Below are 57,671 nucleotides of genomic sequence, written 5' to 3'. Positions count from 1 at the left end.
GAAGAACGGCAGGGCGATGATGTACACCTCGGGGTGTCCAAAGAACCAGAACAAGTGTTGCCAGAGTATGGCACCACCGTTGGCCGAGTCGTAGATGTGCGAGCCGAAGATCCGGTCGGATGCGGCGGCGAGCATGGCTGCGGCAAGCACGGGGAACACCATCAAGGCAAGCAGAGCCGTGATGAGCGTGTTCCAGGTGAAGACGGGCATCCGCCACATCGTCATTCCAGGGGCGCGCATGGTGATAATTGTGGTGATGAAGTTGACCGAGCCGAGAATGGTACCGAAGCCCGACAGGCCCAGCCCGACCATCCACAGGTTGCCGCCGATTCCCGGTGAGAATGTCGTGCTGGCGAGCGGCTGGTAGGCGAACCATCCGAAGGACGCAGCACCCTGCGGGGTCAGGAACCCGGCAACTGCGATGAGGCTGCCGAAGTTGAAGAACCAGTACGCGAGCGCGTTGAGGCGCGGGAACGCAACGTCGGGAGCGCCGATCTGCAGCGGAACGAGGAAGTTGGCGAATCCGAAGAACAGCGGTGTCGCGAACATCAGCAACATGATTGTGCCGTGCATCGTGAACAGCTGGTTGTACTGCTCCTTCGTCTGCACGACGTCGAGTCCCGGGGCGAACAGCTGGGCGCGAATGATGAGCGCCATAACGCCGCCGAGGCAGAAGTAGATGAACGACGTGATCAGGTACATGTACCCGATGACTTTGTGGTCGGTGGAGGTGATCCACCGAACGAGGATATTTCCCTTGGGCTCCGCAGACGGAGAGACCGGCAGTGCCGGACGTGACTCGACTGGTGCGATGGTCGTGCTCATGGTTTAGTTGCCCTCCGGAGCCGTCGGGGCACTCGTGCCCGGCTGATTCTGATTGCGGTCGTAATTGTTGTCGAGCTGGCCGACGTTGCCCGCGGAACGCAGAGTCTGGATGTAGGTGTCATAGTCCTCTTGAGAGACGACCTCGACGTTGAAGAGCATGAGCGAGTGGTACTCACCGCACAGCTCGGCGCACTTGCCCTTGAAGGTACCGATACGTTCGGGGATGACCGACATGTAGTTGGTCTTACCGGGAACGACGTCCTTCTTGTACAGGAAATCGATGACCCAGAAGGAGTGGATGACATCGCGAGATTCGAGAGCGATTTCAACCTTCTGGTCGACTGGCAGAACCAGGACGGGAAGTTCGGACTCGATGAGTGAACCGCGTTCACCCTCGGGATCCGGCTGGCCCTGAATGCCCGGTGAATAGACGTCTTCGTCGACATAGTTGAAGTCCCAGGCCCACTGCTTGGCCTGCACCTCGATCTTGACGTCGGGGGTCTCGAATCGGGTTTCAATGGCGATCTGGTCGCGAACCGTGAATGCGAAGAATCCGACGACCAGGATGAGCGGCACGACCGTGTAGAAAATCTCGATCGGCATGTTGTAGCGCAGCTGAACCGGGAGTCCGGTCTGGCCCTTCCGGCGGCGGTAGACCACGATGGTCCAGATGATCAGCCCCCAGGTGATGAGGCCGACGACGAGGAGAACGATCCACCCCGTGGTCCACAGTCCGGCGATGCGATCGGTCTGATTGCTGACCGGCGCTTCACCCTCTTCAATAAAGCCGGGCAGGAAGCCGTGGAGCTGGGCCTGCGTGCATCCGGCCAGTACAACGGCTAACGTCGCTGCGAGCGGAATAGCAGCCCAACGAAGGCGGTGGTTATTGCGCACCGGGGGACCTTTCGGGAGATTCGAGGACACTTCTCAGGAAGTGTTTTGATCCATCCCAGCCTACTCCGCGAGAACGCTTCCGACGTGCACCCTCGGGTCGTGGCGGCGGGGTTTTCTGCAGCGCCACCGCTGATGGCTGGCTAAATCAGGCGAGACCACGGGGAAACGGCGGGGGAAATGACGGGCTGGAAGCAAAAAGGGCAGGAACATCATTGGGTAATAATGTTCCTGCCCTGCAGGTTTTCTAAAGCGGATGCTTAGCTGAAGGAATCGCCGCAGGCGCAGCTGCCGCCGGCGTTCGGGTTGTCAATGGTGAACCCCTGCTTCTCGATCGTGTCTTCAAAGTTGATCGAGGCGCCATCGAGGTACGGGACGCTCATCTTGTCTACGACGACCTCGACACCGTCGAAGTCGACGACGGCATCGCCTTCGAGAACCCGCTCGTCGAAGTACAGCTGGTAGATCAGGCCGGAGCATCCGCCGGGCTGCACGGCGACGCGCAGACGGAGGTCTTCGCGGCCTTCCTGGGTCAGCAGGCTGCGCACCTTGAGTGCCGCGACCTCGGTGAGGGCGATGCCGTGCGCGGCGCTAGGCGTCGCAATGTCAGCGGAGCTGATAGTCGGGGTCATGGTGTCGGTCATGCTTCTCCTTGGTTCGCGCAGTGACTGCTTCGCACGCAGGTTTTGGTCTTGACAATGCTATCGGGGACAACCAGAAAGTCGACCTGGGCATTCCCACGCTCTCATACTTCCCTGAGCGGGGTTCTCGAGGTCAATGCCCGGTGCGCTGATTCAGGCGACCGAGCAGGAACGCTTCACTCAGTACGGCCCGTTTGAAAACTCCCAGGTGTAGGGATTCATTCGGGCTGTGGGCGCGGGAGTCAGGGTCTTCCACCCCAGTCACGAGAATCTGGGCGGTCGGGAAAACGCGCACCAAGTCGGCAATGAACGGTATCGAACCGCCGACGCCAATGTCCACTGGCGGCGTGCCCCAGGCATCCGTCATGGCCGTTCGCGCTTCGGTCACGGCCCAGCCGCTGGTGTCGACCAGGAAGGGTTCGCCGGTGTCGATATCGTCGATCTCGACTGACGCGCCGAAGGGGGCGTGCTCACGCAGGTGCGTTTCGATGGCGACCGCGGCCTCGACGGCGGACTGCCCGGGGGCGATGCGCGTGCTGATTCGAACACTGACGCTCGGTGTGAGCGTGTTCGAAGCGTTGTCGACGCTCGGGGCGTCGATGCCGGTGACGGTGAGAGCCGGCTGCGACCAGATTCGACTGAGAATGGAACCGTGTCCGATTGGGCTGACGCCGGGCAGGAGCCCGGTCTCGGCGCGCAGCTGCTCCTCGGAGTAGTCGGGGGTGGGCACGTCGATGCTGGTCAGTCCGGCGACGGCAACCGAACCGTCATCGCCGTACAGCGTCGCGAGCAGTTTGATCATGGCCAGCATGGCGTCCGGGATTGCTCCGCCGAACATGCCGGAGTGCGAAGCATGCTCGAGCGTGCGCACGGTCAACCGCAGGGTGACGTTTCCGCGTAGTGCAGTCGTGATGGCGGGCGTGTTCACGTCCCAGTTGTTGGAATCGGCCACGATGATCACATCGCCGCGCAGGGCCTCGCGGTTCTCGTCCAGGAACGTTGCGAACGAGCGGCTGCCGAACTCTTCTTCTCCCTCGATGAAAAGCGCGAGCCCCAGATCGAAGTCGCGGCCGACAGCGGCGACGAGAGCTCGAATGGAGGCGATGTGCGCCATCACCCCAGCCTTGTCGTCGGCGGCACCGCGCCCGTAGAGGCGGTCGCCGCGGACGGTCGGGGTGAACGGGTCGGACTCCCAGTCTTCGTCCTTGCCGGGAGGCTGAACGTCGTGGTGAGCGTAGAGGAGCACAGTCGGTCGGCCGTTGCGCGCCGGACGAGAGGCGAGAATGGCCGGCTGGCCAACTTCGGTCCCGCCCGGTATACCGGCCTGCACGATGTCGACGGACTCGAACACTTCGAGGTGGCGCACGAGAGCGACTACGGCGTCGGCGCTGGCGGCGACGTGGGCACGGTCGAAAGCGGCCCAGGATACCGACGGGATGCGCACCAACGCGCACAGGTCGGCGATCGTGGTGGGGAGCCCCTGTTCGACGGCGGTGCGGAGGGCGTTTTGCGCCCCCGAATCCGCTTCCGAGTGTGCGGCGGAGCACGTGGTTGGGGAATTTGTCTGTGGGTTACCAGTCATACGGGTAATCTTAAAGCACCCAATTGCAAGGATTTGATGTGGCTAAGACTCCCGTAAACCCCGACGCCCAGCCGTCGATTGAAAGCGCAGACGAGACCGCAGCGCGCCTCGGTCTCGCGCCCACTGCCGGCAAGGGTCAGGCGACCCCCACCCGCAAGAAGCAGGAAGCGGCCAACAAGCGCCCGCTGGTGCCGGACGACCGCAAGCTCGCCGCCAAGCAGGCGCGCGCCAAATCCACAGCAGCTCGGGATGTCGCTCGGGCCGGCATGGCTGCCGGAGTCGACAAGTATCTGCCGCTGCGCGAACGCGGTCCGCAGAAGCGCTACGCCCGCGACTACGTCGACGCGCGGTTCAACGTCGGCGAACTGATGATCCCGATCATGTTCCTGGTGATCCTGCTCACGACGATTCCGAGCATTGACGTCTACGCGATCTTCGCGCTCTGGGCATTCTTCATCCTCGCCGTTATCGATTGCGTCGCACTCGGCTTCATTCTCACCAAGAAGATCGAGGCCAAATTCGGCGAGGACAAGGCCGAGCGCATCCGCTGGTATGCAGCCATGCGCGCGCTGCAGCTGCGGCCGATGCGTCTGCCCAAGCCGCAGGTCAAGCGCCGTCAGTACCCGGTCTAACCGCTCCGGCGCCCCACGCGGGGCGCCGGAGTGTCTTCGCTATCGTTCGAAGGCACCAGCACGAATCAGCGGCACGCGCACTTCCTCATCGGTGAGGGAACCGTGCTGCCCGATCATGTTGCGCGCCTTCTGGTTCGCCGGCCGGGAATCGTAGTAGGCGATGCCCTTGCGGGCGGCAATGAGCACATCGCCAATGCGCGGCAGCACCTCGTCGGCGACGCGCCCGTAGAGGCCGGCCGCCACCGCCTCAGCGCGAGTATAGACCCAGGCGCGATCCCCCTGCGACTGCCGCCAGGCATCCGCGAGTGAGTCAGCGTCGACCGCGGATTGCTCCGGTTCGAGGTAGAGCTGCACGCAGCGCGGGTCCCCCGCCACATGCCGGACCCCGGCGACGAGTGACGGCTCGGTGTCAAACAGAACATGTTTGGTGCTCGGCACGTCGATCACGCCGTGGTCTGCGGTGAGAAGCAGCCCCTCATCGGAGCGCAGAGTCGCCGCGAACCGGGTCACCTCCGAGTCGAGGTTCTCGAGCACGGCCAGCCAGCGGTCCGATTCCCAGCCGTGCGCGTGGGCGACAACGTCAAGTTCAGCGACGTACAGGTAGATCAGGGCGGTGGGGTTCTCATTCAGGATGCTGCGCGCAGCGGTAAAACGATCGGCCACCTTCTCGGCGGGCACGTACTGAGCCCCGCGCAATACCGCCTGGGTGAAGCCCGAGTCCAAAAACTTTTTCGGGCCGACGGCGAAGCTGGGCACGTTGTCGTCGGCGGCCCGGTCGAAAACGGTCCGGGCCCGCTGCCAGGTCGCGGGCTGCATACCCGCGTCCCAGCCGGTCAACTGGTTGACGACCCGGTCGCGAGCCGCATCGAGCACCTGGTAGCCGACCAGACCGTGCTGTCCCGGTTCCACCCCGGTGGTCAGGGTCGCTATCCCCGCCACGGTCGTTGCCGGGAAGACCCCATCGATGATGTTGGATTTATTGAGGCGGGAAGCCAGAAAACGGGCGTGCCCGGCCCGAGCCCGGATCGAGCTGACGCCGAGGCCGTCCGCCAGAATCACGACCGCTTTGCGCACCGCGGGCAACCCGAGCGAATTCGGTCTGGCACAGACGGCATCGAGGGAACTGGAGAGAACATCGGCCAGGCGCAGGGCACTGAATTGGCGGGCCGGTAGCATGGTGGGCATCGGGTTCTATTCTTTCACAGGGACGAACCCGCGCCCTCCAGCGCTCCCGACAGCGCCCCAGACGTAGTGCAGCACGACCGAATCGCTCGGTCGCCGCCGCACGCTTGAAGCAGAATTCGCGAATGAGCCGCTCAGACAGCACCACACCCGACACCAGCACAGCCAGCACCGAACGCATCGAGGACGTCGATGTCTCGGTCGAGATGCAGGGGTCTTTCCTCGAATACGCCTATTCGGTGATCTACTCGCGCGCCCTGCCCGACGCCAGGGACGGTCTCAAGCCGGTGCAGCGACGCATCCTGTACCAGATGAACGAAATGGGATTGCGCCCCGACAAGGGGCACGTGAAGAGCGCCCGTGTTGTCGGTGAGGTGATGGGCAAGCTGCACCCGCACGGCGACACCGCCATCTATGACGCCCTCGTGCGCATGGCCCAGTCATTCTCGCTTCGGGTGCCGCTGATCGACGGACACGGCAACTTCGGTTCTCTCGACGACGGGCCGGCTGCTCCCCGCTACACCGAAGCCCGTCTGGCGGCCCCGGCCCTCGCCATGACCGAGAACCTCGACGAAGACGTCGTCGACTTCGTGCCCAACTACGACAACCAGCTGACCCAGCCCGATGTGTTGCCGGCTGCTTACCCCAACCTGCTGGTCAACGGCACGAGCGGCATCGCCGTCGGCATGGCGACCAATATGGCACCGCACAATCTGATCGAGGTCGTCGGAGCGGCCCGGCATTTGCTCGCGCACCCGAACGCGACCCTGGACGACGTCATGGAGTTCGTGCCGGGGCCCGACCTGCCCACCGGCGGCACGATAGTCGGTCTGGCTGGCATCAAGGATGCCTACAGCACCGGCCGTGGCAGCTTCAAGACCCGGGCGCGCGTCTCAGTCGAGTCGATCAGCGCCCGCAAGACCGGGCTCGTCGTGACCGAACTCCCCTATCTGGTCGGCCCGGAAAAGGTGATCGAGAAGATCAAGGACGGCGTCAACTCGAAGAAGCTCAGCGGCATCTCCGACGTCACCGACCTGACCGATCGCACCAAGGGGCTTCGTCTCGTCATCGGCATCAAGACCGGGTTCAGCCCCGATGCCGTGCTCGAGCAGCTCTACCGCTACACCCCGCTCGAAGACTCGTTCAATATCAACGCAGTCGCCCTCGTCAACGGAGCCCCGCAGACCCTCGGCCTGCTCGAATTGCTGCACGTCTACGTCAATCACCGCATCGAGGTCGTCACCCGCCGCTCCGCCTACCGGCTGGCCCGCCGCAAGGAACGACTGCACCTCGTGCTCGGCCTGCTCGTGGCCATTCTCGACATTGACGAGGTCATCCAGGTGATTCGCGCGAGCGACGACACCGAGCAGGCGCGCGCCAAACTCATCGATGTGTTCGACCTGAGCCAGATCCAGGCCGAGTACATTCTGGAACTTCGGCTGCGCCGCCTCACCAAATTCTCCCGCATCGAACTCGAAGCCGAACGCGACCAGTTGCTCGCCGAGATCGCCAAGCTGGAAAAGCTGCTGTCCTCCAAGGCCGCCATCCGCACCCTGGTCTCCGAAGAGCTCGGTGCCGTCGCCGAAAAATTCGGCACCCCGCGTCGCACGGTATTGACCGAGGCCAAGCCGAGCATCGCCGGCCTCTCGGTCGCCGCCGCCAAACGCCAGGCGGCCGTGCTCGAGGTGCAGGACATCGCTACCCGCATTTTCCTGAGCGCGACCGGTCGCATCGCCCGGGTCGACCTGGTCGCGGTGGACGATTCACTTCCGCAGCGAATCCAGCCGCCCCAGCGACGTAGCAAGCACGACGCCGTGCTCTCCACGCTGGACACGACGAGCCGCACCGAGGTGGGCGCGGTGACCAACCGGGGTCGCCTCATCCGCTTCTCCCCCGTTGATCTGCCCGTGATGCCGCCGACGTCGATTCAACTCGCCGCCGGGGTGCGAATCAGCGAGTACCTGGTGCTGTCCGATAAGAAGGAACACGTACTCGGCATCGTCTCCCTCGACTCCGATCGGGCGATTGCACTCGCCACCCGTCAGGGTGTCGTGAAGCGCGTCACTCCCGGGGACTGGGCGAACAAGCCCGACTTCGAGATCGTCGCGCTTAAACCGAAGGACGAAGTGGTCGGCGCGGTCCAGGGCGGCGAGGACGACGACCTCGTCTTCATCACCTCCGACGCCCAACTCTTGCGCTTCACCGCCTCCGGTGTGCGTCCACAGGGCCGGGCAGCCGGCGGCATGGCCGGCATCAAGCTGACGCCGGGTGAGACGGTCGTCTTCTTCACGAGCCTTTCGACCGAGGACGTCGCCACGGCGATCGTCGCGACGGTCGCGGCGAGCAGTCAGACCCTGCCGGGGACCGACCCCGGCAGCGCCAAGCTGAGCGACTTCTCTGAGTACCCGGCCAAGGGGCGAGCCACCGGAGGTGTGCGTGCCCAGCGTTTCCTGAAGGGCGAAGATACGCTCGCCGTCGCCTGGGTCGGGCCAGCGCCGGCGCGGGCCGTCGGTCCGGACGGTACTCCCCGTGCCCTCCCCGAGTCCGGATCCCGCCGAGACGCATCCGGGGTCATGCTTGACGCCATCATCGGAGCCATTGGCTCCGAAATATAGGCTCCCCTCCCCGCGAGAGCGCAAAAAGTGCCCGATTGAACTATCCAATCGGGCACTTTTTGCGCTCTCGCGGGAGGGTTAGACGTCGATGCGATCGCGGGAGAGCTTATCGGAGCTGTCGATGATGAACTCCTTGCGCGGGGCCACATCGTTACCCATGAGCAGTTCGAACACCTTGCCGGCCGCCTCGGCATCGTCGACGCGCACCCGGCGCAGGGTGCGGTGGGCGCGTTCCATGGTCGTTGTCGCGAGCTGGTCGGCATCCATTTCGCCGAGGCCCTTGTAGCGCTGGATCGGGTCTTGGTAGCGGCGATTCTTCTTCTCGAGCGCCGTCAACACCGCGTGCAACTCGGTTTCGGAATAGGTATAGATGGTCTCGTTGGGCTTCGAGCCCGGGTTCATCACGATCACCCGGTGCAGTGGCGGCACCGCAGCGAACACGCGGCCCTCGGTGATCATCGGGCGCATGTAGCGAAAAAACAGGGTGAGCAGCAGGGTGCGAATATGGGCGCCGTCGACATCGGCGTCGCTCATGATGATGACTTTGCCGTAGCGCGCCGCCGACAGGTCGAAGCTGCGCCCGGAGCCGGCACCGATCACCTGGATGATCGAGGCACACTCGGTGTTGGAGAGCATGTCCGAAACGGATGCCTTCTGCACGTTCAGAATCTTGCCGCGGATCGGCAGCAGCGCCTGATGCTCACTGTCGCGCGCGAGCTTGGCGGTGCCGAGCGCCGAGTCGCCCTCGACGATGAACAGCTCACTCGTGGACACGTCGTTGCTGCGGCAATCGACCAGCTTGGCCGGCAGGGAGGAACTCTCCAGGGCGTTCTTACGCCGCTGGGTTTCCTTGTGCGCCCTGGCGGAGATGCGCGACTTCATTTCGGCGACGATCTTGTCGAGCAACAGCGCTGACTGGGTTTTATCGTCACGTTTCGGCGACGCGTACCGCTCCGCCATGGCCTTGGCGACAACGTTGGCAACGATCGCCCGCACCGCCGGCGTGCCGAGCACCTCTTTCGTCTGGCCCTCGAACTGCGGTTCGGGCAGGCGCACGGTGAGCACGACGGTGAGGCCGGCCATCACGTCGTCCTTCTCGAGCTTGTCGCTGCCGACCTTGAGCCGGCGGGCATTCAGCTCCAGCTGACCGCGCAGAAATTTAAGCAGCCCGGCGTCGAAGCCGGCCTGGTGCGTGCCTCCCTTCGGCGTGGCGATGATGTTCACGAAACTCTGCACGATCGTGTCGTAACCGGTCCCCCAGCGCAGGGCGATATCCACCTCGCAGTCGCGCACGAGTTCGGTGGGTACCATGGCGCCCTTGTCGGTGAGCACCGGTACGGTTTCGCTGAAGGTGCCGCTGCCGGTCAGCCGCCAGGTGTCGGTGATCGGGGCATCCGTCGCAAGATGCTCGACGAATTCGCTGATCCCGCCATCGAACTGGAACAGGCTGACCACCTGCTCGTCGGTGCGCCGGTCTGCGACCTCGATTGCCAGGCCCGGAACCAGGAACGCCGTCTGCCGGGCCCGGTTCAGTACCTCGTCGGTCTGAAAGGCTGCACCTTTGGTGAAAATCTGCCGGTCGGCCCAATAGCGGATGCGGGTTCCCGTGACGCCGCGCTTGACCTTGCCAATCACCCGCAGCTCGCTCTGGTTCTCAAACGGAGTGAACGGGGCGTCCGGACTTTTCTCCCCTGTGTCGGCGAACAGGCCGGGCTCTCCGCGGTGGAAGGACATGGCCCAGGTCTTGCCGTCCCGGTCGACCTCGACATCGAGACGTTCGGACAGGGCGTTGACGACGGATGCTCCGACCCCGTGCAATCCGCCGGACGCGGCATAGGATCCGCTGCCGAACTTGCCGCCGGCATGCAGTTTGGTGAAGACGACCTCGACGCCGGTCAGGCCGGTCTTGGGTTCGATATCGACCGGGATACCGCGGGCCGTGTCGCGCACCTCGACGCTCTGATCGGGGTGCAGCTCGATATTGATGCTCGCGCCGTGGCCACCGAGGGCCTCGTCAACCGAGTTGTCGATGATCTCCCACAGGCAGTGCATCAGACCGCGAGAGTCGGTCGAGCCGATGTACATGCCGGGGCGTTTGCGTACTGCCTCCAGTCCTTCGAGGACGGATAGGTGGCGCGCAGAATAGTCAGAACTCACAACAACCAAGAATACCGGGGCCAACCGGGGTGCCTTCGCGCATCGCCTGCCGCCCCTCGCGTCTCGCTCGGGTAACAACTGAGCAACACGGCTACGCGGTGAGCGAAATACCACCCAATCACCACGTAAACCCAGCCAGGCCGTGTTTACATTAGTCAAAGGGTTCAAGCAATAAAGTCTGGAGGAGGAGAATATGTCCCAGATCGCCACCGAAAATGGTGCTGTAGACAACGGTGCTGAGGACAAGCAGGGCGCCCCCCACCAGCTCACAGCAGCCGACCGCTGCGATGCCTGTGGTGCCCAGGCCTACATTCGCGTCGTCGTGAAGAACAGCGAGTTGCTGTTCTGTGCTCACCACGGCCGCAAGCACCAGGAGAAGCTCGCTAGCATTGCCGAGAGCTGGCACGACGAGTCAAGTCGTCTACTCGAAGACCAGCGTTCCTAGCTGGTCAATAATCTCGTTCGGCTCGAGCTGACGAAAGAACGGATGCCGCACGCGCGGCTGGCTCAGGCCAGTCTCGGGTGCGGTTTCCTCGTTAACGCCCGGCCGGCTGCTATTCGGTCGGCTGCCCGAGCCGCTGCGCAACCTGGTTGCGCGCGGTGCGCGCCGTCTCATCGACGGACTCGGCCACAGCGCCGCGGGTATAGACGAGACCGCGGCGACGGAATGCCGCCTCGAGCAGGTGATCGGCCAGCCCGGGGTTTCTGGCCAGAACGGGTCCGTGCAGGTGGGTGCAGAAGACCTCGCCCATGGTCAGGCCCTCGATCTGCGGTCCGCTCGCCGGAGCATCCGCATTGCCTGTGCCATGGAGCACCCGGCCCAGCGGGCTCGCCCCAGCGCCGACATAGTCGCGGGCGTGGTTCTCGAACCCGATCAGCCGCCCAAACTTTGACGACACGATGATGTCGTCGGTGGCGCGTTTCGTGCGGGGAACGGCGTGGCCCGCGACCAGTCCGAGTCCCTCGATTACGCTTCCGCCAGCGAGGTCTATCCCCCAGCTGATCAGCTCCCATCCGGTGCCGACGGCCAGAATGGGCACGCCGGAATTCGACCAGACTCTCAGGTCTTCCAGCACGGTGCGCAGGGCATCCCTCGCGGGCAGCAGCGCAGCATCCGTTCCCGATCCGATCGACACGGCGTCGACGTGTTCGGGCAGATCGGCCCGGGTATGCACGTCGACGACTCGCGCTTCGCGGCTGCTCCACCGGGCGCGTTGGGCGAACACGCGAGCGTTGCCGGCATCACCGTTGGTGTCGAGGAGACGAGGCAGCAGCGAGACCACCGTGAAGGGGCGCTCAATCGACGTGGCGGTCATTTACGATTCCTCAACGTTGGAGACGAGGCCGAGGTGGGCACGGGTGCGCCGCATGCCGTCAGCCGAGAAGATGATCGTTTTCACCCCGGACACGGGATCCGGCAGTGCCAGGAAGGCATCCAGCGCGGTCGGGACGTCGGATTCGATGCGATCGACCGCCACGCCGTCGTAGGCCAGCTGCAGGGCGATGTCGTGCGCCTTCAGACCGGAGGCGATCAGCACGTGGCCGAGCCCCGAGGTATCGACCGGCCAGAAATAGGAGGGATCCCGCACATCGGAGCCGATGATCACGATGATCTGCTCCGTGCCGGCCTCGAGGCTGTCAACGTTGAGCTGAAAGCTCGACGGGTTTTGCACGAGCACGAATTCGATCATTTTACCGCCGACGGTGACGACTTCGCCGCGACCGAAGACGGCCGGCATCGCCGAGAGTGCGGCACAGGCGGTGGCCGGGTTGAAAGTCTCCCCCAGCGTGGCCTCGGCGGCGCCGAGCGCGGTCAGAGCATCAACGGCGTAGTGGATGCCGCGGGCCGGCAGTGCAATGCTGTGGCTGCCGCCGTTGGAAGGGAAATCCACTTCGGCAGTTCGCCCCGCCATTCCGGTCAGTTGGAGTCCCCTTCCAGCGGGCAGACGCGATTCGGCGGTGTCGGCGTAGCCCAGGCCCCGAGGGTGCCGCGTGAGAACGTCGGCGGTGACGCCATAGCGGGACACCCGTATGCTCGGTTCGAGCCTGGAGCCGACGTCGGTGAGGTAGCGGTCGTCGGCATTGAGAACCACCGTTTCAGTGGCGCGGGCAGCGATCTTGCCGAGCAGGGCCGCGACCATCTCTGAGTCGTGGAACCGGTCGATCTGGTCGACCATGACGTTGGTGAGGGCGACAACGCGCGGGCTCAGCGACCCGGCGATCAAGGCACCGTGCCCTTCATCCATTTCGAGAACGGCAACGTCACCGGCGATGCGCCCGGTCAGAGTGACTCGTTCAAGCAGTGCGCTGGTCAAACCCTGGCTGATATTGGCCGTCGACTGGTTGGTGAACACGGTCAGGCCGTGCGCCCGCAGAATGGCCACGAGCATCTTGGTCGTCGTCGACTTGCCGCTCGAACCGGTCACGATGACCAGACCGAGCGGAAAGCCGTTGAGGGTGTCGGCCAAAAAACGAGGCGCGATGCGGTTGACGACGACGCCGGGGATGGCCGAGCCACCACCCGGTTTGCGCCAGCGGGCTAGAACCCGCACCGCTCGACCAATCAGAATCGCCGGAGCGTACTTCACCGACGTCACGAGAGCAGAGTCATGATCCGGGACCGCCGTGTCAACGCCACTCTTTACTCGAGGTAGTCGCGTAGGGACTGCGACCGGGACGGGTGGCGCAGCTTGGCCATCGTCTTGGACTCGATCTGACGGATGCGTTCACGCGTGACACCGAAGGTGTCACCGATCTGGTCCAGTGTCTTGGGCATGCCGTCGCCGAGGCCGAAGCGCATTCGAATGACGCCGGCTTCGCGCTCGGAGAGCGAATCGAGCAGGCTCTCGAGCTGCTTCTGCAGCATCGTGAAACCGACGGCATCCGCTGGTACAACGGCCTCGGTGTCTTCGATGAGGTCGCCGAACTCGCTGTCGCCATCTTCACCGAGCGGGGTGTGCAGGGAGATTGGCTCGCGCCCGTATTTCTGTACCTCGACGACCTTTTCCGGCGTCATGTCGAGTTCGCGGCTGAGTTCTTCGGGCGTGGGTTCACGGCCGAGGTCTTGCAGCATCTGCCGCTGCACCCGGGCGAGCTTGTTGATGACCTCGACCATGTGCACCGGAATACGGATGGTGCGGGCCTGGTCGGCCATGGCGCGGGTGATCGCCTGACGAATCCACCAGGTGGCGTAGGTGCTGAACTTGAAGCCCTTGGTGTAGTCGAACTTCTCGACGGCGCGGATGAGCCCGAGGTTGCCCTCCTGGATCAGGTCGAGAAACTGCATGCCTCGACCGGTGTAGCGCTTAGCCAGCGAGACGACGAGGCGGAGGTTGGCACCGAGCAGGTGGCTTTTGGCGCGGGCGCCGTCCTTGGCGACCCACTGCAACTCGCGGCCGAGCGCGTTTTTCTTCTCGACATCGGTCATGACCGACAGCTTGTCCTCAGCGAACAGGCCGGCCTCGATGCGCATGGCCAGTTCGACCTCTTCGGCAGCGTTCAGCAGGGCGACCTTACCGATTTGCTTGAGGTAGTCCTTGACCGGGTCGGCCGTCGCGCCGGTGATGGCGCTCGAGTAGACCGGAACCTCATCGTCGTCGTCAACCAGCGACAGCACGAGGGCGCCGCTCGGTAGTGGCTCGGTCGAGGCCGGGCGCTTGGTGCCTTCGTCGTCTGAGTCGTCTTCCTCGCCGTCCGGCGCGGTGTCGACGTCGGCTTCATCGTCTTTCTTGACGACCTTGGCCTTGGTGACGCGCTTCTTGGGAGCAGGCTTGTCGACGCCAGCTGCGGTGGCCGCGGACTTCTTCGTCGCGGCGGCCTTGGCTGCTGGAGTCTTGGTGACGGTCTTCTTGACCGTCGTCGTGGGCGCCTCGTCGGTCGCCTCGGTGTTTACGGTGGTTGCCATTGGAGCACCTCTCATGCGGAGTCTTACCTGCTTCTGTGCGACGAGTGACGGCGCCAGATGCGTTTTTGGGCAGAACTTGGACCCATGTCAAGCCCAGGGATGCCCAAACCAACACTGTAAGTACCACACGGTGTAGAGATGCCCCGGACCAGAACGGGTCCTAGAATAATTATTGCACGGTTTGTCTGGACGACAAGCCACGCCACGCAGTACGATCATCCGTTACGTCGTTTCCAGGCGCGTGATAGTGCAACCCAGATGGGCGCCACCTCTATTCCCTCATCGCGGGAGAGCTGGCGACGGGTGCGGCGGCGGGCGTGCAGCAGAAATACGACTCCGATGCCGACCACGAGGTATTGCACCGAGAACGCCACCCGGAAGGCATCGAGGGCGTACAGGTCGCTGGTCGCTCCCCCGGCGACCTTCCATCCGTTTTGCAGGTCGAGCAGGAGCCCCACCAGATACATCGTGACGAAACTCGCGGTAAACCCGCCGACGTTGACCACACCGTTTGCCGAACCGAGACTGCGTTGCGGGTTGAAGGTGCGGGCAAAATCAAAGCCGATGAGCGAACCTGGCCCGCCGATGCCGAGTACCACGAGCAAAAGCACAATAGTCCAGAGTGGCGGAACACCCGGCCAGAGTAGAACGAGCGCCCAGGCGGCGGCTATGCCCGCGACTATTCCCAGCACGATATTGCTGCGGCGCAGGGGATGACGTGCCGTCAGCAGGCCGAGAATCGGCCCGAACACGAGCCCGGCCCCGACCAGCACTGTCAGCATGGCGGCAGCGAAGGCCGGTTCGTAGCCGAGGCCGAAAACCATGAACGGATAGCCCCAAAGCAGGCTGAACACGGTGCCGGCGGACTGCGTCACATAGTGCGACCAGAACCCGAGCTGGGTGCCTGGACGTTTGAAACTGTGCCGCAGCTGGGTCAGCGCGATGGCCAGGCTGTTCGTCCTGACCTGCTCGGACAGGTCGCTGGGGCGGTCCCGCACAAAGATGACGACCACGATCAGGGCGATGACGGCGACGGAGGCGGCCGAGAGAAAAGCCGGCACCCATCCGCTCGTGTGCAGCAGCCAGGCCAGGGGGACTGCGGATAGAACCTGGCCGAGCTGGCCGATATTGCCCATCCATTGGGACAGCAGCGGAACGATGCGTCCGCTGAACCACGAGCTGATCAGGCGAATCATGGAGATGAAGATGGTCGCATCGCCCGCGCCCACGAGAATACGCCCCACGACGGCAAGGGTGATGTCCGGTGCGAGCGCGAGGGTGATCTGCCCGATCACCATGAGTGCCGTGCCGGTGATCATGAGCACCCGCGGCCCAAAACGATCAATCAGAACGCCGACCGGGATCTGTGCCGCGGCATAGACCAGGAGTTGCACAACGGCCAGGCTCGAGAGCACGGCAGCTGAGCCGCCGAAACGCTCAGTCGCTGCCACCCCCGCAATGCCCATCGAGGTGCGCTGCAACACGGCGGACAGATACGCGAACGATCCGATGACAAAGATCAGGGTGGATCGACGGGAGTTCACTTGTCCCAACTTACCGCGCTTGCGCCTGCCCCGGTTTCGGAACGCCCCGCCGGTACTTGTCGTTAAGCCGACGGGCCGTCGTCGCGGCTGCGACGCAGCGCCAGGAAATTCTCCAGTTCGGCGGCGATTTCGTCGGCCGAGGGCAGTTCGCCGTCTTCATCGGTCAGCGGCGACCGTAATGTGCTGCCCTCCATGTAGGCGTCATAGCGTTGCTCCAGGGTGCCAACGAGCTTGGCCAGTTCGGGGTTATTCCGAACCTGGTCGTCGATGCGGGCGACGAATTCACGGTTGGCTTCGCGCAGACGATCGGTGGGGAAGATCAACCCGGTCGACGCGCTCGTGCTCTCCAACGCGCTCAGTGCTGCGGCAGGAAACTCGGCGTCGCCCAGGTAGTGCGGCACCAGCAGAACGTAGCCGACCGCCCCGGCACCGCGCTCCTGCAGCCGAAATTCAAGCAGGTGCAGCACGTTGGCCGCGACCTGCGTGTGCGGCCGCCACACCGACCGATTCTCGATCAGGTCGGAGCGATTGCCGCTCACCGTGACGCCGATCGGACGGGTGTGCGGAACCGGCATCGGGATGGCGTGTACCCAGGTGGTCGAGGTAACGGTGAACCGGTCCACCAGCTGCATCACGGCGGCCGTGAATTGTTCCCAGCGAAAGTCGGGCTCGAACCCGGCCAGGAACAGGAATGGCTGCCCGATTTCGTCACGAGCCAGATACAAGCGCAGTGACGGCGGCTGATAATTGGTCAGGTGGTCTTGATCGAAGTAGATGATCGGGCGTCGCGCTCGGTAATCCAGCAGAGCGTCGGTGTCGAACGACGCGACAACGGTGTGCTCGAGGGTGGTGAGGAGATACTCAGTGAATTGCGCGACCGCACCACCGGCATCCGCGAAGCCGGTCAGCCCCGAGACCAGGTGTAATCCCTCTGGAACGCCATCGGCGTCAGAGGTCAGTTCGTACAGCTCAGCAGGGTCTAACATTCCTTAACTCTAATCCGCACTGCCGTTTTTGGGGGGCTTCTGACGGAGTGCCGAGAGCGAACACCTCGCGCGCTGGGGCTGCCGGCCACCGGCGATCCTGCACCCGGTGGCTACCATCGAAGTATGACCGTTCCCGCCCTGTCCCTGTCCACCAAGTCCGCCGGCGACTCTCCCGCCGCGATTCTCATCGTCGCTGCCCAACAAACGGATGACGGTGTGCGCCTCATCACGACCGGAAGCGACACGCTGATGGCCGCGATCACAGCCCAGCTTCCGTTGCTCGGTGTGACCGGCGCCCGCGATGAGGTCGTGCGGCTGGTCACTGATGACGGTTCGCCGCGCGCGATCGCGATCGTTGGACTCGGACGTACCGTCGATACCGATGCCTTAAGGCACGCTGCCGGTTCCGCGGTTCGTCAGCTGACCGGCGTCGGTGCCGTCGCCTTCGCCATTTCGTTGACCGATGCCGATCAAGTCGAGGCCGTGCTCGAGGGCGCAGCTCTTGGCGGCTACTCCTACACCGCGTATCGACACAGCTCGCTCGCCGCGGCCAAGCTTCCGGCGTCGAGTGTGGTCGTGCACACCGGGGTTGCGGCACCCAACGCCATTGCGCGGGCCAGCGCGAGCGCCGAGGCGATCCGCCTGGTGAAGGACCTCGTGAACATGCCCCCCCTCGACCTCTACCCCGCCTCGCTCGCCGACGCAGCGGTTGAGGCCGCCACCGGTCTGCCGATTGATGTGACGGTCTGGGACGAGCAGCAGCTCGCGGCCGACGGCTTCGGCGGTATCGCCGGCGTCGGTGCTGGGTCCACTCGCCCGCCGCGCCTGGTCAAGCTCAGTTACACGCCGGCCGGAGCAGACAAGCACCTCGCCCTCGTGGGCAAGGGCATCACCTTTGACACCGGCGGACTCTCGCTCAAGCCGCCGGCATCCATGGTCGGCATGAAATACGACATGACCGGTGCGGCCACCGTGCTCGCCGTTGTGCTGGCCGCCGCGAGACTCGAGCTTCCCGTGCGCATCACCGCGTGGATGTGCATCGCCGAGAACATGCCCTCCGGTTCGGCCATCCGCCCCAACGATGTGCTGCGCATGCGCGGCGGACGCACCGTCGAGGTGCTCAACACCGATGCCGAGGGTCGCCTCGTACTCGCCGACGGTCTGGTCGCCGCTGCCGAAGAACAGCCAGACGCGATCATCGACGTCGCCACCCTCACCGGAGCCGCCGTCGTCGCTCTCGGCACCCGGTATTTCGGAACAATGGGCGATGATGCCCTGGTGCAGCGGGTTCTCGCTGCCAGCGCTGCCGTCGGTGAGGCAGCCTGGCCGATGCCGTTCCCCGATGAGCTGCGCGCCAGCCTCAACTCCGATGTGGCTGACATCGCCAACGCCAAGATCGGCAGCACCGCCGGCGGCATGCTGCTGGCCGGCGTGTTTCTGCGGGAATTCATCGGAACGGATGTGAGCGGAACGACGATCCCCTGGGCTCACCTCGACATCGCCGGGCCTGCGCAGAACTCGGGAGCGGGGTGGGGATTCACCGCGGCCGGACCGACTGGGGTATCCGTTCGGACACTCCTCCGACTGGCCGAGGACTTTTCACGCCCGTAGTACAGTCGTAGAGGCAAGAAAAAGCTTGTCAAACCACGTGGCCGATCAGCACAATTTCATCGGCCGTCGTGACAAAGCGTTAAGCGCGAGGGAGTAGCTGAGTGTCGGAACAGAATTTTGACATTGTCGTTCTCGGTGGCGGAAGCGGTGGATACGCAGCAGCGCTGCGCGCCGTGCAGCTGGGATTCACCGTTGGTCTGATCGAGAAGGGCAAACTCGGCGGCACCTGCTTGCACGTCGGCTGCATTCCGACCAAGGCTCTCCTGCACTCGGCTGAGGTCGCCGATGTCAGCCGCGAAGCGGCCAAATACGGTGTCAAGACCGCGTTTGAGGGCATTGACATGGCAGCGGTCACCGCGTTCCGCGAGGGCATCGTCGCGAGCAAGTACAAGGGCCTCCAAGGCTTGGTCAAGGCTCGCGGCATCACCGTGATCGAGGGTGAAGGCCACCTGGTCTCCCCCACGACCGTTCAGGTCGGTGAGGACACGATCGTCGGCAAGAACGTCATTCTCGCGACCGGCTCCTACGCCCGTTCGCTGCCCGGCCTCGAGATCGGCGGCCGCGTAATCACGAGCGAGACCGCGCTCGCCCTGGACTACGTACCCAAAAAGGTCGCCGTGCTCGGCGGCGGCGTCATCGGTGCCGAGTTCGCGAGCGTCTGGAAGTCCTTCGGCGCCGACGTCACGATCATCGAAGCGCTCCCGCACCTCGTTCCGAACGAGGAAGAGTCCATCTCCAAGCAGCTGGAACGTGCCTTCCGCAAGCGCGGCATCGAGTACTCCCTCGGCATCCGCTTTCAGAGTGTCACGCAGAGCGACTCCGGCGTCGTCGTCACCCTGGAAAACGGGGCAACGGTTGAGGCCGACCTTCTGCTCGTCGCTGTCGGCCGCGGCCCGGTTACGGCCGGACTCGGCTTCGACGAGGTCGGCGTCACCATGGATCGTGGGTTCGTTATCACCGATGAGCGTCTCGCCACGAACATTCCCGGCGTCTACGCCGTCGGCGACATCGTTCCCGGCCTGCAGCTAGCCCATCGCGGTTTCCAGCAGGGCATCTTCGTCGCCGAAGAAATCGCCGGACTGAATCCGATCATCGTCGAAGACATCAACATTCCCAAGGTCACCTACTGCGACCCCGAGGTTGCATCCGTCGGCTACAGCGAAGCTAAAGCTGCCGACAAGTTCGGTGCCGACCAGATTTCGACCTACGAGTACAACCTCGGCGGAAACGGCAAGAGCTCGATTCTCGGTACCGCCGGGTCGGTCAAGCTCGTTCGAGTCAAGGACGGCCCCATCGTGGGCATCCACATGATCGGTGCCCGCGTCGGCGAACTCATCGGCGAAGGCCAGCTCGTTGTGAACTGGGAAGCGTACCCGGAGGACATTGCTCCGTTCCTGCACGCCCACCCGACGCAGAATGAAGCGATGGGTGAGGCCTTCCTGGCTCTCGCCGGCAAACCGCTTCACGCGATGTAGTCGGAATCCCATTCTTATCCCATTTTTAGACAATCAAACGGTTTTGAAGGAGACATGCGCATGAGCGAATCCGTCAGCCTCCCGGCACTCGGAGAGAGTGTTACAGAGGGCACGGTCACCCGCTGGCTCAAGAACGTGGGCGACCGCGTGGAGGTCGACGAGCCGCTGCTCGAGGTATCGACCGACAAGGTGGACACGGAAATTCCGTCCCCGGTCGCCGGCATTATTGAGGCCATCCTGGTGCAGGAAGACGAGACCGTCGAGGTCGGAACACCCCTCGTGACGATCGGCGACGGGTCCGGCGCTGCCGCTCCGGCAGCCGAAGCACCGGTCGAGGCAACCGCAGCCCCCGTGGCAGAGCCGGTTGCAGCTCCTGTTGCCGCCCCCGAGCCGGTCGCAGCGCCCGCACCGGTTGCCGCACCCGCACCGGTTGCCGCAGCCGCACCGGTCGCCGCTCCCGCTCCGGTTGCCGCTCCGGCTCCGGTTGCAGCACCCGCCCCCGTTGCCGCAGCACCCGCTGCGGTTGTGGACGCCGCGGTCGCTCGCGGTTCGCACGCCGGGACCAGCGGGTACGTCACCCCGATCGTGCGCAAGCTCGCCAACGAGGCCGGTGTCGACCTGTCGACCATCAGCGGCACCGGGGTGGGCGGACGAATCCGCAAGGAAGACATCGTGCAGGCTTCGTCAGCGCGGCCGGCCGCGGCCGCCCCGGTCGTGGAGGTCTCACCGCTGCGCGGAACTACCCAGCCGATGTCGCGCCTGCGCAAGGTCGTCGCCGAGCGTGCTGTCATCTCGATGCAGTCATCCGCTCAGCTCACGACCGTTGTCGAGGTGGATGTCACCCGGGTGGCCATGCTGCGCGACCGGGTCAAGGGTGCGTTCGCCGAGAAGACCGGCAACAAGCTCTCGTTCCTGCCGTTCTTCGCCCTGGCCGCAGCCGAGGCGCTTCGTGCCATCCCGATCGTGAACGCCACGATCGAGGGCGACACGATTGTCTACCCGGCCCAGGAAAACATCAGCATCGCGGTCGATACAGAACGTGGCTTGCTGACTCCGGTCGTGCGCAACGCCGGCGAACTCGATCTGGCCGGCTTTGCCGCCCAGATCGCGGACCTCGCTGCCCGCACCCGGGACAACAAGCTCAAGCCCGACGAGCTCAGCGGCGGAACGTTCACGCTGACCAACACCGGTTCGCGCGGGGCCCTGTTCGACACTCCCGTGGTGTTCCTGCCGCAGAGCGCCATCCTGGGCACCGGCATCGTGTACAAGAAGCCGCTCGTCGTCACGACCGACGGCCTCGACGCGATCGCGATTCGTTCGAGTGTGTACCTCGCCCTGTCCTATGATCACCGCATCATCGACGGAGCGGATGCTGCCCGCTTCCTCACCACGATGAAGGCACGTCTGGAAGCTGGAGCGTTCGAGGGCAACCTCGGCATCTAAGCTTCAGGATCTGCCGACGCTGAGCAATTCAGTAGTCGAAAATCTCACGAAGACGCCAGCCGCCCTCGCCCTTGACCACAAGGACCGAGGCTGGCTGGCTTTTTTCGTTCCCGGCGCCCGGGGCGAGTGCGACAACGGCCAGGTTGCCGGTTCGTTCCGCGAGGGTCGGCAGGTGGCCCACGTAGTCCGGCAGTTGCGGCCCTGACCCGCCCTGTTGCCGCTGACGCGCGTCGTAGCTGTCCAGAGCAAGCACGGCCGACCCGGTCTGGTCGACGCCCACCAGGCAGACGAGGGACGCCGCAGCGAGGCAGGCGGCCCGGCCGGCGAGCAGCGCCACCACGGCCGCAATCGGATCGTCCCCCGCAATCGCAATCGCAGCCGCATCCGGCGTTTGACGGTCGGAGGGGGCACCACCGGCCTGGCTGTGGTCTGAAGAATGGTCGCTATTATCCGGGGTAGCGGACGTTGCGGGCGGTCCGGCCGCTACCGCGTCGGCGGCCGGACCGGGGCGCCCGGAATGACCGGAGAGCGGAAACAACGTCAGTGCCAGGACCAGTACGCTGACACCGCCCAGACCCGCCACCAGGATAGGCCTTCGACGACCGTGCAGTCGTTTACGCAGGCCATGCCCGAGTGCCTCGACCGGACGTGCATCAACCAGTCTGTTGAGCAGCCTACTGAGGAGTTGCCGCGACCCGGCGACCCTCGCCACCAGGTTGCCGAGGGCCCGGGCGGGCGGTCTCAGGCCCGCATTGACAGCAGAAGGATACGGAGCAGAAGGATACGGGTCGGGGTCGTGCAGAGCGGGGTTGTCGTGTTCCGGGGCGTACGGGCCCGGCGCAGTCCGTTCGGTGGCGTGGCCGCGTTCGCTGAACGTGCCTCGGATCTGCGGGTTTCCGATTCGCCGGGCGGGCTCGGCAACCTCCTGGCCACCGATCAGCGGGTCAGCCGACCCGGCGCTGCCCGGATCCGGTTCGGTGAAGAGTCGAAAGCCCCGCAGCGGTTCCGCGTCGGCCCAGTCGAACAGGGCGCGTTCCAGATCCACCAGGATCGATTCCGTCGGTTCCACTGCGAGGAACGCTCCAGGTTCTGCGCCGTACCGGCCAACATCGTACGGCCCAACACTGGTTGGATCAGCACCGTACCGACCCGCACCGTCGCTCGGATCCACCGCCTCGTGGAACCGCCGGATCAATTCTGCCCCGCCGTGGCTGCGCGCATCAGTCTCGGCGAGCCCAGCACAGACGCACCGCCCGATGGTTGCCAGCCGGGTGTAATCGGCGCGGAGGAGCGGCATCCGCTCTCGTAGGGCGTCGCTGAACTGGCGGATCGTACCGAATCCGGTCAGCACGGAGCGGCCGGTCGCGTCGAGCAGTACGGTGGCCTGGCTGAGGCTGCCGTGTGCGAACTCGGCAGAATGCAGCGCGTTGAGGGCCACCACGACGGGGGCGAGGAGGGTCACCGCTTCGCCCGGGGACAGCACGGGATGTTCGATCAAATAGCGGGCCAACGACCCGCCGGCGAGCCGTTCCAGGATCAGGCAGATTCGACCATCACCGAGCTGCGCGACATCGAGTAGCCGGACCAGCCCCGGCGCTGCTGCCGAGGTGAGGACGGCGATGTCGCTCTCAATGCTCGCCGACTCGGTGTCGGCACGGAATATCTTGAGGGCGACCATGGCGCCACTGCCGGAATGTCCGAGATAGATTGCAGCGCGGTCCCCCGTGCCGAGCAGCCGAATCAGTCGGTAGCCGGCAACGACGCATTCGCTCTGCAGCGCTGCCGACCCCGGCGCGCGATTTCCGTCGACCTCCAGCTGCGGCCGAGGGCCGAAGCGAATCGGGTCACCACGTCGGATCGGGTCTCTGAATCGGATCGGGTCATCGACCGGAGCCGGGGGCGCTGTGCTGCGTCGTTTCACGAGACCATGTTCTCGCGGGAATCCGGTGCACAGACCTGGCCGGCACGCACCGGTGCACAACCGGCGAACCAGGAAAGCGGGGAGGAGCGCAGAAACCTGACGGCAGCCAGACTGACAAACGTCTGCAGCTCGCCCCAACTCCCCCGCAGCCCCTAGACTGGGCCCATGCTCGACTTTGTCGTCGCGGGGCTAAGCGCCAACTCCGTGCCGTATGTTGAGGGCCTAGAGCTCCAACGCGCAGTCCACCGTTCCGTCGTCGCCCGTGAGCGACCGGACACCGTCCTCCTCCTGGAGCATCCCGCCGTATACACCGCGGGTAAACGCACCCTGCCGGAAGAACGCCCCGTCGACGACACCCCGGTGATCGACGTCGACCGCGGCGGTAAAATCACCTGGCACGGACCGGGGCAGCTGGTCGGCTACCCCATCCTGCACCTCGCAGAACCGGTCGACGTCGTCGGCTATGTTCGATCTCTCGAGGGCATGCTGATCGAGGTGCTGATCGGCTTCGGCATCGACGCCGTCCGGGTAGCCGGACGTTCGGGAGTCTGGGTCGGACCGGCCGGCCACGAAGACAAGATCGCCGCCATCGGCATCCGTGTCGCCCAGGGCGTCACCATGCACGGCTTCGCGCTCAACTGCAGCAACTCCCTCGAGCCGTACGACCGCATCATCGCCTGCGGAATTCGCGATGCCGGAGTCACCACAATGTCCCGCGTCCTCGGCCGCACCGTAGACCCGAGTGACCTGATCGACCCCATCACCGCTGGCTTTCGGCGCACGCTGGGAGCCGACACCGACAGCCTTAACCCCGTCAGCCTCGACAACGTCAGGACGAACGCATGAACGCAGTACCCGAAGGCCGCAAACTCCTGCGCCTGGAAATTCGCAACGCCGAAACCCCGATCGAGCGAAAGCCGGCCTGGATCAAGACCGTCGCCAAGATGGGGCCTGAGTACCAGAAGCTGCAGGCGCTTGTGAAGAGCGAGAACCTGCACACGGTCTGTCAGGAGGCCGGATGCCCGAACATCTTTGAGTGCTGGGAAGACCGCGAAGCAACCTTTTTGATCGGCGGCTCGCAGTGCACTCGCCGGTGCGATTTCTGCCAGATCGACACCGGCAAGCCGGCCGACTACGACACCGACGAGCCGCGCCGCGTCGGTGAATCGGTCGTGTCGATGAACCTGCGTTACGCCACCGTGACCGGTGTGGCCAGGGACGACCTGCCCGACGAGGGGGCCTGGCTCTATGCCGAGACCATTCGCCAGATCCACCAGCAGAGCCCCGGTACCGGCGTCGAGATTCTGGTGCCGGATTTCTCGGGCAATCCGGAGCATCTCGCTCAGGTCTTTTCGGCCAAACCGGAGGTTTTCGCGCATAACGTCGAAACCGTGCCGCGCATCTTCAAGCGCATCCGCCCTGCCTTTCGCTACGACCGGTCGCTCGACGTGCTCACCCAGGGCCGCAACGCCGGTCTGATTACCAAGTCCAACCTCATCCTGGGAATGGGTGAAGAACGCGCGGAAATCACCCAGGCCTTGCACGACCTGTACGAAGCCGGCACCGACATCATCACCATCACGCAGTACCTGCGGCCGAGTGCCCGACACCTGCCGGTCGCCCGCTGGGTGCGCCCGGAGGAATTCGTCGAACTCAATGAGGAGGCCAAAGAAATCGGCTTTCTCGGCGTGCTCTCCGGTCCGCTGGTGCGGTCGTCCTATCGGGCTGGCCGGCTGTGGGCCCAGTCCATGGTCGCGACCGGCCGGGAGATTCCGGCCGAGCTGCGCCAGCTGGCGGATGCCCAACTTGGGTTCGCCCAGGCTGTCTCCTAATGCGAGGAGGGGGCGAATTCGGTCACTCGGCATTCGAGTGACTGGGTAGTCTTATACCCATGGCACGCAGCAAGGAAAAGACCCCCAAAAAACCGAAGAAACCCGGCCGCTTGAAGCAAATGTGGCAGGTTTTCCAGATGACGAGACGATATGACTCGAATATCGTCTGGATTCTGGTTCTGGCCTTCCTCATCCCCGTTCTGATCAGCCTGGCCCTGGCCCTGCTGATCCCCGGCAGCAACGTCTTCACGATGGTGCTGTGGATCGTCGCGGGCGTGCTCGCCGGAATCCTGGCGATGCTCATCATTCTGGGGCGGCGGGCCGAGAAAGCCGCCTATGCGCAGATCGAGGGCCAGCCCGGTGCCGTCGGTGCCGTACTGCGCAGCTCGCTCAAGCGGGGGTGGGTCGGCAGTGAAATGCCGGTCGCCGTCAACGGCAAGACTCAGGATGCTGTCTATCGGGCTGTCGGTCGCGGTGGAGTCGTGCTGATCAGCGAGGGCCCGAAAACGCGCACCGCACGCATGCTCGACGAAGAAAAGCGCAAGATCGTGCGCATCGGCGGCAACGTCGGCGTGACCGTGATCTCGGTCGGACCCGACGACGATGCCGTGCCGCTGCACAAGCTGGCCCGCCGTCTGACCCGGATCAAGCCCACCCTGACCAAGGCCGAAGTTCTTGCGGTCAACAACCGCCTGAATTCCATGGGCACCAAGCTTCCCATTCCCAAGGGCGTCGACCCGATGAAGGCGCGCCCGCAGCGCGGTTGACTCCAGACAGATTCACCCGATTCCGGGAAACCAAAAGAAGGGCCCACGCTTCGCGTGCGGCCCTTCTTTTGGTTGTTCGGACTGTGCGGCACAGACCGGACCGCTACTGACGTATGAGGGCCGTTCCGGCGATCTTGTCGTGGAAGCCGCGCTGATCGGAATCCCAGACCAGGGCGGGAAGCGCGATCCCGAGCAGCAGCGAGCGCACCACCGGGCGCCACAGCCCGATCCAGCCGCCGTGAATGCAGATGAGCCGCAGGCCAACGAGCCGGTGGCCGATACTGGCCCCGATAGTCGGAATGAACACGATCTGCAGGATGACGAAGATGATTAAGTTCGCGGCCGGATCGTAGTTGAAGAAGATCGCCGACACCGCGATCGCGATGGCCCAGTCGATGGCGAAGCCCAGAATTCGCCGTCCCGGCCGACCGATCGAACTCGGCCCGTGCTGGGGTAGCCCGAGGCGCTCCCCCGGCCATTTGCTCGGTGGCACTGGACCAAAAGTGTTCGGGCGGGAGCTGGAGTCTGGCACTCGATGAGTCTACCGAGCAGGCTCCCCTGTAACATGTGTGAAACATAAGCGTCACGGACAAGTAACGCAGCGCTACTAATCTCAATAAAGCCGATGTGTCCGATTCGGCCGTTTCCACGCCCACGTCGTCTGGAGTTTATCCGCATGTTCCGCGATTCGTCAGAAGTGCTCAAATTCATCAAAGACACGGACGTCAAGTTCCTTGACATCCGTTTCACCGATCTTCCCGGTGTGCAGCAGCACTTCAACATCCCGGCATCCACCGTTGATGAAGAATTCTTCACCGTTGGCCAGATGTTCGATGGCTCGTCGATCCGCGGCTTCGCGTCGATCCACGAATCCGACATGCAGCTCATCCCCGACGTGTCGACGGCGTACATCGACGCCTTCCGCACTGAGCGCACGCTCATCATGCTGTTTGACATCTACAACCCGCGCAACGGCGAGATCTACTCCAAAGACCCGCGCCAGGTAGCCAAGAAGGCCGAGAAGTACCTCGCCTCCACCGGAATCGGCGACACCGCCTTCTTCGGCTCCGAAGCCGAGTTCTACATTTTCGACGACGTGCGTTACGAAGTTAACCAGCACACCAGCTTCTACTCCGTCGACTCCAGCGAAGGCGCCTGGAACTCGGGCAAGAAAGAAGAAGGCGGAAACCTCGCCAACAAGACGCCGTTCAAGGGCGGCTACTTTCCGGTCAGCCCGGTCGACCAGCACGTCGACATGCGCGACGACATCTGCCTCAAGCTGATCGAAGCCGGCCTCATCCTCGAACGCAGCCACCACGAGGTCGGCACCGGCGGCCAGGGCGAGATCAACTACAAGTTCGACACCATGGTGCACGCGGCCGATGACCTGCTCAAGTTCAAGTACATCGTCAAGAACACCGCGCACGACTGGGGCAAGACGGCAACCTTCATGCCCAAGCCGCTGTTCGGCGACAACGGCTCGGGCATGCACACCCACCAGTCTCTCTGGGCCGACGGCAAGCCGCTGTTCTACGATGAGGCCGGCTATGGCGGACTCTCCGATGTCGCCCGCTGGTACATCGGAGGCCTGCTCAAGCACGCCCCGGCCGTGCTCGCGTTCACGAACCCGACGGTGAACTCCTACCACCGCCTCGTTCCCGGCTTCGAAGCACCGGTCAACCTGGTCTACTCGGCCGGCAACCGGTCGGCGTCCATCCGCATCCCGATCACCGGCACCAACCCGAAGGCCAAGCGCCTCGAGTTCCGTGCACCCGATGCCTCCGGCAACCCGTACCTCGCGTTCGCCGCGCAGCTCATGGCCGGCCTCGACGGGATCAAGAACCGCACCGAACCGCACGAGCCCGTCGACAAGGACCTCTACGAGCTGCCGCCCGAAGAAGCCAAGAACATCCCCCAGGTTCCGGCTTCGCTCGAAGAAGCCCTGCAGGCCCTCGAAGCGGACCACGACTTTCTGCTGGCCGGAAACGTCTTCACCCCTGAGCTGATCGAGACCTGGATCGAGTACAAGCGCGAAAACGAGATCAAGCCGCTCGCTCAGCGCCCGCACCCGTTCGAGTTCGAGCTCTACTACGGCGTCTAAACCCAACGTATGAGAAAAGGACCGCATCCTCGGATGCGGTCCTTTTCTCGTAGCTGACGTCCCCGGGCAGGCTCAGCCGGCCGTCGGGCCCGGGCGCTCCACCGGGCCATAGAACAAACGCTCAAATACGGCGCGGGCGCGCCGCGTGACGGCGAGGTAGTCGTCTTCCAGCTGGTTGCCCGACCCCGGTGGGTATTCCATCACGCGGGCGATGCCTTCGAGGGCTGCGCGATCCGTCGGGAGCACGTTCGAGGTGTGATTGGTCCACAGGGTGATGGCCGAGCGCGCGCGGGACGCGAAGACCCAGGCGCTGCGCAACACTGCGGCATCCGCTGCCGGGATCAAGCCTGCGGTCACCGCCTCGGTCAGCGCGTGCAGCGTCGACGTCGTGCGGAGCGCCGGAATAGCCGCGGCGTGCTGCAGTTGCAGCAATTGCACGAGCCATTCGACGTCGCTGAGCGACCCGCGTCCCAGCTTGAGATGCCGGTTCGGGTCGGCTCCCTGTGGCAGACGCTCGTTCTCGACCCGCGCTTTGATGCGGCGGACCTCACGCACGGCCTGCTCGCTGATATTGCTCGGATACCGCACCTCGTCGGCCACGGCCTCGAAGTCGCGCAGCAGAGCGGCATCCCCGGCGACTCCGCGGCCGCGCAGCAGCGCCTGGGCTTCCCAGGTGAGCGACCAGCGCCGGTAGTAGGCCTGGTACGACTCAAGCGACCGCACCACCGGCCCATTGCTGCCCTCCGGGCGCAGGCCGATGTCCAGATCCAACGGCAGGCGGGCGTCGTCGCTCAGCCGGTTGAGTTCACGAACGATAAACCTGGCACGCTCGTTGGCGGCTTCACCCTCAAGGGTGCCGGCACGAAAGACATACATGACATCGGCGTCGGAGCCGAAACCGAGCTCAGCACCACCGAAGCGGCCCATTCCGACGACGGCAAATTCAATGCCATCGGGAGAAGCGGATGCTGCGCTCTCAGCTGAATCGCTGAGTTCGCCCCCGCGAATGGCCGCGATCACTCCTTGGATATAGGTCGCATTGACATCGGTGAGGCCCTGACCCAGTTGGTCGAGGTTGATCTGGCCGAGGAGCGAGGCGAAGGCCAGGCGGAGCATCTCGCGCCGGCGCGCCGCCCGAAGGATGGTAGTGGCGGCATCCGCACTTTCGTGTCGGCCGAGTACCGCGCGTGTTTCATCCCGCAGGGCCTTGAGTGGACGAGGCTGCAGGTCGTCCTCGTCTTCCAACCAGGCCACCGCTTCGGGGATCTTCTCGAGCAGTTCCCCGATGTAGCGGCTGCCGGACAGCACGCGGGTGAGTCGTTCCGCAGCGCCGGACGAGTCGCGCAGCATGCGCAGGAACCAGTAGGTCGAGCCAAGGTTGTCGCTGAGCCGCCGAAACGCGAGAAAGCCATAGTCGGGGTCAGCCCCCTGGGACAGCCACTGCAGCAGGACGGGCAGCAGATGACGCTGAATTGCCGCGCGTCGCGAGACCCCACCCGAGAGCGCCGCGATGTGGGCGAGGGCGCCCTTGGTGTTAAGGAAACCAATCGCGGCCAGCCGAGCCTCGGCCTGCGCACTGGTCAGATTCAGACCCTCGGCCGGCAGTGAGGCCACCGCCGAGAGCAGCGGACGGTAAAACAACCGCTCGTGCAGGCCGCGCACGCGTTGCTTGGTCTCCGACCAGCGGATGGTCAGCCCGGCAGCGCTCGTCGCCAGACCGGTCGACCGGGCCAGCACCCGCAGGTTCGCCTCGTCCCGGGGGACCAGGTGGGTGCGGCGCAGCTTCTGCAGCTGCAGCCGGTGTTCCATCAGGCGCAGCACGCGGTAGTCCTGGGCGAATTCGGTCGCTTCGGCCCGACCGACGTAGCCGGCCGTGGCCAGTGCGGTCAGGGCGGGGAGGGTGCCGGCCTGGCGCACCTCCGGATCAGTCTGGCCGTGCACGAGCTGCAGCAGCTGCACCGTGAACTCGATATCGCGCAGGCCTCCCGGCCCGAGCTTGAGCTGCACATCGACCTCATCGTCGGGGATATTGTCGGTGACGCGTTCCCGCATCCGCTGCACGGACTCGACGAAATTCTCGCGGCTGGCGCTGTTCCAGACCTTGGGTGTGACGGCGTCGATGTAGCGTCCCCCGAGCTCGCGGTCCCCCGCGAGCGTGCGCGCCTTGAGCAGGGCCTGGAACTCCCAACTCTTGGCCCAGCGATCGTAGTAGGCGAGGTGGGATTCGATCGAACGAACGAGCGCACCGCTCTTGCCCTCCGGGCGCAGGTTGGGATCGACCTCCCAGAGTTCCGGTTCGACAGCGGACTCGTTGAGTGCACGCATGATGAGTACGGCCAGCCGGGTCGCTATTTCGACGGCGCGGGAGCTTTCCAACCCGACCGTGTCATCACCGTCGGCGACGAAGATGACGTCGACATCACTGACGTAGTTGAGTTCACTCGCGCCGGCCTTGCCCATACCGATAATCGCCAGCCGGGTCGCGCGCACCTGTTCGGTGGGGAACACGCCGCGGCCGGCCGACTCGCCGCTGCACATGGTGCGCGCGACAGCGAGGGCGGCCTCGAGAGCCGCCGTCGCGAGGTCGGACAGGGTGCGGGCCACGCCGTCGAGCCCGGCCACGGGGTCATCTTGTTCGAGGTCGAAGGCCGCAAGTTGTGCCAGCCGGCGGCGGTATCGCACCCGAAGGGCGATCCAGGCCGCTTCGTCTACCAGGCGGGAGAATCCGTCGCTGGCGCCCACCGAGTCCAACAGGTCGCGCACCAGATCATCGACGCTGGGCAGCACGGCCAGCGGTACCTTGAGGACGGACAATTCGTTCGGGTGTCGCAGGAAGAATTCGGCGAGGCCACTCGACGCCCCGAGCACCCGGAGCAGACGCCCGGCCGCAGCGGGCGACTGCAGCAGGTGGAACAGTTCAGCGGATCCCTGCCGGAGCAGCGCGACCAGCGCGACCAGCGCAGCATCCGGACTGGCCGTTTTCGACAGGATCGGAAGCATCTGGTGCGTGTCGGTCAATCGGTCGGTCGCCTCGGACGCGCTGTGTGGGCTGCTCGCACCGAGGTGCTCGACCTCGTCGAGCCGACCGCGTACCTCGGTGAGGTCCACGAAGCCGACCCGAACAAGCTCGGTCAGTGTTAAATACAAACGCTCCATCGCGGGTGATTCCTTCGATCATCGACAGGGTTGCGAGTTAGAGCATCTCCAGATTTTTCTGCAGCTCGAACGGAGTGACCTGCGACCGGTAGTCGCGCCATTCCTGGCGCTTGTTCAGCAGGACGTAGTTGAAGACCTGTTCCCCGAGCGTCTCCGCGACGAGTTCGGACTCCTCCATGAACTGAATGGCATGGTCCAGGCTCGCCGGCAGCTGAGTGTAGCCGAGGGCACGGCGCTCCGTGTCGCTCAGGCTCCAGACGTTGTCCTCGGCTTCGGGCGGCAACTCGTAGCCCTCCTCGATGCCCTTGAGGCCGGCAGCCAGCATGAGCGAGTAGGCGAGGTAGGGGTTGGCCGCTGAGTCGATCGCGCGGTACTCGACGCGAGCGCTCTGGCCCTTGTTCGGCTTGTACAGCGGTACTCGCACGAGGGCCGAACGGTTGTTGTGGCCCCAGCAGACAAAGCTCGGGGCCTCGTCGCCGCCCCACAGCCGCTTGTAGGAGTTGACGAACTGGTTGGTCACCGCGGTGATCTCCGGCGCGTGCTTCAGCAGTCCGGCGATGAATTGGCGGCCGATCTTGGACAGCTGGTACTTGGCACCAGCCTCGTAGAACGCGTTCGCGTCGCCCTCAAACAACGACATGTGGGTGTGCATGCCGGATCCGGGGTGCTCAGACATGGGCTTGGGCATGAACGTCGCGTAGACGCCCTGCTCAATGGCGACTTCCTTGACCACTGTGCGGAAGGTCATGATGTTATCGGCCGTGGTCAGCGCATCGGCGTACCGCAGGTCGATCTCATTCTGGCCGGGTCCCGCTTCGTGGTGGCTGAACTCCACCGAGATACCCAGGTCTTCGAGCATGCGCACGGACCGGCGACGGAAGTCGTGCGCGGTGCCGCCGGGAACGTTGTCGAAGTAGCCCGCCGAGTCGACCGGGATCGGCCCGTTCTTGCCGTACTTCGAGGACTTGAGCAGGTAGAACTCCACCTCGGGGTGGGTGTAAAACGTGAAGCCGCGGTCGGCTGCCTTGGCCAGGGTGCGCTTAAGCACGTTGCGCGGGTCGGCCACGGCGGGCTGCCCGTCGGGCGTGGTGATGTCGCAGAACATGCGGGCGGTCGGGTCGACCTCGCCGCGCCACGGCAGAATCTGGAACGTGGTGGGATCCGGGTGAGCCAGGACATCCGCTTCGAAAGAACGGGTGAGACCTTCGATGGCCGAGCCATCGAAACCGAGGCCTTCGTTGAAGGCACCTTCAACCTCGGCGGGCGCGATGGCGACCGATTTCAGGGTGCCGACGACATCGGTGAACCAGAGTCGAACGAACTTGATTCCTCGCTCCTCGATGGTCCGAAGAACGAAGTCGCGCTGCTTGTCCATTCACGCTCTTTCTGATTGCTCCAACTTTAATAACTACTGCCTAGGCTACTGGCTCCAAGGACGATTGCTTGCCTGACTAAACTTGTCGCATGCCAGAGTTGACAGTGCCAGAGCCCATGGTCCCTCCCGCTGATGTCCCGGTTCAGCAGCCGTATGGACACGCTCCCGAGGGCCCCAAGCGGGTACGCACCAGACATTTCCAGACCGCCAAGCTGCAAGGCATCCCGATTACCGGCCTGACCAGCTACGACATGCTCACCGCACAGATTTTTGATGAGGCCGGTATCGACTTTCTCCTGGTCGGTGATTCGGCCGGCAATAACGTCTTCGGTTACGAGACCACCCTGCCGGTCACCGTTGACGAGCTCATTCCGCTGACCCGCGCCGTCGCGCGCGCGGTCACCCGCGCGCTCGTCGTCGCGGATATGCCGTTCGGGTCCTACGAGAGCGGTCCGGATCAGGCCCTGGCCACGGCGGTGCGGTTCATGAAGGAATCCCAGGCGCACGCGGTCAAGCTGGAGGGTGGGGAGCGCAGCCACAAACAAATTCGGCGCATCGTGTCGGCCGGTATCCCGGTGATGGGTCATATCGGCTTCACCCCGCAGAGCGAGCACGGGCTTGGCGGTCATATGATCCAGGGCCGCGGCGAAGCGGCCGAAGCACTCATTATCGACGCCCTCGCCGTTCAGGAGGCCGGTGCCTTTGCCGTGGTCCTCGAAATGGTCCCGGCCTCGGTCGCTGCCCAGGTGACCGAACGCCTGTCGATCCCGACTATCGGGGTCGGTGCCGGACCATCCGTTGACGGTCAATTGCTGGTCTGGACCGATTTCGCTGGCATGACCAGCGGCCGGGTACCAAAATTTGTGCGCCAGTATGCTGACGTGCGAGCGGTGCTAACGGATGCCGTGCAACGGTTCACCGCCGATGTCGCCTCCGGCGCCTACCCGGCTCCAGAGCACAGCTATGAGTAACGCGCCTTCGGGCCGTTAGCGAGCGTCTCGCGCGTCATCCTCAGACCACTTGGCGCTGTTCGCCCGCAGCTTCTCCAGGGCGTGGGAGGCGTCCTCGCGGGTATTGAACGGACCGACCCGATCCAGCGACGTCGACTGCAGGCCGTGCTCGACCTCGCCGGTGCGCATGTTGTACCAGAATGCGTGTTCTTTGTCCTCGGCCATAAGCTTGATCCTATGCCTAAGGATTCAATCGGTCACCTCATCCCGGGAACGGTGTCATCGACCCGTTCCGTTCCCTCCCACATCGTTCGCCCGGAGTACGTCGGCAAGACCGGCCCGAGCCCGTTCACCGGCTCCGACGTCTACTCGGCCGAGAAGATCGAGCTCATTCGTGAGTCGGGCCGCATCGCCGCCGAGGCCATTGCCGCTGTCGGCCGGGCAATCGTTCCCGGCGTGACGACCGAGGAACTCGACCAAATCGGTCACGACTACATGGTCGCCAACGACGCCTACCCCTCGACGCTCGGCTACCGCGGCTACCCGAAGTCGCTGTGCAGTTCGGTGAACGAGGTCATCTGCCACGGAATCCCCGATAACACCGTGCTCGAAAACGGTGACATCGTGAACATTGACATCACCGCCTTCAAGAATGGCGTGCACGGCGATACCAACGTCACCTTCATCGTCGGCGAAGCCCGCGAAGAGGTCACCCTGTTGGTCGAGCGCACTCGCGAGGCACTGGCCCGCGGCATCAAGGCCGTCGCCCCCGGCCGGCAGGTCAATGTGATCGGCCGCACGATCGAGTCCTATGCGAAACGGTTCAACTACGGCGTGGTGCGCGACTACACCGGGCACGGCGTCGGCGAAGCCTTCCACTCCGGCCTGATCATTCCGCACTATGACGCCCCGCAGTACGACACCGTGATGGAGGTCGGCATGGTCTTCACCATTGAGCCGATGCTCACCCTCGGCACGAGCGACTGGGACATCTGGGATGACGACTGGACGGTCCTCACCCGCGACCGCAGCATCACGGCGCAGTTCGAACACACCCTCGTGGTGACCGAACGTGGCGCCGAAATTCTGACCCTGCCCTGACCGCTCTTTCGACCAGATAGGTTCACTACATGACTGCAACGACGGCAATTGGCATCGACATCGGTGGCACCGGAATCAAGGGAGCCGTCGTCGATCTGTCGACCGGTGACCTTCTCTCGGAGCGGGTGAAGCTGCCGACACCCAAGGGTGGCCGACCGCAGGACATCATTGAAACCACGCGCACGCTGCTCGGGACGGTGTCCCAGGGAGTCGGCGACCTGCCGGTCGGCATCTGTTTTCCCGCGGTTGTCAAGAACGGGCACACCATGTCGGCGGCGAACGTGTCGTCGAAGTGGATCGGCCTGGCCGCTGAGGCATTGTTCGAAAAGAGCCTGGGGCTCCCCATCCACTTCGTCAACGACGCGGATGCCGCGGGATACGCCGAAGCGCAGTTCGGGGCGGCGAAGGACGTTGTCGGCGTCGTGCTGCTGACCACGCTCGGCACCGGAATAGGTTCGGCGCTGCTCAATGACGGTGTGCTGGTTCCGAACACGGAACTCGGCCACCTGCAAATCGACGGTCACGACTATGAGACCCGGGCGGCGTACTCGGCCAAGGAACGCGAGAACCTCAGCTGGGACAAGTGGGCGTCACGCCTGCAGAAGTATTACTCGACCCTGGAACTGTTGTTCACTCCCGACCTGTTCATCGTCGGCGGCGGCGTCTCCAAACATCACGAGGACTTTCTGCCGCTGCTGCGCATGAAAACCAGGATTATTCCGGCCGTGCACCGCAACAACGCCGGCATCCTCGGTGCGGCCGCCCTCGCCGCCAGGTTCCCCGGCTGATTCGCACCAGGTGAGGCGCACCGCTCAACGTCAGCAGGACCGACATCACTTTTGTGGTGTCGGTCCCGCTGACGTTTGGGCTAGACGAACGCTACCGTGCCATCCGTTCGTCGACGGGGTCGTCCTCGGAAACTCGCTCAGACTCCATCGCACGCTGGCGTCGCTTCATCCAATACGACAGGGCGAAGATCACGATCAGCGAAACGTAGATGGTGGCCGCGATCGGTGACGCGATGAGCGCCGTTGGATCCCCCTGCGAGATCGCGAGCGACCGACGCAGCTGGTTCTCAAAGATCGGGCCAAGAATGAGCCCGACCACCATCGGCGCGATCGGGTAGCCGTAACGCCGCATGAAGAAGCCCAGCACGCCAACGACGAGCAGAATACCCACGTCAACCGGCGTGAAATTGAGCGAGAAGGCACCCAGCCCGGCGAACACCAGAATTCCGGCATACAGGTACGGGCGCGGGATCTGCAGAATCTTGACCCAGATGCCCACCAACGGCAGGTTGAGAATCAGCAGCATCAGGTTGCCGACGTACAGACTGGCGATGAGTGTCCAGACCAGTGCGCCCTGGGTTTCAAAAAGCAGCGGCCCCGGTTGAATCTGATAGCGCTGGAACGCGACGAGCATCATCGCGGCCGTGGCCGTCGTCGGGATTCCCAGGGTCAGCAACGGCACCAGAACTCCGGCCGCCGCCGCATTGTTGGCCGATTCCGGGCCGGCGACGCCCTCGATGGCGCCCTTGCCGAACTGCTTCTTGTTCTTGCCCTTGGCCAGTCGACGTTCGGCCGCGTACGAGAGGAAGGTGGCGACATCCGCTCCCCCAGCGGGAATCGTACCGATCGGAAAGCCGATGAAGGTGCCGCGCAGCCACGGCTTCCAAGACCGCTTCCAGTCGTCCTTCTTCATCCAGGTCGTCCAGCCGCCGGTGACCGGAATCACCTTGACCGGACCGTGCCGCAGCCGGGACGCCACGTACATGGCCTCGCCGACGGCGAACAGGCCAACGGCGACGAGCACAACGTCGATACCGTCGGCCAGAAACGGATTACCGAAGGTGTAGCGCTGCTGACCGGTGAGGGCGTCGACGCCGATCAGCGCGATGAACAGACCGAGGGCCAGTGAGGCCAGCCCACGCAGAACGGATGCCCCGAGCAAGGCTCCTACCGTGAGAAAGGCGACAAGCATCAGAGCCACGTACTCTACCGGCCCGATTTGGATGGCGAACTCGGCCACAAACGGTGCCAGGAAGCTCAGCAGCACCGTCGCGAGGGTTCCGGCGACGAACGACCCGAGAGCCGCCGTGGCGAGAGCCGCAGCGCCCCGCCCGGCCTTGGCCATCTTGTTGCCCTCGAGGGCCGTCACGATCGACGCCGACTCCCCCGGGGTGTTGAGCAGGATCGATGTCGTTGACCCGCCATACATGCCGCCGTAGTAGATGCCGGCGAAGACGATGATGGCCGCTGTCGGTTCGAGGCTGTAGGTGATCGGCATCAGCAGGGCGATGGTCATGGCCGGGCCGATGCCCGGCAGCACGCCGATGGCGGTGCCGATGAAGACCCCGCCGAGCGCGTAGAGCAGATACATCGGCTGCATCGCGACGCTGAAGCCATTCATCAGGTTGATGAAGTTATCCATTGAAGATGGCCACCCCTTCCAGGAGGAAACCGGCCGGCAGGGACACGCCGAGGAGGCCCGCGAACACGAATTGCAGAATCAACGCCAGCACGATGCCGGTCAGGGCGTTCCGCCACCAGGGCTTGGCGCCGAGTGACCAGGCCGCGCCGAAGAACAACACGGCGGCCGCGACGGGCCAGCCAAGCGGCACGATCAGCACGATATGAACGATGACGAAGCCAACCAGTTTCACAACGGTGAGCCAGTCGGTTTTGATGCTCGGGTCGACGTCTTCGCCCTCTTCGGCGACGCCGACGTGGCCGCGCAGCAGCTGGAGAATCAGGCCGACGCCGATCAGGACGAGCAGTCCGGAGACCACAAAGGGGAACGCGCGGGGACCGATGTCACTGGCTGATGGCGGCGTGCGGATGTCGGCGCCGGCCATAAAGCCAACGACGCCCAGGCTGAGGATGACACACGCGAAAACTATTTCTCCGACGGGCCGGGCTGGAGCAGCCCAGTGCGGGCCACCCCCGCCCAGCGACTCGGCTGTGGGAACGGTCATCGGGTTACAGCAGACCGATGTCTTTCAGCGTGACCTTCACCGTCGCGATGTCTTCAGTGAGGAAATCGGCGAACTCATCGCCGATCATGAAGGCATCCGCCCAGTTGTTATCGGTGAGGGTGGTCTGCCAGGTGTCGGTGGCGTGCAGGTCTTCCATCAGCGTGGTGAGGATCTTCGCCTGTGCGGCATCGATGGATCCGGGGGCGACCACGCCGCGCCAGTTCGTCAGCACAACGTCGATTCCCTGATCGGTCAGTGTTTCGGTGTCGGGAAGCTGCGGGGCAGCATCCGATCCCGACACGGCCAGAGCCCGCAACTTGCCGGCCTTGACCTGCTCGGCATACTCGCCGACGCCGGAGATGCCGGCGTTGACCTTGTTGCCGAGCAGCGCCGCCAGGGACTCTCCACCGCCCGAGTAGGGAATGTAGTTGAGCTTGTCAGCGCCGATACCCTGTTCCTTGAGCATCATGCCGGCCAGGATGTGGTCGGCGCCGCCGGCCGATCCGCCCGTGATCGAGACAGCCTGGCCGGTCTCGCCGATGTCGTCGAGCAGATCGCCAATGGTGTCGTACGGGGAATCCGCCGGAACGACCACGACGAGCGGTTCGTCGGTGAGGCGGGCGATCGGGGTGGTGTCTTCGATGCGGTTGGCCGCGCTGTTCGTTTCGACGGCACCGACCATGACATAGCCCATCACCATGAGGGTGTTGATGTCCTTCTCGGTCTTCATGGCGGCGAGCCCGTTGGTGCCGCCGGCGCCGCCGACGTTGACGACGGAGGCGCTCGTCACGAGGTCGTTGGCCTGCAGGTCCTTTTCGATGGCCCGACCGGTCTGGTCCCAGCCGCCGCCCGGGTCGGCTGGGACGATGATGTTGAGCTTGTCGATGCCGGCTGCAGCCTCATCGCTGCCGCCGCTGGTCGCTGCCGGGGTGCTGCACCCGGCGAGTAGCAGAACGGATGCTGCCGCCGTCACGATCAAACCGGTTCGACGCGTCATTGAGCCTTGTTTCATGCTGTCTTCCTCTATTCACTTCACTGTGATGCGTATGGCTACGCTGTGCCCCAGCGTATGGAGCCCCGTCGGCCCGCGGAAGAATTCGGTCATAGTGCGCATATTGGTCATTACGGACAGCGCCCGTCGGACTGCACGCCTGGCCAGATGGGAGAATGGGAAAATGATTCAGTCGATGTCGCTGAGAACACAGTTGTTCTTCCTGCAACTCTTTATTGTTCTCATCGTCGTCCTCGTTGCCGGGTCGGTCGCCATCCGCTTGCAGGAGCAGCAGATTCGTGATGCCTATCAAGCCCGCATGGTGGGAGTCGCGCAGTCGGTGGCCGAGCTGCCCGCGATCGTGGATGCCTTTGACGACAGTGATCCCAGCGCCACCATTCAGCCCATTGCCGAGCTGATCTCCGAGGCCGCCAATGTGACCTACGTCGTCGTTACCGACGACACCGGCGTGCGCTATTCGCATCCAAACCCGGCCATGATCGGCCGCGTAACCTCGACCGATCCGTCGATTGCGCTGTCTGGTGCAACCTATGTCGGCACGCAGACCGGTACGCTCGGGGAAACCTGGCGGGTCAAACTACCCATCTACGACGAGTCCGGAGTCATCATCGGCATGGCCTCGGTGGGAATTCTGGAGCAGACGCTGCGCGCCGACCTGTACAAGGTACTGCCCGAACTGGTGATCTGGCTCGTCGGGGCTGCCCTGGTGGGAACAGCCGGGGCCACGATGATCTCTCGGATGGTGTGGCGCCGGATCCACCGGCTGGAGCCCGAAGAGATCGCCTCCCTGCTGGAGACCCGCGAGGCGATGCTGCACGGTATCGGCGAGGGCCTCGTCGCGGTGGATGCCGCCGGTTCCGTCGCGCTGGTCAACGACGAGGCTCGCAGACTTCTCGGCGCGGACGATGACTCGGTGGGGCGTCCGGCGACGGACGTGGTCGGTGCGGAACTGGCCAGGATGCTGGCCGAGAGCGGGGAGAGCGATGAGACCGTGCTCGTTGGTGAACGCGTTCTGCTGGCGCGGTCCAACGATGCCGCCGTCGACGGTCGACTGGTCGGCCGGGTATTGATTCTGCGGGACCGGACCGAGCTGCACCAGCTTCTGCAAGACCTGGATGGCGCCAGGGATGTGACGCAGGCTTTGCGCGCCCAGGCCCACGAATTCGCCAACAAGATGCATGTCATTTCGGGGCTCATCGAACTGGGGCGCACCGAACAGGTGGTGGATTTCATCACTCGCGCCGGGCACGGTGGTTCCGTGCTCTCCCGTGCGCTCTCCCCTGGCATCACCGACCCGGACGTGGCGAGTCTGCTCATGGCCAAGAGCACCATCGCAGCGGAGAAGGGCATCAATCTGGTAATCGACGAAAATTCTACTCTGGCACCCGATGGGACGACGGATCCGGTCACTGTACTCGGCAATCTCATCGACAATGCGATGGAGGCGATCGGTGCCGACGGCACCATCCACGTTCGCCTCAGTGAAGACAGGACCGGTGCCACCATCGTCGTTTCCGATGACGGCCCCGGAATCAAGGAGAAGGACCGCGTGCGAATATTTGAAGCAGGCCAGTCCACCCGGGACGCCAGCCGCCCCGGAGCACGCGGTTTCGGCTTGGCGCTCGTGCAGCGCGTAGCCGTGCGCCGCACCGGATTCGTCACCTCCAAGCCGTCGCAGCACGGCGGAGCAACCTTCACCGTGCTCCTGGCCGCCGTACCATCTTCGCCCAACCCCATTGGAACCGCCTCATGACACTCATTCGCACGGATCCCGTTTGCACGGCTCTCATCCGCACGGTCGTCATCGACGATGACCGTGCAGTCGCGGGAATTCACACCGGTTTTCTGCTCGCTCACGGTGGGTTCGAGATCGTCGGCGTCGCCTATACCGGCACCGACGGCCTCGATCTGATCACGAGGCTGAAGCCAGACCTGGTGCTGTTGGACATCCATCTGCCCGGTATGTCCGGCATCGAGGTGCTGCGGGCCGCGCGCAATCTTCCCGGCGACCCGGTCGATATCATTGCCATCACCGCTGCCAGGGAGCTCGATACCGTGCGGGCGGCGATGGCCGGTGGGGTCATGCATTACCTGGTCAAACCGTTCACCTCGACCGTGCTGCTGGAGCGACTCGACCAGTACGTTCAACATCGGCTGGACCTGCACGAACACGCCGCCGTAACAGCATCGATGCTCGACCAGGCCCGAATAGACCGGATGCTGCAACCCGGCACGGTCGCGCCGCCCGCCAGTGCCCCTGGGCCCACCGGGTTGGCGCTGTCCAAGGGGCTGTCCGAGGTGACGCTCGACGCCGTCGTGGCCACGCTCAAGCGCGCCACCGTGGGCATCTCGGCCAGCGACGTAGCCCAAAACCTGGGTCTGGCTCGGGTGAGCGCCCGCAGATATCTTGAATTCCTGGTCGCCGCCGAACGTGCCGGCATCACCCAAAAATATGGTCACGCCGGGCGTCCGGAGAAGCTCTATCACTGGACCGCGGGGTAAATGAAGTGGAATGGGCCGGCTAGTACGCCGGGTTCTGTCCAGGTGCTTGCACACCGTCGACGGCCATCTATCTCGTGACTACGTTGCCGCAGCCCTCTAGCGGTCTACCCGAAAGCTCGGCGAGCCGCCTCAACGCTTTCTGTCTGACCTTGCTCCGGACGAGGTTTACCGAGCCGACCAGGTCACCCTGGCCTCTGGTGGTCTCTTACACCACCGTTTCACCCTTACCCCCAGCTCGCGCTGGTGGCGGTCTACTTTCTGTGGCACTGTCTCGCGGGTTACCCCGGGTGGGTGTTACCCACCATCCTGCTCTATGGAGCCCGGACGTTCCTCGGCATCCGCTTGACCCGAAGATCTCCCGAATGACGCGACCGTCTTGCCGACCCATTCCGACTACAAAGCCTACCGGGCGAGCAGGCGACGTGCGAACCGGCGCTAGATTCCGGACTCTTCGGTGCGCACCAGCACGGCGCCACAGTCGGGGCAGAAGATGACCTCGTCCGCCGGAGCCTGACGGGCATCAGCGAGGTCGCTCCCGGTCAGGGTCATCGTGCATCCGCTGCAGGTGCGGGCACGCAGCAGCGCCGCGGCGTTGCCGTGTCCGCTGATGCGCAGGCGCTCGTACAGGGCAGCGAGGTCATCGGGAATGGTAGCCGCGATCGTCGCGCGATCACGGGTCAACTCGCCGAGCTGACGGTTGAGGTCGACCAGCGACTCATCCCGAACGGCTTCCGTCGCGGCGACCCGCTCGGCGATGGCGTCGCGTTCCTGCTCCACCACAGCGACGGCCGCCTCGTGCTCTTCCTGGCGCTCAAGCACGGCAATCTCAATCTCCTCGAGATCGAACAGGCGCTTCTTGAGTGAGGCCACCTCGGAGTCCAGGGCCTGGATGTCCTTGATCGATGAGGTGTGCTGCAGGCGGTCGGTATCGCGGGCAATGCGCTTCTCGACGACCTCAACGTCGCTCTCGATGCGTCCCAATTCGGTGCGCACGTCGTCGAGCTCGCCGGACCGGCCGAGCAGCTTCATACGGCTGGCCTCAGCCTCCCGGTTGAGCGCGGAAAGCTCGGTGTGCGCCGCGAGTGATTTTGACTGGTGGCTGAGCTGAAGAACCTTGATGTCGAGGGCCTGAAGCCGCAGAAGTTCTTTCTGCTGGAGTGGTGATGCCTTCACGATGTCCTGACCTAACGCTGGAATTGAGTTGTACTGACGAAAGAAAAAAGAATTAGTGCACGACGGAAAAATCCCACGGGTCGGTGTTCAACTCACTCACCGTGACCGACACCCCCGGCAGGCTCGCCCGCAACTGCACGGCCGCCGGCTCCAGCCAGAGCCATTCGCTGGCCCAGTGTGCGACGTCGATGAGGGCGGGTCCGCCGACGCAGAGCGCCTGCTCGCGCGCCTCCTGCGCCGGGTGATGGCGCAGATCGGAGGTTATGTAGACATCCGCTGCCAGCACCTGCGGATTGCGAAGCAGGGAATCACCGGCACCGCCACAGAGAGCAACCGTCGTGATCGGGGCTGCATAGTCGCCGGCGACGCGAACCCCGGAAGCCGTGGCCGGCAACAGGGCCAGCACTGTGTGTGCCAGGTGTCCGAGCGTGGTCGGTTTCGGCAGACGACCAACCCGTCCGATGCCGGTGCCCGGCACAGCGCCACTCGTAATGGGCAGTGCGTCGATCAGCCCCAGCCGACTGGCGATCACGTCGGACACGCCGCCAGCAACCACGTCTGCGTTGGTGTGGGCGGCCAACAGGGCACAGTCGGCGCGAATCAGCCGCCTGAGCAGTGCGCCCTTGTAGGTGTCCTCGGCGATGCTCGTAACACCGCGCAGCAGCAACGGATGATGCGTCAGCAACAGGTCGGCGCCGGCCGCAATAGCCTCGTCGACCGTGTCGGCGACGGTATCGACGGCCAAGTGGATGCTGCGAATCGGTCCGTTCGGATCGCCACTGACCAGCCCCGGCGCATCCCACGCTTCGGCACCGCCCGGGGGCCAGAGGGTATGAGCGACGCGGGTAACGTCGGCGAGCGAGAATGGCACCCGTTCAGCCTACCGGGCGACCGGTGCCAAGGTTTCGCGGACACGACGCAACCCGATGCGTCGGGTCCGCGAAAAGATAGGTCAGTAGTCGAACTCGTCGAACTGCGCGGCAGCCGACTCCTCTCGGGTCCACGCCGCCGGAATCATGGCTCCGGTTTGGGCCTTGCGGTGCAGAAAGTCCGTGGTTTCCGGTTCGACCAGTTCTGGCGACAGACTGTCCGCGGTGACGCTGACCAGCTGACTCGCGGAACCGATCAAAAACTGAGCACGAAGGAGAATACCGCCGTCGCCCATGACTGGTATATCAACGACGTCGACTTGTCGACGGTTACACAGTGCCTCGGCATACAGCAAGACCGCATCAGCCAGATCGCTGCCGGTAATCACTGACCCACCGGGGTGAAATATACGTTTCATGATCTCCCTCGCAAGCTCACGTTCAGTGCGTGTGCTGCCAGGGTCCGGGGCGGCGAATATCAGTATATGCCCGCCCAGCTTAAACGGGAGGTAAGTCTCGGCTAGTTCGCAACTAGTCGCGGTTTACGCTGCAACGCTAGAGGATCAGTACGCGATTGACGATGCGCTCGGCCACATCGGCCAGCGGAAGACCGTTATGACGGGAATACTCGCGAATCTTGTCGAAGGCATCGCCCATGTGCACCCCGTGGGTGTACGCCACGACGCCCTTGGCCTGTTCGATCAACACTCGACTGCTCAGCGCGTGCTGAAGTTGCTGGCGCACGATGTCGCTTTCGCGAATTGCGCGCTCCTGCAGGATGCCGATGGTCGCGACATCCGCGAGTGCCTGCACCGTGTTGGTGTCGGCCGTACTCAGCCCGCCGGTGCGATCCCAGAACAGATTGAGTGAGCCGATGGTCGTTGCCCGCAGGCGCAGCGGTACGGCGTGCATCGAGGCGAAGCCCTGGGCGAGTGCCCCCTGGCGAAACTTGGGCCATTTATCGCCCGTGCTGTCGATGTCGGGAACGGCGACGGCCAGCCCGGAGGTGAAGCTCTCGACGCACGGGCCGCTCCCGGCTCGCAGCTGCAGAATTTCGACCAGGCGGCTGCGTTCGTTGGTCGACGCCACGACTTCCAGCTCGCCGTCACCGGCCGACAGGATGATGCCCGCCGCCGAAGCCTCCAGCAGGGCGGCGCATTTCTCAACCAGGGTGTGCAAGAGGTCGACGACATCGTAGTCGGCGACGAGTGTGTCGGCCAGGGTAACGAAGGTCTCAAGGAGTTGACCCTCCCGGGTTTTTGTCACCATATTTCCATTCTAAGACTCGGGAATCGACGAGAAATCCAATCGTCGTGTCACTACATCTGCGGCGACTTCCCGAACAGTTCGTCCATGAGCAAAAGCATGTCCATGAATTATTAGAAGCGCGTCGGCCGCGGAAAGATTGAGCTGGGCCAGAACCATTCCGGTCGCTTGATGAACGACACGCCGCGAATATCCTTCATTATCTTCCAGATTCGTTTTCAATGTTTGCGCGGTGAGGGATCGACGTAAGACCTGGAGCGCGGCGATCTGTGCGAGCACTTCCGCGTCCAGAATCTGCGCGGGTGTGAGGCCGCCGGAGCGGGTCGAAAACAGCGAGACAGCTCCGATATCGACCGACCCCATGATGAGTGGAAAGGCGTAGACGGCGTGCACTTCGGTGTTCCGTGCGGCTTTCATCAGCGCCGGCCAGGTCGCGCCCGACGACGTCGCAAAGTTGTCGACGAGTACGGGCCGTCTGGTGGCCAGCGCCACCCAGGCAGGCCCCTCACCCAGGTCGAATTGCAGCTCGTCGAAGTGGGCCGCCATGGCATTGCTCGCGCTCACGGTCTCGGACCCAAACGGGGCCCCGAGCGTGCACACCGCTGCGGCATTGACCGGCAGCACCTGTATGAAAGGGGCACAGATACTGGTGCGGCTTTCGTGAGCGAGTGACAGCTGTTCGACCGCGGCCCCGAATGCCAGCCGATCAGGCACAACACACCAGCCCAACCCAGAAGCCCTGCGTCGTGCGTGTCATTCGACCTCACGATCACAAGTTCTGGAAGAATTCTCTGTGGGCTCTACCGGGCTCGAACCGATAACATCCACGGTGTAAAAGGTCCGGTCGCAACCAAATTCAATAAAAAATCCGCAAGAACACGGGCTTTCACTGACTGCGCATTTGCGGTCACTCGCCCGAAAATCCGGGATTGTGGCGAATCCTGCTGCTGGAACACCAACGCCTCGCCAGCTCAAAACACCCAGCAGATTTGTTCTGCCTGTACGCAACACTAGCCGAGCATGACGAGCTTGGCGGCACCGAACACCGGCGGTGCCGCTGGTCGTGACCCGGGGCTCCCGCGGACCGAGGGCAGCAGGCCCACATGAGGCCACGGAATGCACGCGTGCAGAGGACCTTCTCCCCGCGGGTTCTGGTCGCGCTCTCGGCCATCCTGCTGTCCGCGTGAACCACGCTTGCGATAAACAAGCGTCCGGCAGAAATTCGGATCGAAATCCACCGCGAGGGGCAGGCCATGGCGACGCATGCGCACCGTATCGCCATGGCGGCCACACCCTGGTCGATTTGTACTTCCTTGCCAAAGTGTGTAAGGGCGGACTACGGTTCGAACGTTCGATTCAAAATTCCGCACCGAAGGAGTGTCATGGTCAAATCACCTGCCATTCGCGCTGGACTGACGCTGGTGTCCGTCGCAGCGTTGATCCTCGCCACAACATCCGTCGCATCGGCCCGACCCGGGGACGACGGCTCGATATCGACCGCCGACGGCGCTCGCGACGCCCACCAGCACGGCGGAACGGTCGGTCATCTGCCGGCAACACAGTCCAATGTCACCGTAGTCTCCAAACTGAAGATGAAGAACGCGGTGCCTGAAAAGATCGCCGACGTGGGCGTCTTCAAGGATTATGCCTACCTTGCTGCGTGGGGCGTCGTATCGTGCACCTACAACGGGGTGCACGTCGTGGATATCAAGGACCCCGCGAAGCCGAAGGAGGTCGCGTTTATCCAGTCCAAGGAGGGCAGCTACCCGGGCGAGGGTGTCCAGGCCCTGCAACTCGATACGCCAGCCTTTACCGGCGACGTGCTCGTCACCAACAACGAGAAGTGCAAGGACAAAGCAGGTTTCGGCGGCATGAATCTCTATGACGTGACGAATCCCGAGCACCCCACACCACTCGCCGTGGGCGTTGGCGATTCAACAGCCGATGGTCAGGGCAAGAAGACCGCCAACCAGACCCACAGCGTCTTCGCCTGGGATGCCGGCGACAAGGCGTACGCGGTCATCGTTGACAACGACGAGGGCACCGATGTCGACATTATGGACATCACCAACCCGAAGAAGCCGTTCCTGACCGCCGAATACGATCTGGACAAGACCTTTCCGCAGATCCTCCAGAACGCACCGGCGAACCTGACCGACGTGTTTCTGCATGACCTCGTCGTCAAGCAGATCGACGGAAAACAGGTGATGCTGTTGTCGTACTGGGACGCCGGATACGTCACGGTCGACATGACCGACGTGCACAACCCGAGCTATATCGGCGATACGGACTTCACCAACCCCGACCCGCAGCTTCAGGAGTCGGCAGGCCTGATCGAGAAGCCCGAAGGCAACGGCCACCAGGGTGAGTTCACCCTGGACAACAGGTTCATAATCGGTGCCGACGAGGACTTCGCGCCCAACGGCGCGGAGGGCACCACGGATGATGCCGCGACGCCGTTTCAGATCTCGCAGGGCAGCGACACCCCGCAGCTGCAAGGCGGCGAGTCACTGACCGGTGATGCCGTCTACGCGGGACAGGCATGTTCCGGTGATCCGATTGTGCTACCGGCACCGGTCACCGCAAGCGGCAGCCAGATCGCGATCGTCACCCGCGGCCTGTGCGCGTTCACCGAGAAGGTGGCGAACGTTGAAGCGGCCGGCGGCTATGACGGAATCGTCATTATCAACCGCGAGGGTTCCGACGGATGCGGCGCGTTCGGGATGAGCGTTGCCGGCACCATCTCGACCTCTTCGGTCGACCGTCAAACCGGATTCGGTTTCTTCGACCTCGAGGCCTCGTACGATAACGCGGCCTGCCTCGCCGGTGCTGCCAGCGTGATTCCCGGCCTGAGTCTGGGCGCCGTCGGAGACCTCGTTTCCGTGCGCGCGTTCTTCGACGGTTGGGGTTATGTGCACCTCTTTGACAACTCGACGGGAAAAATGTCCGAGCTGGACACCTATGCAATTCCCGAAGCCATGGACCCGGCCTACGCTGCGGGCTTCGGCGACCTCTCGGTTCACGAGGTGGCCACGTCCAAGCAGCGGGCCGACCTGGCGTACTTCTCGTATTACGCGGGAGGTTTTCGAGTGACCAAAATCATCGACGACAAACTCGTCGAGACGGGTCGCTTCATTGACGAGGGCGGCAACAACTTCTGGGGTGTGGACGTGTTCGAGAACAACGGCGTCGAATACGTTGCCGCCAGCGACCGTGATTTCGGGCTGTACATCTTCCGATACACGGGAAACTGAGCCGACAGCCTGATCTGAATTACCCACACGAAATCGCTCCTGAGACACCCTCAGGAGCGATTTCGTTTGTCCCGGTGCGCCGTGGGAGGCGCCGGGCCATCTCGACCCGCCGGTTCAGCGGGGCAGCACCCGGGCACCGTCGATGTGACGGGGAATCGTGTCGTGGTGCTGAGCCCATGACGCCCGAACCCCCGTCGAGAAGCCGTTGAAGACCAGACGACCCACGGTTGGTGCGAGCGTATCGCTGATCTGACGCACGAGTTCGGGCTCGTTGCTGCTGTGGTTCTCGGTGGCGGTCAGCGAGGCTCCGCCGTCCCACAAAACTTGGATCATCGCCAATGGCCACAATCTGAATGCCAAGTCGGACTACAACAAGCTGAGCGTCGCGAAGACTGCGCATTACGCAGATAATTTCTCTGATCAGGCATTAATACTGTGGGCCCTACCGGGCTCGAACCGATGACATCCACGGTGTAAACGTGGCGCTCTACCAACTGAGCTAAAGGCCCCGACGACGACTCAAGGTCACCGGGTCTGTTCAGTATAGGTCAGAGGGCGGGTACGAGCTGTCCAAGGGCTGCCCGGTAGGCGTCGATCGGACGAGCTTCGCCCGGTGCTGTGATGAAACTCGCCCGAATGATGCCGCTCGGATCGATCAAAAACGTCGCGCGGTTAGCGAAGCCCTTGTCCTCGAGAAAGACGCCGTATTCTTTCGCAACGGCGCCGTGCGGCCAGAAATCGGCCACGAGGTCGAAGGTGTATTTTTCCTGCTCACCGAAGGCCCGCAGTGCATGACGGGAATCGACCGAAATTCCGATGAGCTCGACTCCGCCGTCTTCAAACAGGGCCAGGTTGTCACGCAGTTCACACAGTTCGCCACTGCAGATGCCGGAGAACGCCAGCGGGAAGAATACCAGAGCGACGGATTTGATCCCCCGATACTGGCTCAACTGAACCGTTTCACCAAACTGATTGATGAGCTTGAAATCGGGGGCCTGGGTGTCATTTTCGAGAGCGATGGGAGCTTCTTTCCTCGGTGCCGGGCGCATGGATTGGCCGGTGACACACTCTAGCTCTGCAATATGTCCGGTGTCACAGCGGACACGCCTTTTGGTTCAGCCACGCCCGCGCACGGACAAGTTGCGAAATCTGTAGGCTTACGTGGTGCCGCCGGTTGCAATCCAACCTGATCTGTTACGGCACCTGCCACCGTTGTGTTCAAGCCGCGGGGCATCATCGCTGCATATACCCCAGGCTGCATCAATCACAGAGGAGAGGTCGACTATGACGGTCAACGACCAGGACCCGTATTCGACGAACAACGCCGACTCAGATCCGGAGGAGACTGCTGAGTGGTCGCAATCCCTCGATTCGCTCGTTGCCGAACACGGCCACGAACGCGGGCGCGAGATCATGCTGAGCCTGTTGAAGCGCTCGAAGGAGCTGCACCTCGGCGTGCCGATGGTTCCGACGACGGACTACATCAACACCATTGCCACGGAGAACGAACCCGATTTTCCCGGCGATGAAGACATCGAGCGCCGCTACCGTGCCTGGATCCGCTGGAATGCTGCCGTTCTGGTGCACCGGGCCCAGCGCCCCGGCATCGCCGTCGGCGGGCACATCGCGACGTACGCGTCATCCGCTGCCCTCTACGAGGTCGGTTTCAACCACTTCTTCCGCGGCCAGGACCACCCGGGCGGCGGCGACCAGATCTTCATCCAGGGCCACGCCTCCCCCGGTACTTACGCGCGTGCCTTCCTAGAGGGCCGCCTGACCGAGAACCAACTCGACGGTTTCCGCCAGGAAAAGTCGCATGCCCCCGACGGCATCTCTTCGTACCCTCACCCGCGTTTGATGCCGGAATTCTGGCAGTTCCCCACCGTGTCGATGGGCCTCGGCCCGATCAACGCGATCTACCAGGCGCAGCTGAACCGCTACCTGACCAACCGCGGCATCAAGGATGCGAGCGACCAGCAGGTCTGGGCGTTCCTCGGCGACGGCGAAATGGACGAGGTCGAAAGCCGCGGCCAGCTGCAGGTCGCCGCCAACGAGGGCCTCGACAACCTCAATTTCGTGATCAACTGCAACCTGCAGCGACTCGATGGCCCGGTGCGCGGTAACGGCAAGATCATCCAGGAGCTGGAAAGCTTCTTCCGCGGTGCCGGCTGGAACGTCATCAAGGTCGTTTGGGGTCGCGAGTGGGACAACCTGCTCAAGAACGACGTCGACGGCGCCCTGATTAACCTGATGAACGTCACGCCCGACGGCGACTACCAGACCTACAAGGCCGAGAGCGGCGCCTACGTGCGTGAGAACTTCTTCGGTCGCGATCCGCGTGCGCTCAAGCTCGTCGAACACTTGAGCGACGACGAGGTCTGGAACCTCAAGCGCGGCGGCCACGATTACCGCAAGGTGTACGCCGCGTTCAAGGCAGCGTCCGAGCACCAGGGCCAGCCCACCGTCATCCTGGCGAAGACGATTAAGGGCTACGGCCTCGGTCCGAGCTTCGAGGGCCGCAACGCGACCCACCAGATGAAGAAGATGACCCTCGACAACCTCAAGTCGTTCCGAGACAGCATGCACGTGCCGATCACGGATGCCCAGCTCGAGGAAAACCCGTACCTTCCGCCGTACTACACCCCCGGCGACCAGGATGAGGCGATCCAGTACATGCACGAGCGTCGTCGTGCGCTCGGTGGTTATCTGCCCGAACGTCGCACCAAGCACGCCAAGCTGAACCTTCCCGGCGACGACACCTACAAGGTCGCCAAGAAGGGTTCAGGCACCCAGGAGATCGCTACGACGATGTCGTTCGTGCGGCTCCTCAAGGAGCTCGTGCGGGCCAAGGACTTTGGCAATCGCATCGTGCCGATCATCCCCGACGAAGCACGTACCTTTGGTATCGACGCGTTCTTCCCGACCGCGAAGATCTACAACCCCAACGGCCAGCACTACACGTCCGTTGACCACGCCCAGCTGCTGTCTTACAAGGAGAGCCCGCAGGGCCAGATCCTGCACGTGGGCATCAACGAGGCTGGCGCCGCCGCGGCATTCACCAACGTCGGCACGTCGTATTCCACCCAGGGTGAACCGCTCATTCCGGTGTACGTCTTCTACTCCATGTTCGGATTCCAGCGCACGGGCGACGCCCTGTGGGCAGCCGGCGATATGATGACCCGCGGGTTCATCATTGGCGCTACGGCCGGGCGCACGACGTTGACCGGAGAAGGCCTGCAGCACGCCGACGGCCACTCTCCCCTTCTCGCGTCGACCAACCCGGCCGTCGTCTCGTATGACCCCGCCTATGGGTACGAGATCGGCCACATCGTGCGCGCCGGCCTCGAGCGCATGTACGGCGGCGCCCACACCGACCCGAACGTCATGTACTACATCACCGTCTACAACGAGCCGGCCGTGCAGCCGGTCGAGCCCGAAAATGTCGACGTTGACGGCATATTGCGCGGTATCCACCGGGTGAGCGCGTCAACGGTCAGCGGACCGAAGGCCCAGTTGCTGGCCTCGGGTGTTGCCGTTCCGTGGGCGCTGGAAGCTGCGAAGCTTCTCGCCGACGACTGGGGCGTTTCGGCCGATGTCTGGTCCGTCACGTCGTGGACGGAACTGCGTCGCGATGGCCTGGCCGCCGAGGAGCACAACTTTCTCAATCCCGACGACGAACCACGCATTCCGTATGTCACCTCGAAGCTCGAGGGAGCTGCCGGCCCGTTCGTGGCCGTGTCGGACTTCATGCACGCCGTTCCCGACCAGATTCGCCAGTTCGTGCCGAGCGACTTCGCCACCCTCGGCGCCGACAGCTTCGGCTTCTCGGACACCCGCCCGGCAGCGCGTCGATTCTTCAAGATCGACGGCCCGTCGATGGTGGTGCGCACTCTCGAGCTGCTCGCCCGCCGCGGCGAGGTCGACCGGAGCCTGGCCGGCCAGGCCATCGCCAAGTATCGCCTGCACGACGTGAGCGCGGGCACCACCGGCTCCGCCGGGGGCGAGAGCTAAAAGCAGTGGCACCGGCGCCCAAGACGAAAGAGCAGACTCTCAACTGGTTGCGCACCATCTCCGGTGAGTTGTCCACGCAGACGCTGAAACGACTCGAAGACACGCTGTCCTGGTATGGCGACATGCCACCAGGGCGGCGGTCCGCTGTCGGCCTGGTCGCCCAGGCCGGAATTACGAGCTTCATTTCGTGGTTCGACGACCCGCGGTCAACCCCGTGGATCGCCGCAGACGTCTTCGGCGCCGCTCCGCGCGAGCTGCTGCGCTCGGTGAGCCTGCAGCAAACGCTGCAGCTCATTCGAGTGACCGTCGAGGTCGTCGAGGAACGCGTCAAGGACGGTGGAGAGTCTCTCCGGGAAGCGATCCTGCTCTACTCACGCGAGATTGCCTTCGGAGCAGCGGATGTCTACGCGCGCGCCGCCGAGGCGCGCGGGCTCTGGGACGCCCGCCTCGAAGCCCTCGTCGTCGATTCCATTCTCAGCGGGGAATACGACGATGAGCTGCCCAGTCGCATCGCGGCCCTCGGCTGGCACGGCCACGGCGAGGTCTGTGTGCTCGTCGGCACCACATCGCAGATGCTCGATGTCGACCAGTTGCGCCGCGCCGCGCGCCACATGGCGGCCGACGTGCTCATCGGTGTGCAGGGCAATCGGTTGGTGCTCGTGATCGGGCGTGCCCGCCCGGCGCCGGTCGACAGTGAGGACGTCGGCACAGCGGCAGCGCTGACCTTCATGGAGATCGCCATGGCGCTCGAGCCCATCTTCGGGCCGGGACATTTGGTGCTCGGGCACGAGGTGCCCAACCTGGTCGACGCGTCCAAGAGTGCCAAAGCGGCGCTGGCCGGTTTTGCCGTTGCTCGGTCGTGGCGGAATGCGCCGCGCCCGGTGCAAGCCGACGACCTGCTGCCCGAGCGCGCCCTGGCTGGCGATCCGCTCGCCCGAGCCACGCTCATCCACCGGATTTACCGCCCGTTGCAGGCGCATTCCACCGAGTTGCTCACGACGCTGTGGTGTTACCTCGACAATGGGCGCTCACTCGAGGCGACCGCCCGGGAACTTTTCGTGCACCCCAACACCGTGCGCTACCGCCTCAAGCGAGTCTCCGAAGTCATCGGCTACGACGCCACCGGAGCCCGCGAGGCGCTCATTCTGCAGTCCGCCCTGATTATCGGCTCGATCAGCGACCACGACGGTTCCACCCGCCGCCGCTGACCGCCACCCGCGTTCACCGGCCAAATGTGCTGCTGCAAACAAAGGTTTCATGAATACTTAGTGTGATCTGCACACTCATTCGCGCTGCCAGATTGGAAGAATAATTAAGTGATCGTTGTCGTCTGCCCGGGTCAGGGCTCCCAAACCCCCGGATTCCTCGAACCCTGGCTGGCTATGCCGGCCTTCAGTGCCGGTCTCCGCCAAATTTCCGAAGACGCTGAACTCGACCTCGTCGCCCACGGCACCATCAGTGACGCCGACACGATCCGCGACACTGCGATCGCCCAGCCGCTGATCGTCGCCGCCGGCATCCTTACCCTCGAGGCCCTGCTCACGGATGGACGCCGCGACCGCATTGCCGGTATCGCCGGACACTCGGTCGGCGAACTCACCGCGGCTGCCGGCGCCGGCATCCTCAGCAACGCCGAGGCGGTGCGCTTTGTCCGGGAACGCGGCCTGGCCATGCAGGCGGCTTCCGCGCTGGTACCCACGGGCATGAGCGCCGTCATCGGGGCCGACGAAACCGAGCTGCTGGCCCGGGTCGCCGAGCTCGGTCTGGAACCGGCCAACTTCAACGGCAGCGGCCAAATCGTCGTCGCCGGCACCCTCGACGCCCTCGCCGCCCTCGCCGAGACTCCCCCGCACCGCGCCAGGGTCATCCCGCTTCAGGTCGCCGGTGCATTCCACACTCGCTATATGCAACCGGCCGTCGAGCGGATGACCGTAGTCGCCGACTCGCTCAGCCCCGCCAATCCGACCCTCCCGATCTGGACCAACCGCGACGGCGACCGGGTGAGTGAGGGCATCCGTTTTGTGAAGCTACTCGTCGGTCAAGTGTCCTCGCCGGTACGGTGGGACAAGTGCATGGAGACTTTCGCTGCGGCGGGAGTCACCGGAATCATCGAGCTCGCACCCGCCGGCGCCCTCGTCGGTCTCGCCAAACGCGGCCTGAAAGGCGTCCCGAGTGTCGCCATCAAGACCCCGGACGACCTGCCCGCCGCCTGGGCCATGATCGACCAGCAGTCCTGAATGTTATGAGAGAGACAATGCCAAAGCCCACACTCCAGCAGTCCCACGGACCGCAGTTCACCCGCATTCTGTCCGTCGGCGCCGCCCGCGGCGAACACCTCGTGCCCAACGACGACCTGGTCGAAGCGATCGATTCGTCTGACGAGTGGATTCAGCAGCGCACCGGCATCATCACGCGTGCTCGGGCCGGCCAGGACATCGATGCCGTCGATCTGGCAACGGATGCCGCCCGCGAGGCCATCGAGAGAAGCGGCATCGACCCAGCCCTCATCGACGCCGTGATCGTCGCGACCATCAGCAACAGCCGCCAGACCCCGTCGATCGCTGCCGTCGTCGCCGATCGGGTCGGCACCAACCCGGCCGCGGCTTACGACATCAACGCGGCCTGCGCCGGTTATGCCTACGCCGTCGCCCAGGCCGACGCGCTGATTCGCACCGGCGCCGCGCACTATGCACTCGTCATCGGTGCCGAGAAGCTCTCCGAACTCGTCGACCCGACCGACCGCAGCATTTCGTTCCTGCTCGGCGACGGTGCCGGCGCTATCGTGATCGGCCCGAGCGACTACCCGGGTATCTCCACCACGGTGTGGGGCTCCGACGGATCCAAAGCAGACGCGATTCACATGAATCACACCCTTCAGGAGTACCGTCGCGGCGAGGCCGACTGGCCAACCCTGCGTCAGCAAGGGCAAACCGTCTTTCGTTGGGCCGTCTGGGACATGGCCAAGGTGGCCAAGAAAGCCCTCGAAGTAGCCGGAATCGAGAGCGCCGACCTTGCCGCCTTCATTCCCCACCAGGCCAACATGCGCATCATCGACGAGTTCGCCAAGCAGCTCAAGCTGCCGGAGTCCGTGGTCATCGCGCGTGATGTCGCTAACACGGGCAACACGTCATCCGCTTCGATTCCGCTCGCCACGCACCGTCTGCTCGAGGAACACCCCGAGCTCAGCGGCGGCCTCGCTCTGCAGATCGGCTTTGGTGCCGGACTCGTGTTCGGTGCGCAAGTCGTTGTGCTGCCCTAACCAACCCACCCCCTAAACTAGGTCTCGGTCAACCGAGACACCCCTCAAGGAGAAAAACATGGCACTGTCCACCGAAGAAGTTCTGACCGGCCTGGCCGAGCTCATCAACGACGAGACCGGAATAGCAACCGACACGGTTGAGCTCGGCAAGTCGTTCACCGATGACCTCGACATCGACTCCATCTCGATGATGACCATTGTCGTCAACGCAGAAGAGAAGTTCGACGTGAAGATCCCCGATGAAGAGGTCAAGAACCTCAAGACCGTCGGCGACGCCGTTGAGTTCATCGTGAAGGCACAGGACTAGGCCCGATCCTGAACCAGGTCGGCCGGAAATCGGCCGACCTGTTCATTGGGCTGGTGGCAGATCGCGCCGGCCCACACGTTTGTCGTTCCATGGAGAGTTGACTTATGACCAAGAAAATCGTTATCACCGGAATCGGTGCCGCTACGCCGCTGGGCGGCACGGCGGTCGACACCTGGACGGCCCTTCTGGCCGGCGAATCGGGCGCTACCACCCTCGAACAAGCCTGGGTCGCCGAAACGGCGATCCCCGTAACTTTTGCCGCACAGGCCCGCGTGAAGACCGCGGACGTGCTGCAGCGCTTTGAGGTCAAACGCCTTGACCCGTCCAGCCAGTTTGCCCTCATCGCCGGGCGCGAAGCCTGGGCGGATGCCGGCGCCCCCGAGGTGGAGCCGGAACGCCTGGCCGTGGACTGGGCCACCGGAATCGGTGGAGTCTGGACCCTGCTCGACGCCTGGGACACCCTGCGCGAACGCGGCCCCCGTCGCGTGCTGCCGATGACCGTGCCGATGCTCATGCCGAACGGCCCGGGAGCGGCCATCGGAATGGACCTGCACGCCCGGGCCGGCATCACCACCGTGGTCTCCGCCTGTGCCTCCAGTACCGAGGCTTTGGTCAACGCCTACAACCGTCTGCAGGCTGGATTAGCCGACATCGTCATCGCCGGTGGCTCTGAGGCCGCGATCCACCCGCTGCCCATCGCATCCTTCGCGGCGATGCACGCCCTGTCGACGCGCAATGACGACCCGGCAACCGCGAGCCGCCCCTACGACGTCACCCGCGACGGATTCGTGCTCGGTGAGGGCGCTGCCGCACTCGTCATCGAAACCGAAGAGCACGCCAAGGCACGTGGCGCACACATCTACGCCGAACTGGTCGGAGGCGTAGTCAACAGCGATGCCTACCACGTGACGGCGCCGGACCCCGAGGGGACCGCAGCCGCCCGCGCGATGGTGTCGACCGTTCAGAACGCCGGCGCCTCGCTCGCCGACGTCTCGCACATCAACGCCCACGCCACCAGCACCCCGGTCGGCGACATTGCCGAATACAACGCCCTCAAGCGGGTGTTCGGAGATCTGCTCGACGGCATCCCGGTCTCGGCCACCAAGGCGTCGACCGGTCACCTGCTCGGTGGCGCCGGCGCCCTCGAGGCGTTCTTCACGGTCAAGGCCCTCGCTGAGCGCACCGCGCCGCCGACGATCAACCTCACGTCGCAGGACCCGGAAATTCCGCTCGACGTCGTCACGACGCCGCGCGCACTGCCAGCCGGAGACCTGCTCGCCCTGAGCAACTCCTTCGGCTTCGGCGGTCACAACGCCGTCGTCGCGTTCCGCTCGGTCTAGTTTTGCGCGAATAGAGAATGACCCCGTCCAGCTGGACGGGGTCATTTCTGTCGGGCGGTTCAGGTGACTTCGTGATCTTGCCGCCGGGTAAAGTCACCGGTCGACAGGCCGCGCCACTACCGGCGAACCGCACGTTGCGCGGCCTAGCGGTTCAACCCACCTGGTGCAGCCAGACCACCGCGTTCAGGTCGCTCGCCTGCCGGAATGGTTCCAACTCGTCGTCCCAGGATTGCCCGAGGGCGAGCCGCAACTCGCGGTGCAGGTCGATTGCATTGGCGCCGGCGCTGTCCATAGCAGAGCGGATGCGGTCCTCCGGCACGACAACGTTGCCCACGCTGTCCGTCTGGGCATGAAAAATGCCCAGACCCGGTGTGTGCAGCCAACGGCCGCCATCCGTTCCCCGCCCGGCATCTTCGGTCACTTCGAAGCGCAGGTGGTCCCAGCCTCTCAGGCTAGAAGCGAGAACAGCGCCGGTACCCGGGGCGCCCTGCCAGTAATATTCAGCCCGCTGGGATCCGGGCAGCGCGGGCTGCTCAGACCAGTCGAAGTTCACCGCCTCGCCGAGCGCACGCCCAGCGGCCCACTCGACGTGCGGACACAAGGCGCGCGGAGAAGAGTGCACGAAAAGCACCCCCCGCGCGATCGGCGCCCGACGGTTCTGTACTGCGTCCATCGCGTTTCTCCGTTCTGTAGGTGCGTCTTCCCCAACGACCTCGGAACGACCGGACTCCCAACCTGAGGCTGTGAGCACGATGGTGGATGTGAAATTGTGCGGCAGTCGCGTTCACCCCAATGGAGATCCCGTGCAGTCGATAGCGCCATTATGCCCCAGGGAGCTGTGGATTGACAAGCGGGCGCGGGCATCACGACCTGATGATCGCGAGTCGCAGATCCGCCTTGGGCCGCGTGGGCGCCTAGGAGTCTGCTGAACAACTTTGGGTGTGGTTTCGCTTTTTTAAGGCGCGCCTGCCGGGGGTTGGCTCGTGGTCGTTAAGACTGGGGTGATGCAGGGT

The 57,671-nt window shown here is 64.1% G+C and carries 49 protein-coding genes, 1 tRNA gene and 1 other RNA gene (1 of these 51 running past the window's edge); 22 read left to right on the top strand and 29 right to left on the bottom strand.

What is annotated here, in order from left to right; translation table 11 throughout:
* The 4 genes from ctaD to E3T43_RS05270 all read right to left on the bottom strand — a co-directional run.
* A protein-coding gene (gene ctaD, locus E3T43_RS05285; protein WP_134471616.1) for a cytochrome c oxidase subunit I crosses the window boundary here: on the bottom strand, positions 1–825 show its 5' end (the start). Its footprint begins 906 nt before the window's first position; 825 of the gene's 1,731 nt are visible here — the first part of the coding sequence; its start codon is at positions 823–825; its stop codon lies beyond the left edge, outside the window.
* 3 nt (positions 826–828) lie between these two features.
* A complete protein-coding gene (coxB, locus tag E3T43_RS05280; protein ID WP_134471615.1) occupies positions 829–1,719 on the bottom strand; it encodes a cytochrome c oxidase subunit II in 891 nt (296 codons plus the stop codon).
* A gap of 257 nt (positions 1,720–1,976) precedes the next feature.
* Entirely contained in the window at positions 1,977–2,360 is a 384-nt protein-coding gene (erpA, locus tag E3T43_RS05275) for an iron-sulfur cluster insertion protein ErpA (RefSeq protein WP_134468850.1), read from the bottom strand.
* A gap of 130 nt (positions 2,361–2,490) precedes the next feature.
* A complete protein-coding gene (locus tag E3T43_RS05270; RefSeq protein WP_134471614.1) occupies positions 2,491–3,939 on the bottom strand; it encodes a dipeptidase in 1,449 nt (482 codons plus the stop codon).
* A 38-nt stretch (positions 3,940–3,977) separates the two neighbouring features.
* On the opposite strand from E3T43_RS05270, the gene E3T43_RS05265 reads away from it, so the two are divergent.
* Positions 3,978–4,571: a DUF3043 domain-containing protein gene (locus E3T43_RS05265; RefSeq protein WP_092448628.1), complete on the top strand. Its 594-nt coding sequence runs from the start codon at positions 3,978–3,980 to the stop codon at positions 4,569–4,571.
* A gap of 39 nt (positions 4,572–4,610) precedes the next feature.
* Here E3T43_RS05265 and E3T43_RS05260 read toward each other — a convergent pair whose 3' ends face one another.
* On the bottom strand, positions 4,611–5,756 hold the full coding sequence (locus E3T43_RS05260) for an alkaline phosphatase family protein (protein WP_241978831.1): 1,146 nt from the start codon (positions 5,754–5,756) through the stop codon (positions 4,611–4,613).
* Positions 5,757–5,878: 122 nt separating this feature from the next.
* Between E3T43_RS05260 and E3T43_RS05255 the strand changes: the two genes are divergently transcribed.
* Positions 5,879–8,368 carry a DNA topoisomerase (ATP-hydrolyzing) subunit A gene (locus E3T43_RS05255; protein WP_134471613.1) on the top strand — a complete coding sequence of 830 codons (2,490 nt, stop codon included), beginning with the start codon at positions 5,879–5,881 and terminating at the stop codon, positions 8,366–8,368.
* A 78-nt stretch (positions 8,369–8,446) separates the two neighbouring features.
* On the opposite strand, the gene E3T43_RS05250 is transcribed toward E3T43_RS05255, so the two are convergent.
* Positions 8,447–10,525, bottom strand: coding sequence for a type IIA DNA topoisomerase subunit B (locus E3T43_RS05250; protein ID WP_134471612.1), 2,079 nt, complete (start codon positions 10,523–10,525; stop codon positions 8,447–8,449).
* A 193-nt stretch (positions 10,526–10,718) separates the two neighbouring features.
* On the opposite strand from E3T43_RS05250, the gene E3T43_RS05245 reads away from it, so the two are divergent.
* The gene (locus tag E3T43_RS05245) at positions 10,719–10,970 is read left to right on the top strand and encodes a hypothetical protein (RefSeq protein WP_166791241.1); all 252 of its coding nucleotides are present in this window, start codon (positions 10,719–10,721) and stop codon (positions 10,968–10,970) included.
* Between the two features lie 109 nt (positions 10,971–11,079).
* Here E3T43_RS05245 and E3T43_RS05240 read toward each other — a convergent pair whose 3' ends face one another.
* The 5 genes from E3T43_RS05240 to E3T43_RS05220 form a co-directional block, all read right to left on the bottom strand.
* The gene (locus tag E3T43_RS05240; protein WP_134471611.1) at positions 11,080–11,841 is read right to left on the bottom strand and encodes a type 1 glutamine amidotransferase; all 762 of its coding nucleotides are present in this window, start codon (positions 11,839–11,841) and stop codon (positions 11,080–11,082) included.
* Positions 11,842–13,122, bottom strand: coding sequence for a MurT ligase domain-containing protein (locus E3T43_RS05235; RefSeq protein ID WP_134471610.1), 1,281 nt, complete (start codon positions 13,120–13,122; stop codon positions 11,842–11,844).
* Between the two features lie 44 nt (positions 13,123–13,166).
* The gene (locus tag E3T43_RS05230; RefSeq protein WP_134471609.1) at positions 13,167–14,444 is read right to left on the bottom strand and encodes an RNA polymerase sigma factor; all 1,278 of its coding nucleotides are present in this window, start codon (positions 14,442–14,444) and stop codon (positions 13,167–13,169) included.
* A 200-nt stretch (positions 14,445–14,644) separates the two neighbouring features.
* Positions 14,645–15,973, bottom strand: coding sequence for a nitrate/nitrite transporter (locus E3T43_RS05225; RefSeq protein WP_134471608.1), 1,329 nt, complete (start codon positions 15,971–15,973; stop codon positions 14,645–14,647).
* Positions 15,974–16,035: 62 nt separating this feature from the next.
* Positions 16,036–16,959, bottom strand: a complete 924-nt coding sequence (locus E3T43_RS05220) for a proteasome assembly chaperone family protein (protein WP_134471607.1) — start codon at positions 16,957–16,959, stop codon at positions 16,036–16,038.
* Positions 16,960–17,082: 123 nt separating this feature from the next.
* Between E3T43_RS05220 and E3T43_RS05215 the strand changes: the two genes are divergently transcribed.
* The 3 genes from E3T43_RS05215 (at position 17,083) to sucB (ending at position 21,488) form a co-directional block, all read left to right on the top strand.
* Positions 17,083–18,570, top strand: a complete 1,488-nt coding sequence (locus tag E3T43_RS05215) for a leucyl aminopeptidase (RefSeq protein WP_134471606.1) — start codon at positions 17,083–17,085, stop codon at positions 18,568–18,570.
* Positions 18,571–18,671: 101 nt separating this feature from the next.
* On the top strand, positions 18,672–20,045 hold the full coding sequence (lpdA, locus tag E3T43_RS05210; RefSeq protein ID WP_134471605.1) for a dihydrolipoyl dehydrogenase: 1,374 nt from the start codon (positions 18,672–18,674) through the stop codon (positions 20,043–20,045).
* A 60-nt stretch (positions 20,046–20,105) separates the two neighbouring features.
* Positions 20,106–21,488 (top strand): 2-oxoglutarate dehydrogenase, E2 component, dihydrolipoamide succinyltransferase, encoded by a 1,383-nt coding sequence (gene sucB, locus E3T43_RS05205; RefSeq protein ID WP_134471604.1) that lies wholly within the window; start codon positions 20,106–20,108, stop codon positions 21,486–21,488.
* 28 nt (positions 21,489–21,516) lie between these two features.
* Here sucB and E3T43_RS05200 read toward each other — a convergent pair whose 3' ends face one another.
* Complete coding sequence (locus E3T43_RS05200; RefSeq protein ID WP_166791240.1) at positions 21,517–23,409, bottom strand: protein kinase; 1,893 nt, start codon at positions 23,407–23,409, stop codon at positions 21,517–21,519.
* A gap of 165 nt (positions 23,410–23,574) precedes the next feature.
* On the opposite strand from E3T43_RS05200, the gene lipB reads away from it, so the two are divergent.
* Genes lipB through E3T43_RS05185 form a run of 3 tightly spaced genes read left to right on the top strand, consistent with a single transcriptional unit; the run spans position 23,575 to position 26,008 of the window.
* Positions 23,575–24,255 (top strand): lipoyl(octanoyl) transferase LipB, encoded by a 681-nt coding sequence (gene lipB, locus E3T43_RS05195; protein ID WP_134443936.1) that lies wholly within the window; start codon positions 23,575–23,577, stop codon positions 24,253–24,255.
* Positions 24,252–25,241 (top strand): lipoyl synthase, encoded by a 990-nt coding sequence (gene lipA, locus E3T43_RS05190; protein WP_134471602.1) that lies wholly within the window; start codon positions 24,252–24,254, stop codon positions 25,239–25,241. The genes lipB and lipA overlap by 4 nt, the downstream gene beginning before the upstream one ends.
* A 59-nt stretch (positions 25,242–25,300) precedes the next feature.
* The gene (locus tag E3T43_RS05185; protein WP_134471601.1) at positions 25,301–26,008 is read left to right on the top strand and encodes a DUF4191 domain-containing protein; all 708 of its coding nucleotides are present in this window, start codon (positions 25,301–25,303) and stop codon (positions 26,006–26,008) included.
* A 103-nt stretch (positions 26,009–26,111) separates the two neighbouring features.
* Here E3T43_RS05185 and E3T43_RS05180 read toward each other — a convergent pair whose 3' ends face one another.
* Positions 26,112–26,540, bottom strand: a complete 429-nt coding sequence (locus E3T43_RS05180) for an RDD family protein (protein ID WP_134471600.1) — start codon at positions 26,538–26,540, stop codon at positions 26,112–26,114.
* Between the two features lie 144 nt (positions 26,541–26,684).
* Here E3T43_RS05180 and glnA point away from each other — a divergent pair, with 144 nt between their 5' ends.
* Positions 26,685–28,109 carry a type I glutamate--ammonia ligase gene (gene glnA, locus E3T43_RS05175; RefSeq protein ID WP_092448643.1) on the top strand — a complete coding sequence of 475 codons (1,425 nt, stop codon included), beginning with the start codon at positions 26,685–26,687 and terminating at the stop codon, positions 28,107–28,109.
* Between the two features lie 72 nt (positions 28,110–28,181).
* Here the strand turns inward: glnA and E3T43_RS05170 are convergent, their stop codons facing one another.
* Both E3T43_RS05170 and E3T43_RS05165 read right to left on the bottom strand, forming a co-directional pair.
* The gene (locus E3T43_RS05170) at positions 28,182–31,265 is read right to left on the bottom strand and encodes a bifunctional [glutamine synthetase] adenylyltransferase/[glutamine synthetase]-adenylyl-L-tyrosine phosphorylase (RefSeq protein ID WP_134471599.1); all 3,084 of its coding nucleotides are present in this window, start codon (positions 31,263–31,265) and stop codon (positions 28,182–28,184) included.
* Positions 31,266–31,302: 37 nt separating this feature from the next.
* Positions 31,303–32,640 carry a glutamine synthetase family protein gene (locus tag E3T43_RS05165; RefSeq protein ID WP_092108031.1) on the bottom strand — a complete coding sequence of 446 codons (1,338 nt, stop codon included), beginning with the start codon at positions 32,638–32,640 and terminating at the stop codon, positions 31,303–31,305.
* A gap of 116 nt (positions 32,641–32,756) precedes the next feature.
* On the opposite strand from E3T43_RS05165, the gene panB reads away from it, so the two are divergent.
* Complete coding sequence (gene panB / locus E3T43_RS05160) at positions 32,757–33,611, top strand: 3-methyl-2-oxobutanoate hydroxymethyltransferase (RefSeq protein WP_134471784.1); 855 nt, start codon at positions 32,757–32,759, stop codon at positions 33,609–33,611.
* Positions 33,612–33,626: 15 nt separating this feature from the next.
* Here the strand turns inward: panB and E3T43_RS05155 are convergent, their stop codons facing one another.
* Complete coding sequence (locus E3T43_RS05155; protein WP_092448646.1) at positions 33,627–33,815, bottom strand: SPOR domain-containing protein; 189 nt, start codon at positions 33,813–33,815, stop codon at positions 33,627–33,629.
* A 12-nt stretch (positions 33,816–33,827) separates the two neighbouring features.
* Here E3T43_RS05155 and map point away from each other — a divergent pair, with 12 nt between their 5' ends.
* Both map and ppgK read left to right on the top strand, forming a co-directional pair.
* Positions 33,828–34,691 carry a type I methionyl aminopeptidase gene (gene map / locus E3T43_RS05150; protein WP_134471598.1) on the top strand — a complete coding sequence of 288 codons (864 nt, stop codon included), beginning with the start codon at positions 33,828–33,830 and terminating at the stop codon, positions 34,689–34,691.
* A 29-nt stretch (positions 34,692–34,720) separates the two neighbouring features.
* Positions 34,721–35,479 (top strand): polyphosphate--glucose phosphotransferase, encoded by a 759-nt coding sequence (gene ppgK / locus E3T43_RS05145; protein ID WP_134471597.1) that lies wholly within the window; start codon positions 34,721–34,723, stop codon positions 35,477–35,479.
* A 91-nt stretch (positions 35,480–35,570) separates the two neighbouring features.
* Here the strand turns inward: ppgK and E3T43_RS05140 are convergent, their stop codons facing one another.
* From E3T43_RS05140 to E3T43_RS05130, 3 genes are read right to left on the bottom strand one after another with little or no spacing between them, the layout of a single operon-like run.
* Complete coding sequence (locus E3T43_RS05140; RefSeq protein WP_092448648.1) at positions 35,571–37,121, bottom strand: tripartite tricarboxylate transporter permease; 1,551 nt, start codon at positions 37,119–37,121, stop codon at positions 35,571–35,573.
* The gene (locus E3T43_RS05135; RefSeq protein WP_134471596.1) at positions 37,114–37,665 is read right to left on the bottom strand and encodes a tripartite tricarboxylate transporter TctB family protein; all 552 of its coding nucleotides are present in this window, start codon (positions 37,663–37,665) and stop codon (positions 37,114–37,116) included. The genes E3T43_RS05140 and E3T43_RS05135 overlap by 8 nt, the downstream gene beginning before the upstream one ends.
* Positions 37,666–37,669: 4 nt before the next feature.
* A complete protein-coding gene (locus E3T43_RS05130; protein ID WP_134443928.1) occupies positions 37,670–38,677 on the bottom strand; it encodes a tripartite tricarboxylate transporter substrate binding protein in 1,008 nt (335 codons plus the stop codon).
* 175 nt (positions 38,678–38,852) lie between these two features.
* Between E3T43_RS05130 and E3T43_RS05125 the strand changes: the two genes are divergently transcribed.
* Together E3T43_RS05125 and E3T43_RS05120 are read left to right on the top strand one after the other, a co-directional pair.
* Entirely contained in the window at positions 38,853–40,430 is a 1,578-nt protein-coding gene (locus E3T43_RS05125) for a sensor histidine kinase (protein ID WP_241978829.1), read from the top strand.
* Positions 40,427–41,179 carry a response regulator gene (locus E3T43_RS05120; RefSeq protein WP_134471594.1) on the top strand — a complete coding sequence of 251 codons (753 nt, stop codon included), beginning with the start codon at positions 40,427–40,429 and terminating at the stop codon, positions 41,177–41,179. Before E3T43_RS05125 ends, E3T43_RS05120 begins: the two co-directional genes overlap by 4 nt.
* Before the next feature lie 7 nt (positions 41,180–41,186).
* On the opposite strand, the gene rnpB is transcribed toward E3T43_RS05120, so the two are convergent.
* The 6 genes from rnpB to E3T43_RS05090 all read right to left on the bottom strand — a co-directional run bounded on the left by rnpB (position 41,187) and on the right by E3T43_RS05090 (position 45,111).
* An RNA gene (rnpB, locus tag E3T43_RS05115) (RNase P RNA component class A) lies at positions 41,187–41,566 on the bottom strand.
* Between the two features lie 48 nt (positions 41,567–41,614).
* The gene (locus tag E3T43_RS05110) at positions 41,615–42,352 is read right to left on the bottom strand and encodes a zinc ribbon domain-containing protein (protein ID WP_134471593.1); all 738 of its coding nucleotides are present in this window, start codon (positions 42,350–42,352) and stop codon (positions 41,615–41,617) included.
* 52 nt (positions 42,353–42,404) lie between these two features.
* Positions 42,405–43,223, bottom strand: coding sequence for a Nif3-like dinuclear metal center hexameric protein (locus E3T43_RS05105; protein ID WP_134471592.1), 819 nt, complete (start codon positions 43,221–43,223; stop codon positions 42,405–42,407).
* 81 nt (positions 43,224–43,304) lie between these two features.
* Positions 43,305–43,640: a hypothetical protein gene (locus tag E3T43_RS05100; RefSeq protein ID WP_134443923.1), complete on the bottom strand. Its 336-nt coding sequence runs from the start codon at positions 43,638–43,640 to the stop codon at positions 43,305–43,307.
* 136 nt (positions 43,641–43,776) lie between these two features.
* Positions 43,777–44,490, bottom strand: a complete 714-nt coding sequence (locus tag E3T43_RS05095; protein ID WP_174844325.1) for a GAF and ANTAR domain-containing protein — start codon at positions 44,488–44,490, stop codon at positions 43,777–43,779.
* 9 nt (positions 44,491–44,499) lie between these two features.
* On the bottom strand, positions 44,500–45,111 hold the full coding sequence (locus tag E3T43_RS05090; protein ID WP_370449895.1) for a GAF and ANTAR domain-containing protein: 612 nt from the start codon (positions 45,109–45,111) through the stop codon (positions 44,500–44,502).
* Between the two features lie 758 nt (positions 45,112–45,869).
* Between E3T43_RS05090 and E3T43_RS05085 the strand changes: the two genes are divergently transcribed.
* Positions 45,870–47,741, top strand: a complete 1,872-nt coding sequence (locus E3T43_RS05085) for a PA domain-containing protein (protein WP_134471590.1) — start codon at positions 45,870–45,872, stop codon at positions 47,739–47,741.
* 114 nt (positions 47,742–47,855) lie between these two features.
* Here E3T43_RS05085 and E3T43_RS05080 read toward each other — a convergent pair whose 3' ends face one another.
* The 3 genes from E3T43_RS05080 to E3T43_RS05070 all read right to left on the bottom strand — a co-directional run bounded on the left by E3T43_RS05080 (position 47,856) and on the right by E3T43_RS05070 (position 48,760).
* The gene (locus tag E3T43_RS05080; RefSeq protein ID WP_134471589.1) at positions 47,856–48,074 is read right to left on the bottom strand and encodes a hypothetical protein; all 219 of its coding nucleotides are present in this window, start codon (positions 48,072–48,074) and stop codon (positions 47,856–47,858) included.
* 103 nt (positions 48,075–48,177) lie between these two features.
* Positions 48,178–48,250, bottom strand: a tRNA-Val gene (locus E3T43_RS05075).
* A gap of 39 nt (positions 48,251–48,289) precedes the next feature.
* Positions 48,290–48,760, bottom strand: a complete 471-nt coding sequence (locus E3T43_RS05070; protein ID WP_092448732.1) for a peroxiredoxin — start codon at positions 48,758–48,760, stop codon at positions 48,290–48,292.
* A 265-nt stretch (positions 48,761–49,025) separates the two neighbouring features.
* Here E3T43_RS05070 and aceE point away from each other — a divergent pair, with 265 nt between their 5' ends.
* From aceE to E3T43_RS05040, 6 genes are all read left to right on the top strand, one after another.
* Entirely contained in the window at positions 49,026–51,752 is a 2,727-nt protein-coding gene (gene aceE, locus E3T43_RS05065; RefSeq protein ID WP_134471588.1) for a pyruvate dehydrogenase (acetyl-transferring), homodimeric type, read from the top strand.
* A gap of 5 nt (positions 51,753–51,757) precedes the next feature.
* Complete coding sequence (locus E3T43_RS05060; RefSeq protein WP_241978827.1) at positions 51,758–52,960, top strand: CdaR family transcriptional regulator; 1,203 nt, start codon at positions 51,758–51,760, stop codon at positions 52,958–52,960.
* Between the two features lie 108 nt (positions 52,961–53,068).
* Positions 53,069–53,989: an ACP S-malonyltransferase gene (locus E3T43_RS05055; RefSeq protein ID WP_134471587.1), complete on the top strand. Its 921-nt coding sequence runs from the start codon at positions 53,069–53,071 to the stop codon at positions 53,987–53,989.
* 17 nt (positions 53,990–54,006) lie between these two features.
* Positions 54,007–55,011, top strand: coding sequence for a beta-ketoacyl-ACP synthase III (locus tag E3T43_RS05050; protein ID WP_134443917.1), 1,005 nt, complete (start codon positions 54,007–54,009; stop codon positions 55,009–55,011).
* A gap of 58 nt (positions 55,012–55,069) precedes the next feature.
* Positions 55,070–55,318, top strand: a complete 249-nt coding sequence (locus E3T43_RS05045; RefSeq protein ID WP_092108059.1) for an acyl carrier protein — start codon at positions 55,070–55,072, stop codon at positions 55,316–55,318.
* A gap of 104 nt (positions 55,319–55,422) precedes the next feature.
* On the top strand, positions 55,423–56,658 hold the full coding sequence (locus E3T43_RS05040) for a beta-ketoacyl synthase (protein WP_134471586.1): 1,236 nt from the start codon (positions 55,423–55,425) through the stop codon (positions 56,656–56,658).
* A 151-nt stretch (positions 56,659–56,809) separates the two neighbouring features.
* Here E3T43_RS05040 and E3T43_RS05035 read toward each other — a convergent pair whose 3' ends face one another.
* On the bottom strand, positions 56,810–57,331 hold the full coding sequence (locus E3T43_RS05035) for a DUF3145 domain-containing protein (protein WP_134471585.1): 522 nt from the start codon (positions 57,329–57,331) through the stop codon (positions 56,810–56,812).
* Positions 57,332–57,671: the final 340 nt, after the last annotated feature.

The sequence above is a fragment of the Cryobacterium sp. Hh7 genome (assembly GCF_004403155.1).
GTDB lineage: Bacteria > Actinomycetota > Actinomycetes > Actinomycetales > Microbacteriaceae > Cryobacterium > Cryobacterium levicorallinum.
This window is presented reverse-complemented; position numbering and strand designations above follow the sequence as displayed.

Coding starts and splice junctions, on each gene's coding strand:
- erpA (WP_134468850.1), bottom strand. CDS start 2,360: ATGACCGACACCATGACCCCGACTATCAGCTCCGCTGACATTGCGACG.
- E3T43_RS05270 (WP_134471614.1), bottom strand. CDS start 3,939: ATGACTGGTAACCCACAGACAAATTCCCCAACCACGTGCTCCGCCGCA.
- E3T43_RS05260 (WP_241978831.1), bottom strand. CDS start 5,756: ATGCCCACCATGCTACCGGCCCGCCAATTCAGTGCCCTGCGCCTGGCC.
- E3T43_RS05255 (WP_134471613.1), top strand. CDS start 5,879: ATGAGCCGCTCAGACAGCACCACACCCGACACCAGCACAGCCAGCACC.
- E3T43_RS05245 (WP_166791241.1), top strand. CDS start 10,719: ATGTCCCAGATCGCCACCGAAAATGGTGCTGTAGACAACGGTGCTGAG.
- E3T43_RS05240 (WP_134471611.1), bottom strand. CDS start 11,841: ATGACCGCCACGTCGATTGAGCGCCCCTTCACGGTGGTCTCGCTGCTG.
- E3T43_RS05230 (WP_134471609.1), bottom strand. CDS start 14,444: ATGAGAGGTGCTCCAATGGCAACCACCGTAAACACCGAGGCGACCGAC.
- E3T43_RS05220 (WP_134471607.1), bottom strand. CDS start 16,959: ATGTTAGACCCTGCTGAGCTGTACGAACTGACCTCTGACGCCGATGGC.
- E3T43_RS05215 (WP_134471606.1), top strand. CDS start 17,083: ATGACCGTTCCCGCCCTGTCCCTGTCCACCAAGTCCGCCGGCGACTCT.
- sucB (WP_134471604.1), top strand. CDS start 20,106: ATGAGCGAATCCGTCAGCCTCCCGGCACTCGGAGAGAGTGTTACAGAG.
- lipB (WP_134443936.1), top strand. CDS start 23,575: ATGCTCGACTTTGTCGTCGCGGGGCTAAGCGCCAACTCCGTGCCGTAT.
- lipA (WP_134471602.1), top strand. CDS start 24,252: ATGAACGCAGTACCCGAAGGCCGCAAACTCCTGCGCCTGGAAATTCGC.
- E3T43_RS05185 (WP_134471601.1), top strand. CDS start 25,301: ATGGCACGCAGCAAGGAAAAGACCCCCAAAAAACCGAAGAAACCCGGC.
- glnA (WP_092448643.1), top strand. CDS start 26,685: ATGTTCCGCGATTCGTCAGAAGTGCTCAAATTCATCAAAGACACGGAC.
- E3T43_RS05170 (WP_134471599.1), bottom strand. CDS start 31,265: ATGGAGCGTTTGTATTTAACACTGACCGAGCTTGTTCGGGTCGGCTTC.
- E3T43_RS05165 (WP_092108031.1), bottom strand. CDS start 32,640: ATGGACAAGCAGCGCGACTTCGTTCTTCGGACCATCGAGGAGCGAGGA.
- panB (WP_134471784.1), top strand. CDS start 32,757: ATGGTCCCTCCCGCTGATGTCCCGGTTCAGCAGCCGTATGGACACGCT.
- E3T43_RS05155 (WP_092448646.1), bottom strand. CDS start 33,815: ATGGCCGAGGACAAAGAACACGCATTCTGGTACAACATGCGCACCGGC.
- map (WP_134471598.1), top strand. CDS start 33,828: ATGCCTAAGGATTCAATCGGTCACCTCATCCCGGGAACGGTGTCATCG.
- ppgK (WP_134471597.1), top strand. CDS start 34,721: ATGACTGCAACGACGGCAATTGGCATCGACATCGGTGGCACCGGAATC.
- E3T43_RS05140 (WP_092448648.1), bottom strand. CDS start 37,121: ATGGATAACTTCATCAACCTGATGAATGGCTTCAGCGTCGCGATGCAG.
- E3T43_RS05135 (WP_134471596.1), bottom strand. CDS start 37,665: ATGACCGTTCCCACAGCCGAGTCGCTGGGCGGGGGTGGCCCGCACTGG.
- E3T43_RS05130 (WP_134443928.1), bottom strand. CDS start 38,677: ATGAAACAAGGCTCAATGACGCGTCGAACCGGTTTGATCGTGACGGCG.
- E3T43_RS05125 (WP_241978829.1), top strand. CDS start 38,853: ATGTCGCTGAGAACACAGTTGTTCTTCCTGCAACTCTTTATTGTTCTC.
- E3T43_RS05120 (WP_134471594.1), top strand. CDS start 40,427: ATGACACTCATTCGCACGGATCCCGTTTGCACGGCTCTCATCCGCACG.
- E3T43_RS05100 (WP_134443923.1), bottom strand. CDS start 43,640: ATGAAACGTATATTTCACCCCGGTGGGTCAGTGATTACCGGCAGCGAT.
- E3T43_RS05095 (WP_174844325.1), bottom strand. CDS start 44,490: ATGGTGACAAAAACCCGGGAGGGTCAACTCCTTGAGACCTTCGTTACC.
- E3T43_RS05085 (WP_134471590.1), top strand. CDS start 45,870: ATGGTCAAATCACCTGCCATTCGCGCTGGACTGACGCTGGTGTCCGTC.
- E3T43_RS05080 (WP_134471589.1), bottom strand. CDS start 48,074: ATGATCCAAGTTTTGTGGGACGGCGGAGCCTCGCTGACCGCCACCGAG.
- aceE (WP_134471588.1), top strand. CDS start 49,026: ATGACGGTCAACGACCAGGACCCGTATTCGACGAACAACGCCGACTCA.
- E3T43_RS05050 (WP_134443917.1), top strand. CDS start 54,007: ATGCCAAAGCCCACACTCCAGCAGTCCCACGGACCGCAGTTCACCCGC.
- E3T43_RS05045 (WP_092108059.1), top strand. CDS start 55,070: ATGGCACTGTCCACCGAAGAAGTTCTGACCGGCCTGGCCGAGCTCATC.
- E3T43_RS05040 (WP_134471586.1), top strand. CDS start 55,423: ATGACCAAGAAAATCGTTATCACCGGAATCGGTGCCGCTACGCCGCTG.
- E3T43_RS05035 (WP_134471585.1), bottom strand. CDS start 57,331: ATGGACGCAGTACAGAACCGTCGGGCGCCGATCGCGCGGGGGGTGCTT.